The following is a 55,113-nucleotide window of genomic DNA, read 5'->3' on the forward strand; positions in this document are numbered from 1 at the left end:
CCCGCTATTTGGGCAAGCCATTAAAGCAATATTTGTGGCGGGTAATCCGCCGAAAGTTAATTAATTACCGTTAAATTCTTCCGGTAACTGTTCGGTGTGAATGAAGTCAATTTTTTAAAGGTCTTAATAAACAGGCTTGGACTACTGTATCCTGACTCGTAAGCAATATCGGTGACAGAGTAGTTGGTAATTTCCAGCTGTTTCTTTGCAAAATTAATGCGGATTTCATTAATAATTTGCACGGGTGTTTTACGATAATAGCGCTGCGTCGCGCGGGTCAGATATTCCTGGGATTTCCCCGACAGTGACACCATATTTTCCAGCGCATTTTCGCTGAACTGGCCTTTATCATGCATCAGCTCAACGGTGCTGCGCAGCCACTGTGGAATATCATCCGTCACCTGCTGCTCATCACGATGATGGCGCAGCCTGTTCATCACGTAGAAGGTCACCGTTTCAATAAACTCATCAAATTCATTGTCGCGGAAGTTAAGCGAGGCGATAACCGTTTCAATCCAGGTCATGAACTCGTTTTTGACCCGATAGACCTGGGATGCCACAAAGCAGAACGGCACCAGCGGCAGATAGTGCTTCTCAAAGAAGCGTCTGCTGACGCCCACGTTCAGAATACGGGTGGCACCAAATTCGTAAAAGCTCTGGTGATAAGACCCCATCGGCAGGAAGACAAAATCCCCTCGCTCAAGCAGGACGCGCTTACCGTTGATCTCCTGGTAGTAGCGGCCGGTCAGAACAATCGTGAACTCGTAGTAGTCATGCTGGTGCAGACCGCTGGCGCTCTCCGTCTTGTTGTAGATAACCACGTGAAAATTTTTGCCATTAAACAGCTGCTGTTCAAGTGCGGTTTTAATTTCCATCGTGCTGACCTCCTGCTGCGAAATCCGACTCAGTGCATTTTCTCGTGAAGCTCGATGAGCTCTGCCACCAGCTCACGCGCCAGCATCGAGGTCATCAGGTGATCCTGCGCGTGGACCAGCACCAGGCTGACCTTCATCTTCCCTTCGCCCTGATCGCCTTCAATCAGCTTTGTCTGCACCAGGTGCGCTTCGTTCAGCGCCGTGCGTGACTGGTCCATCATGGTTTTCGCCGCGGCGAAATCCCCCTGCTTGGCCTGCTTCAGTGCGGCATAGGCCAGGCTGCGGGCCTGTCCGGAGTTGATGATAAGCCCCATCACCACTTCTTCGAGATCGTTCTCGACGGCTTCGTCTGCGACAATACTATCCAAATCTAACATGTTTAAGCTCCTTGTGGCTGGCGCGGGCTTCCCCGCGCCGGTCAATCTTAGAATTTCAGTGAGAGGGCAATATCCTCTTCGCTCTCTTCTTCATCAATAATGGTGGCGGCTTTGTTGGCAATCGCCACGAACGGCATGTACAGCAGGGTGGCAATCCCGAGGTTGAATATCGCCAGCAGGAAGGCTGCGACGCTGCCGTTGGTGTTGAAGAAGGCGCCCAGGCCCGCCGGCATGGTCCACGGTGCAATGTTGGTGACCGGTGGAATGATGCCCATGTAATACGCCGTCAGGGTGATCGCGGCCAGCAGCGGCTGAATCAGAATGAACGGAATGAACATTACCGGGTTCATGATGATTGGCAGACCGAACAGAATCGGTTCGTTAATCTGGAAAATGCCTGATGGCAGCGCCAGCTTCGCGACCTGACGGTAGTCAGCACGACGAGAGACAATAAAGACCGCGATGATCAGACCCAAGGTCGCCCCGGTACCGCCCAGGAAGATATAGGAGTCAAGCATCGGCTTCGCCCACACATGGAAGGTTTTACCCGCTGCCAGCGCCGCGTCAACGGAGCCGTACTGCTGGTAAAGCGCAACGTTTTCCAGTGCCCAGGGGGTCATAATCCCGCTGTCCAGCGCGGCCAGTGCCAGTGAACCATGCACGCCAAAGAACCACAGCAGAGAAGTGAAAATCACATACGCCCAACCGACCACGCCACCCATCGACGCCAGCGGCGTAGAGATAGAGTCCATGATGATCTGGTGGAAGTTAGTGCCCCAGTGGGAGAGCGCCCAGGCGATAATCCCCATGATGGAGAGAATAATGAAGCCTGGAATCAACGCGGAAAATGAACGAGAAACGGAAGCCGGTACGCTATCCGGCAGGCGGATAACCCAGTTGCGACGGATAATAAAGGTGAACATTTCTGCCACCACCAGGCCGATAACAATACCGGAGATGATGTTGGCCCCGCCCAGCCAGTTGGCGCCAACGGCGTAGGCTTCACCCACGCTGTAAGGCGTTACGGTCATAAAGGCGGCGACGGATAATAACCCGGCAGCCAGCGGATCCACTTTACGCTCTTCTGCCAGTGCCATCCCAATAAAGAAAGGCGCCATCAGCGACATAATCCCTAACGTACCGTTATAGACGTTGCCGCCAATGGCTTTAAAACCATTAAGGGTTTCAATAGTGGATGCGTCTAATCGAATTCCTAATGAATAAAAGAAGGAACCTTCACCAAAGCTCAGAAAAACGTTGTTAATTAAAACGAACATGGCCCCAGCCAACGTTAACGGCATTAATTTAATAAAGCCGTTTTTGATGGCATTAACGTGAGGCTGCTTTCCTATTTTAACAGCAAAAGGAAGGAGTACCTTTTCAAGTGAAGCGATGACTTTACTCATAGGAAAATACCCTTAAATGCCGTAACGCATGTTACGGCGTATTGTGTGTGAAATAACTCTTTGACGGGAAAAATAAAAATTAATTAGCAGCTTTTTTAATGGCTGCCACAGCAGCTTTAAGAACACCTAAACCATCAATTTTGCCGTAAAGCCCCGAATCGATCACTTCGACCGGTTTATTGGGTAACAGTCGTTGAATTTCGGGCAACATATAGGCAATTTGCGGCCCCAGTAAAACCACATCGGCTGTCTGGCCTTTTTCGCCCGCCAGCGTCTCTGGAAACGCTTCAATCACCACAGGGACTTCATACTTTTCAGCCTGCGCACGCATCTTTGACACCAGAAGCGACGTTGACATGCCCGCTGAGCAGAACAGGTAGATATGTTTCTTTTCCATCGTGATTTCCCTCTTATATAACTACCTGCCATCGCGCTATCACTCGACTCGCTGTCCCGGCAGACAGGTAGCTTGCGTACTGTTGTTTATCGTTGGAGTGAGTATACGCAATGGTACAGACAGGGGATAATTCTGGATAGACTCAAATTGTCTCTCATTGACCTGGCTTGTTGACTCCCTTCACATTTCGGGCAAATAATTCGCGCAAAGAAATAAGATTTTCTGATGCATAAAAAAACCGGCCCATGGGCCGGTTTGTTAACATCCTCAGGCAAGCAGGGTTACTGCGCCTTAGGTGCCTGCGGATCGGTGTCGTATTCAGCACAGGTCTGATAGCCGGAGTTGATCACATGACCGGTATCATCCAGGGCGACGAAGTAGGTTTCTGCCTTACCATCACGTTGACCCAGGATATAGGTCTGGCAGGTCCCTTTCGCATGAATCATGGTCACTTCAGAAGAAGGTTTACCGGCAATCGCAGCTACCTGCGAACGGGTCATGCCTTTTTTAACGTCTTTTACTACGGGCTGCGTAAACTGATCCTTGGTGCGATCGTAAGCCGTACACCCTGCCAGCATAGTCAGTACCGCCGCTGCGCTAAGAATTCCTGCTACGTTCTTGTTCATATTCCGTCCTCTTGTTTATCAGCGTGTTATCTAAGCATGGGATAAAAAGTACTATTGTTCAACTTTGTGGATTACGCCAGACGAATTTCGGAAAATTCTAATAAAACAACGATAACCTGCTAAATCGGCGCAAATTAGCGCACTCGAAACTGTGATCCTTGTCGTTTCTCGCCCAAAGGGTTAGTTTTAACAGCTAACACATTCTGTTTATGTACTGCATATGGAGGGCGTGATGGCTCTGCAACAAGAGATTATTCAGGCACTGGGCGCGAAGCCTACGGTAGATGCACATGAAGAGATCCGCCGCAGCGTGGATTTTTTAAAATCGTACTTAAAAAAGAACGCGTTCCTGAAATCCCTGGTGCTGGGCATCAGCGGCGGCCAGGACTCTACCCTGACCGGTAAACTCTGCCAGATGGCGATTTCAGAGCTTCGCGAAGAGACGGGCGATGAGAAACTGCAGTTTATCGCGGTGCGTCTTCCTTATGGCGTACAGGCGGACGAGCAGGATTGCCAGGATGCCATTGCCTTCATTCAGCCTGACCGCGTGCTGACCGTTAATATTAAGGGCTCGGTGCTGGCAAGCGAGCAGGCGCTTCGCGAAGCGGGCATTGAGCTGAGCGATTTTGTTCGCGGCAACGAGAAAGCCCGCGAGCGCATGAAAGCGCAGTACAGCATCGCCGGGATGACCAAAGGCGTTGTCGTCGGCACCGACCACGCGGCAGAAGCGATCACCGGTTTCTTCACCAAATACGGCGACGGCGGCACCGATATTAACCCTATCTTCCGTCTTAACAAGCGTCAGGGTAAGCAGCTGCTGGCCGCGCTGGGCTGTCCTGAGCATCTGTATAAGAAAGCGCCGACAGCGGACCTTGAAGACGATCGCCCTTCCCTGCCGGATGAAGCGGCCCTTGGCGTCACCTATGACAACATTGATGATTATCTGGAAGGCAAAAAGCTGGATGAAGGTACCGCGAAAATCATCGAAGGCTGGTATCTGAAAACCGAGCACAAGCGCCATACGCCAATTACGGTGTTTGACGACTTCTGGAAAAAATAAAGCAAAGCGGTAACCAGGTTACCGCTTTTAATGTTTGCGCCCTCTCCCGTGGGAGAGGGTTGGGGTGAGGGCATCAGGCCGCACGTCCTGGCCGGGTAAGGCGTAGCCGCCACCCGGCTCTTTTTTAACCACCACACTCCTGCTACACTGTATACCTGAACAGTATATGGAGCAGTATGTGAGCAGGCGTCAATCCGCCCCGCGTCTTGAGTTTGAAGCGGCGGCTATCTACGAATATCCCGAACACCTTCGCCCCTGGCTTGAGGCGCTGCCTAAACAGCCGGGCGTGTACATCTTTCACGGTGAAAGCGACACCCTGCCGCTCTATATCGGCAAGAGCGTTAACATTCGCAGCCGGGTGTTATCCCATCTGCGTACGCCGGACGAGGCCGCCATGCTGCGCCAGTCGCGACGCATTACCTGGTTCCAGACGGCGGGAGAAATGGGCGCGCTGCTGCTGGAGGCGCGGTTGATAAAAGAACAACAGCCGCTGTTCAATAAGCGCCTGCGCCGCAACCGTCAGCTCTGCTCCCTGCAGATAAACGATGGCAAGCCGCAGGTCGTCTACGCGCGCGACGTCGATTTTTCTCATGCCCCGAATCTCTATGGGCTGTTTGCCAATAAACGCGCCGCGCTCCAGGCGCTGCAGACGCTGGCGGACGATTTACAGCTTTGCTACAGCCTTTTAGGTCTGGAGGCAACTACCCGCGGACGCGCCTGTTTTCGATCCGCGCTGAAGCGCTGCGCCGGTGCCTGCTGCGGGAAAGAGAGCGTTGAGGCGCATCACGCCCGGCTTCTCACCGGTCTGGCGGCCATCAGCGTAAACTGCTGGCCCTGGGAAAGCGCCGTTGCGCTAAAAGAAGTGGGCGAGGCCATGACCCAGTATCACATCGTCAATAACTGGCTCTGGCTGGGCGCTGTCGACGACCTCAACGACGCGGCAACCCTGTTGCGCACGCCCGCCGGATTTGACCACGATGGCTACAAAATTCTCTGTAAACCGGTCCTGGCAGGAAAGTTTGAGATCATTGTGCTCAATGACCCGGCAGCCACGTGATTTCGCTGAACAATAAGGTACCCTGAGCCTCCAGCAGACGCAGCGTATGGGTACCCTCCTCCCAGCTGGCACCCTGATCGGCCGTCAGCAATTTATCGCCCAGCTGCCACGCCCCGCTTAGCACGAACACCACGCCCCCGCGTGAGCCAAAGGTGGTAAAGGTTCGGTCAGCAACGCGCACCTTCGCCCGGCAGCAGTCGCGCCGGGTCATGATATTAAAGTCCATCGCCATCCGCCCATCTGAAAGCAGCGCTTTCACCGGCAAATCGCCGGCAAAACTGTAGGGCTGATGATGCTTGAGGGTATGGGAGAACGCCTGACCCGCGTCCAGCGTCACTTCTCCCCCTTCCAGCAAGGTAATCACCCGGTCAACACCGGGAAACGAGGAGAATTCGCCGTTGCTGGCAATCGTCGCGATACTGGCGCGCCAGTGAAAATCGCGCGTCGCGGGAGGGAAGCAGCAAATCTCACGCGTTTCACCAGCACCATTGCGCCAGAGGCTGACCGGCATCTTACGGATATCAAAGAACTCCATCACCACTCCTGAATGGCACAACCCGTGCCAGGGCAAGGATATCGCTATCGTTGCTGTCTTGTTTGTTATCGTTGGGTATTCACAGAAACAGTATCGGCAGCAGAGCGGGCAGGCCTTAGCGGAACGTTAATAAAAATTCTAACGCCATGACTCTGCAAACATTCTCTGAAGCGACTACAGGAGGATACCGCGCTGGCGGCGGCAGGCAAGAGGGCAGGAAAGAAAAACCGCCGGTCCTGTCCACAGCGGTTGCGCTTTTGTGGACAGGATCCCGGCGGTCTTAAGAGTGTGAACCGATTATTCGGTTGGTGCTGGCATTTTACCTTCCATCGCCGGACGTTCTGTCAGACGCTTCTCAAAATTCGCATTAAATTGTTTTTTCTGTTCCGGGGTCAGAATGTTGTAGATCTTGTTCTGGGTTTCCATGTGAGCCAGCATGCGGGCTTTGTGCTGCTCGGCCATTTTGTCGATCTGCGCTTCGGCTTTCGCCTTATCGAAGCTGTCGCTGGCGATGATGTCATGCATCGCACGGCGCTCTTCAAGCGGAGGACGTTTCATCTGGTCGCGTTCACCTTTTCTGATGTCGCGGATCTGCTGCTTCTGCGCATCCGTCAGGTTGAGATCCTTAAACATCATCATCTCGTTGTGCATACCCGGACCTTTATGATGCATCATCATTTTGCCTTCAGCAGGCGCGGCAGTCGTAGTGGTCGCAGTATCTGCGGCGAACGCCATGCTGGTAGCGCCCAGAGCCAGGGTAGAAGCAACAAACAGTGCAGTAAACTTACGCATAATTTATTTCCTTTCTTTCAGTTATTCTTCGGCGCTATGCCGTGTTGACGAGATTAACTTTACGGGGTTTATCGTCAATTAGTCAGAGCAACGGTAAAACAATGAAAGTGTAAAAAACAAATTTTCGTCAAATGTGGAGGAAATAAGGATAAAGCGTGGAGAGTTGCAACAAAAAATATTCAATGCGATGATTTTAAAGAAATTTAGCAGGAGTATAGCAAAGTGCAGATCAATAATAAAGCAATTCACCAGGAATATTCTGCAAAACAAGCACAAGCGCTTTAATCGTTAAGAAAAGTTTTTTGCTTCCCCCTCCCGGATGATGAGAGGGGAAAGGTTCAGGATATTTTTTCCAGCATCAGCCCGGCCCGCAGGCCAAACGCGACGGTGGGGTTAGGGAATAAAACATACTCGGTAGTTTTCTGCACCTCGTAACGTTCCTCGCCATCCTCAGCCAGCAGCGCCCCTTTGCGGAACGGGGTGAAGTTCAGGGTGTGCGCGGCCATATGGAGCAGGAAAGCATCGCTGCGGCGCGTGATCTGCTGAACGACCCGGTACCGCTCAACGGGCTGATGCGCGTGCTCGGGAGCCGTTCCTCCCAGCAGCGCCCGAAGGGCGAGATGCGTAGGCGCAAAGCGGGTCAGATCGTTCTGGCCGAACGGCAGCGCTTTTCCCAGCTCCAGCGTGCAGGCCAGCGCAGCGAAACGTTCACAGGTGAAATGGGTAAAGGTTCCGCCCGGCGACTGATGAAATACCAGCGCCTCAAGCCCGGCGTCACCCAGCCAGCTCAGGAACGCTTCATCCCACGGCTGACTGCGCTGCGGCAGAACGCCGAAGCGAACGTGGTAAGACGCGCGGATTGCCGTATGCAGATCCAGATGCCAGCGCCCCGGCCCCGCGACGGCAAAAAACGCGGTCACGACGTTCTCCAGCCACTCTGCCCGCGCCGTTTCATCGCTCTGCGGAAACTGCGACCAGCGGCCGCCGAACATGCGGTTAATGTCGCTCACCAGATACCGTTTGTTTTGCGCCAGCGCAGGGGGATTGCCGAGCACCACCAGCACGCGGCACTTTAGTTCGATCTCATTGCGATACAGCGCACGCAGCAGCAGATCAACAATCTCAACGGGCGCGGTTTCATTCCCGTGGATACCCGTTGAAAGCAGCAGCGAGAGATCGCTTTTTACGGTCGGCGTCAGCTCAAGCACCCCGCGCCCCAGCCACCGCCAGCGAAATGAGGGGCCGTCCCCCTCTTTCTGTTCCGGCGTCTCATCGGCCAGGGTCAGCGCCAGTAAATTTTCCATATCCACTCCTTTAGCGCTGGAACGGGTAAACCGATCCCAGCTGCAGGATTGTCGATAACGCGTCCAGCGCCTCGCGTCCTTCACGCAGAAGCTGCGGGTCAACCAGATCCGCCTGCGTCAGACGATCGCGATAGTAGCGATCGACCCAGTCATTCAGCCGCGTAAAGAGCGTATCGTTCATCATGACCGCGGGGTTCACCGCCTGCATTTCGTCCTGAGTCAAGACCACGCGCAGACGTAAACAGGCTGGCCCGCCGCCGTTGGCCATGCTTTCGCGCAGGTCAAACACGCGCAGTTCGTCAATCGGGTTATCGGCCTTCACCAGCTCCGTCAGGTAGCGCCACACGCCTTTGTGATCCCGTGATTCCTGCGGCAGGACCAGCATCATGCTGCCATCGTCACGGCTCAGCAGCTGGCTGTTGAACAGATAGGTTTCTACCGCGTCCTGCACGCTCACCGCCTCCGTTGGCACCTGGATTGGCGTGAAGCCGCGCACGCGCTCATGCAGCGTGGCGAGCAGCTTCTCCTGATGGGCAAACGCCTGCTCGTGGCAGAACAGCACCTGGCGGTTAGAAACGGCAATCACGTCGTTATGGAACACGCCCTGGTCAATCACATGCGGGTTTTGCTGGGCAAAAACCACCTGGGAAGGATTGACCTGGTTCAGGCGAGCAACCGCCTGGCTGGCTGCCAGCGTCTGACGAGCAGGATAACGGGTTGGCGCGGCGTGGCCCCCCTCTTCTCGCCCGTAGATAAACAGCTGCAGGCCCGGGTCGCCATAGTCGCCTCCCAGGCGGTTATGGTTGGCCGCGCCTTCGTCGCCAAACATCGCCACCTGCGGCAGAGCCTGATGCACCTCAAAATGGGCGTCATGGTTGAAAATGGCGCGCAGCACACGCTCGGTGGTTTCCGCTTCTGTGGCGCGGTGGAATTTATTGTTCAGGTTCGCCACCGTCAGATGAACTTTGCCATCCAGCGTGTCGGCTGACGGCGCGATGGTCGCGGCGTTTGCCACCCACATAGAGGAGGCGGAGCTTGCCGCGGAGAGCAGGTGCGGGGTCTGCGTACCCGCTTTTTCGACGACCTGCTCATCGGTACCGCTAAAGCCGAGCTGACGTAGGACAGCCACGTTCGGGCGTTCCTGCGGCGGGATCACCGCCTGCGGGAAACCGGCATCCGCCAGCGCCTTCATCTTCAGCAGCCCCTGCTTCGCCGCCAGCTTCGGGTTCGACACCTGAAAGCGGTGCTTCGTCGAGGCTTCATTACCAAAAGAGAGACCGGCATAGTGGTGCGTCAGCCCCACCAGCCCGTCAAAGTTAACCTCACGCGCTTTCATGACGATCCCCTCCGGTAAAATCCAGCCCCGGATTAAGCGTCTCCGGCAGCGTCAGCGCCGGGGTTTCCAGGCTCGCCATCGGCCACGCGCAGTAATCGGCGGCATACCACGCGCTGGCGCGATGGTTGCCCGACGCGCCTACACCACCGAACGGCGCGGTGCTCGCGGCCCCGGTAAGCGGTTTATTCCAGTTCACAATCCCGGCGCGCGCTTCCAGCAGCAGTTGTTCAAACTTCTCGCGATGCGGCGAAATCAGCCCGCTCGACAGGCCGTAGCGGGTGTTGTTCGCCATCGCAATGGCCGCATCGAAATCGTCGTAACGCCAGACGCACAGCAGCGGGCCAAAGACCTCTTCATCCGGCACGTTGCTTGCGCCGCTCATTTCTACAATGCCCGGCGTCAGCAGCGAGCTACCCGGCTGAACCTGCTTCGGCTCCAGCAGGGTTTTCGCGCCGCGCGCGACGTGGTCCTGCCAGGCCTTAAGCACGTTCAGCGCGGCCTGTTCGGAAATCAGCCCGCCGATAAACGGCTGCGGGTCAGCATCCCACGCGGCAGGCACCAGACGCGCGCTCACTTCAACCAGACGTTTCAGGAAGGCATCCCCCTGTGCGCCCCGCTTCACCAGCAGGCGGCGGGAGCAGGTACAGCGCTGTCCGGCGGTAATAAAGGCGGACTGAATCGTCAGGTGCACCGCGGCGTCGATATCATCAGGGTCTTCCACAATCAGCGGGTTGTTGCCGCCCATCTCCAGCGCCAGGATTTTCTCCGGCTGCCCTGCCAGCTGGCGGTGCAGCTGATAGCCCGTACCGGCGCTGCCGGTAAACAGCAGACCGTCGATATCGCTCAGCGCGCTCAGCGCCTGACCGGTTTCCCGCCCGCCCTGCACCAGGTTCAGCACGCCCGGCGGCAGGCCGGCCTGTTCCCATAGCTTAACCACCGCCTCGCCGGTGAATGGCGTGAGCTCGCTCGGTTTGAAAATAACGGTATTGCCCGCCAGCAGCGCAGGCACAATGTGGCCATTCGGCAGGTGTCCCGGGAAGTTATACGGGCCAAATACCGCCAGCACGCCGTGCGGGCGGTGGCGCAGCGTGGCCGCGCCGTCCGGCATCTCGGTATGCTGTTCGCCGGTGCGGGTGTGGTACGCCTTGATCGAAATGGCGATTTTGTTGATCATCGCCGTCACTTCGGTTGTCGCTTCCCAGCGAGGTTTACTGGTTTCAGACGCGATGATGCGCGTCAGTTCGGCCTTGTTTGCCTCCAGCAGCCCGGCGAACTTTTCAACAATTCCCTGGCGCACGGCGAAAGGCTGTTTTGCCCACGCCGGAAACGCGCGGCGCGCGGCCTGGCAGGCTTGTTCTACCTGCGCGGTGCTGGCGTCATGCCCCTTCCAGAGCACCTCTTTTCCAACCGGATTGGTCTTTACGCGCTCTTCGCCTTCGCCCGTGACCCAGTCACCGTTAATCCATAATGTCATGCTGTTTTCTCCTCAGGGCAGAGACGCACCAGGCGAACCGTATCGCCGGCGTTACATTTCAGGGCATCCAGTTCTGCAGCCGTCAGCACCAGACGTTCACATTTCGGGTTGGTACGCACCAGCATGGCGCGGAAATTGGCGTAATTTTCGTTCGATACCAGACAGGCGGGCCAGTCACCCGGCGCGGGCTGACCTTCAGAGACCTCAACCAGCCGGCTTTTACGGATCGCGCGCACGCGGTCGATATCGCACTCAAGCGTTGGGCCGCCGTCAAAGATGTCGACATAGTTCCGGTAGCGGAACCCCTCTTTCTCCAGCACCGCGCGGGCAGGCGCGGTCTGCGGATGGACTTCGCCAATCACCGCCTGCGCTTCCGGGCTGAGGAAATGGGTATAGATAGGATGCTTCGGCATCAGTTCGGCGATAAAGGCTTTCTGGCCGGTGCCGCAGAGATAGTCCGCCCGGCTGAACTCCATCGAGAAGAAGCGCTCGCCCAGGCTCTCCCAGAACGGCGAGTAGCCGGTGTCGTCGATCACGCCGCGCATCTCCGCGACCACTTTTTCGTTAAAGCGATCGCGGAAGGCGGCCATAAACATAAAGCGCGATTTGGAGAGCAGATAGCCGTTGCCCTCTTTGCGCCACGCCGGGTCGAGGAACAGCGTGCATAGCTCGCTGGCGCCCGTGTGGTCATTGCAGAGAAACAGCGTGGGCAGCGCGTTATAGACGTTCAGCTCTTTCGAGGCATGAACCATGGTGCCGACGCGGTAGTTGTACCACGGGTCGTTAAGCCCGACGGCCACTTCAATGGCGCAGATCCCGGCCACGGTCCCCGTGTCGGTGTCTTCCAGCACGAACACATACCCCTGTTCGCTTTTTGGCAACGTCCCCTGCCAGGTTTGCAGGGCGCGCTCAATGCGCGCCGACAGCGTTTTTTCATCGGCAGGAAGCGAGGTCAGCCCGCCTCCCGTCTTACCGGCAAGCTGCATGAGCCCGGCGAGATCGCCGCGCTCAACGGGACGGATGACCATCATGATGACACCCCGGATTTCACTTTTTCACACGCCAGCGCAAAACGGTCCAGACCGGTTTGCACCTCTTCCTCGCTGACGATCAGCGCGGGCGCAAAACGCACCACGTTGGCACCGGCAATCAGCACCATCACGCCCACTTTTGCCGCTTCCTGTGAAATAAGTTTAGCTTTCCCGGCAAACTCAGCGGTGAGCTCGCAGCCGATTAACAGCCCCAGGCCGCGAATTTCTTTAAACAGCCCCGTTTTGCCGTTGATGGCATTCAGGCGCTCGACAAACCAGTCGTGACGCTGCTTAACGCCTTTCAGCACCTCAGGCGTGTTAATGATGTCGAGAACCTGCCCGGCAACGGCGGTGGCCAGCGGGTTGCCGCCGTAGGTGGTGCCATGGGTGCCCACGGTCATCACGCTGGCGAATTTATTGGTGGTCAGCGTCGCGCCAATCGGGAAGCCGCCGCCGAGCGCTTTGGCGGTCGAAAGCACGTCCGGCGTCACGCCGTAGTGCATATAGGCATACAGCTCGCCGGTGCGGCCCACGCCGGTCTGGACTTCGTCGAAAATCAGGACCGCGTTGTGGCGATCGCACAGCTCGCGCAGCCCCTGCAGGAAGGCTTTTTGCGCCGGAAGCACGCCGCCCTCGCCCTGCATCGGCTCGACGATCACCGCGCAGGTGGTGTCGTTAATCAGCTCGCTGGCGGACTGCAGATCGTTATAGATACCGTGGCGAATATCCGGCGGCAGCGGGGCAAAATCCTGCGAGTAGGAAGGCTGGCCGCCCGCGCTGACGGTAAAGAGCGTGCGCCCGTGGAAGGCGTTTTTAAACGCCACGATGCCGCTCTTGTGGGTACCAAATTTATCGTGCGCATATTTGCGCGCCAGCTTCAGCGCCGCTTCGTTGGCTTCCGCCCCCGAGTTACAGAAAAAGACTTTTTCGGCAAACGTCGCGTCGATCAGTTTTTTGGCCAGGCGCAGCGCGGGCTCGTTAGTAAAGCCGTTGCCGGTATGCCAGAACTTCGCCGCCTGGTCATTCAGCGCCTGACGCAGCGCAGGATGCGCATGCCCCAGCGCGTTGACCGCAATCCCACCTGCAAAGTCGATATACTCTTTACCCTGCTGATCCCACAGGCGCGAGCCTTCCCCACGAACCGGAATAAAAGCCGCCGGAGCGTAAACCGGCATCATCCATTCATCGAAATTTTCACGCGTAATTGACAGAGACATAGCGACCTCATCCGGTAAATAAAAAGTTATTTGAATGTTAAATAATTGAGTGTTTGCACTGTGAATGTAGATTGCAGCCTTCGTGCCAGCCAGCGATAAAATTGCATAAACGGGTTGAGGTAACACAATATCAATAAGTTACAATATGGAGTTATTCACTGTTAGTGCATAAAAAGTGAATATTTTTACGACAAGCGGCGCTTCGCCGCATGAAAATCAGAAAGAGTATGCACAGGCCAAATATAATTCTGGAATTGTGATCGCTCGCGAAATTTATCGGTCATTTACGCCCTGTTTGAGGGCGATGCGCGTCAGAATGGTGCAAATATTGCACCACCGGCATTATCTGTCGCAGTTATTGGCCGAACCCGGTAACAGTTGACGCAAATTCTGCTACCATCCATGCACTATTCACCTTGCACTGGCAGCGACTATGAAATTTGTCTCTTTTAATATCAACGGCCTGCGCGCCCGCCCTCATCAGCTTGAAGCTATCGTTGAACAACATCAGCCAGATGTGATCGGTCTGCAGGAGACTAAGGTTCACGACGACATGTTCCCCCTCGAAGAGGTGGCTAAGCTCGGCTACAACGTCTTCTATCATGGGCAGAAAGGCCATTATGGCGTTGCGCTGTTGACCAAAGAGACGCCAGTTTCAGTCCGCCGCGGGTTTCCCGGCGATGACGAAGAAGCACAGCGCCGCATCATTATGGCGGAACTGCCTTCCCCGCTTGGGAACATCACCGTGATTAATGGTTACTTTCCCCAGGGCGAGAGCCGCGACCATCCGACCAAATTCCCGGCCAAAGCCAAGTTTTATCAGGATCTGCAGAACTACCTGACCACCGAACTGAACAAAGATAATCCGGTGCTGATCATGGGTGATGTGAATATCAGCCCGACCGATCTGGATATTGGCATCGGTGAAGACAGTCGCAAACGCTGGCTGCGTACCGGCAAATGCTCCTTCCTGCCGGAAGAGCGCGAGTGGATGCAGCGCCTGCTGGACTGGGGGCTGGTGGATACCTTCCGTACCGCCAACCCGGACACGCAGGATCGCTTCTCGTGGTTTGACTACCGCTCAAAAGGCTTTGACGACAACCGCGGCCTGCGTATCGACCTGCTGCTCGCCAGTTCGCCGCTGGCAGAGCGCTGCATCGAAACCGGGATCGACTACGAGATCCGCAGCATGGAAAAACCGTCTGACCACGCGCCGGTGTGGGCTAAATTCAAGCTGTAATGACGCGTGAACATTCGAAAACTCGCTTTCCTGTGCGCCCTTCTGGGCGCATTTATTCTGACGTTTGTCATACTTCCCCCAGGCACACTCTCCCTGGACGGGATTAAAACCCACCAGCAGGCACTCATCTCCCATGTTAACCACGCGCCGCTGCGAAGCGCGCTGATCTTTTTTGCCCTCTACGTGGCGGTCTCCGCCCTGTCGATCCCCGGTGCGGCTATCCTCACCCTGCTGGGCGGAGCGTTATTTCCCCTGTGGGAAGGCACCCTTCTGGTCTCGTTTGCCTCCACGCTCGGGGCGACGCTTGCGATGCTCGCCAGCCGTTATCTGCTGCGCGAATGGGTCCAGCGGCGGTTTGCTCAGCAGATGAAAACGGTGAACGCCGGTATGGCGCATGACGGCGCGGGCTATCTTTTTGCCCTGCGCCTGATGCCGCTGTTCCCGTTTTTCCTGGTGAATTTGCTGATGGGGCTGACCCGCATTGGCGTATATCGCTACTGGTGGGTCAGCCAGGTCGCCATGCTGCCCGCGACGGTGGTATTTCTGAACGCCGGACGCGAGCTGGGGAAAGTGGCGTCGCTGCGCGATATTTTGTCGCCGGACATGCTAATCGCCTTTACACTACTGGGGTTATTGCCGCTGGCGACACGCCGGCTGTTTTCCCGTTATCTCCCGTCTGTTAAAAAGTGAGGCATTATGCGCCGTGTGCGTTTTTGCGCGTTCCTGACCGGTCTGCTGCTGGCAGCCCCCCTCTGTGCCGCCGAAAGCTGGCACGCTATCCAACAGCAGGCCAAAGGCCAGACCGTCTGGTTTAACGCCTGGGGCGGCGATCCGGCGGTCAACCGCTACCTTGAGTGGGTCAGCGGTGAGATGCAAACGCACTACGCCATTACCCTAAAAATTGTCCCGCTGGCGGACGCCGCCGATGCGGTAAAACGGATCCAGACGGAAGCCGCCGCGGGGCGTAAGGCCAACGGCTCGGTTGATCTGCTGTGGGTCAACGGCGAAAACTTCCGCACGTTAAAAGAGGCGAACCTGCTGCAAACCGGATGGGCGCAGACGCTGCCAAACTGGCGCTATGTCGATACCCGTAAACCCGTCACGGAAGATTTTACGATTCCAACCGACGGGGCGGAATCCCCGTGGGGCGGCGCGCAGCTAACCTTTATCGCCCGCAAAGCCAGCATGCCGACGCCGCCGGTGGATCCGCAGGCGCTGCAGGCCTACGCGCAGCAGCACCCGGGTAAGATCAGCTATCCCCGCCCACCCGATTTTACCGGCACGGCATTTCTTGAGCAGCTGCTGCTGACGCTCACCGATCGCCCTGAGGCTTTACAAAAAGCGCCCGATGCAACGTTTGCTGAGGTTACGGCGCCGCTCTGGGCCTACCTCGATAAGCTGCACCCGCTGCTGTGGCGCGAAGGAAAAGATTTCCCTCCCTCGCCTGCCCGAATGGATGCCCTGCTTGCCAGCGGCAGTCTGAACCTGTCGCTGACCTTTAACCCGGCGCATGCGCAGCAGAAAGTGGCGAGCGGCGAACTGCCCGCCGACAGCTACAGCTTTGGTTTCCAGAGCGGGATGCTCGGCAACGTCCATTTTGTGGCTATCCCGGCCAATGCCGGCGCGAGCGCGGGCGCAAAGGTAGTCGCTAATTTCCTGCTGTCACCGCAGGCGCAAATCCGCAAGGCCGACCCGGCCATCTGGGGAGACCCGAGCGTCCTGGATGCGAAAACGCTGCCCGAAGAGGAAGCGAAACAGCTGCTGGCCCATACGCCTCAGGGGCTGCCGCAGGTGCTTGCAGAGCCGCAGTCCGTCTGGGTGAACGCGCTGGAGCAGGAATGGCTGCGTCGTTACGGCACCCGCTGAGCGGGCTTGTCTGGCTGGCGATGGCGGTGATTTATCTGCCGATCCTGCCCGCCGGCGTGATGCTTTTCGCACCGGCGCTTTCTGCGACAAACTGGCAGCGGCTGCTGAACGATCCGCAGCTACCGCAGGCGACCGTCGCCACGCTGGTCTCAACGCTCATCGCCACGCTGGGGGCGTTGCTGATTGCCCTTTTCTTCGTCTGCCTTTTGTGGCCAGGTCAACGCTGGCGGCGCCTCACGACCCGGCTGCCCTGGCTGCTGGCGATCCCCCATGTGGCGTTCGCCACCAGCGCGTTACTGCTGTTTGCCGAGGGCGGTCTGTTTTATCAGCTCTGTACCTTCTGTACGGCTCCGTTTGACCGCTACGGCGTCGGGCTGGGCCTGACGCTCGCGGTCAAAGAGAGCGCGTTCGTGCTGTGGGCTATTTACGCCCTACTGCCGGAACAACGGCTCGCGCAGCAGAAGATCGTCCTGCAGACCTTTGGCTACGGGCGTTATCAGACGCTCAGCTGGCTGATCCTCCCGGCGATCGCGCCTGTCCTCGGCGCGGTGATGCTGGCGGTGCTGGCATGGTCGCTCTCGGTCGTGGACGTGGCGATCGTTCTCGGGCCCGGCAACCCGCCCACCCTGGCCGTGCTGGCCTGGCAGTGGCTAAGCCAGGGCGACGCGCAGCAGCAGGCAAAAGGAATGCTGCTGTGCCTGTTTCTTCTTATGCTGCTGGCCGCGCTTGCCGCCCTCGGATACGGCCTCTGGAGGGTATGGCGTCGCACAATTCCGGAACTCGCGGGGACGCGCCGAAGGTCTCAGCGCACCCTGCCTGAGCGGGCACTCAGCGGGTTACTGCCCGCGTGCGGCATCCTGTGCGCTGCGGTACTGCTGATGCTGGCGCAAGGGGGCGACGTGGGTTCCGTGGGGACCAGCCTCTCCTTCGGCCTGCTGTCGAGCCTGATCGCCCTCATCGTCATTTTTCTCTGGCTGGAATGGGGACCGCAGCGCGGCGCAGCGTGGGTGTGGTCACCGCTCGCCCTGCCGGCGCTGCCGCTCGTCACCGGGCAATACTTTATTGCATTGTGTCTGGGGCTCGACGGGCGCTATGCCGCCGTGCTCTGGAGCCATCTGCTGTGGGTGTTGCCGTGGATGCTGCTGGTTCTGCAGCCCGCCTGGCGGCGGATCGATCCCAGGCTTATCCTTACCGCCAGAACGCTCGGCTGGCGACGAGAAAAAATATTTCTACTGCTGAAATGCCCCCTGCTGGTGCGCCCGGCGCTGCTGGCCTTTGCTATTGGTTTTTCCGTCAGCATGGCGCAATACATGCCGACGCTCTGGCTTGGCGCGGGGCGCTTCGCCACGCTGACCACCGAAACCGTCGCGCTCAGCAGCGGGGGCAGCATCCCGACTCTCGCTAACCGGGCGCTGGGATTATTGCTGGTCACGGGCACGGTGTTCGGTCTTGCCGCACTGTTATCCCGGCTCGCGGGCCGCTACCGTCAAGGATTACGTTAATGCTGAAGGTAAAAGATCTCACCATCGAACCGCTTTTCCGCGAGGTCAATTTTTGCGTTCCTCGCGGGGAGATCGTTACCCTGATGGGGCCGTCCGGCAGCGGCAAATCGACCCTTTTTGCGTGGATGGTCGGCGCGCTGTCAGACGATTTCCAGGCGCGGGGCGAACTGTGGCTCGACGCGCGTCGCTGCGATAGCCTCCCTGTTGAAGCCCGCGGGCTGGGCATTCTCTTTCAGGATGCGCTGCTGTTTGAACAGTTCAGCGTCGGGCAAAATTTGCTGCTGGCCTTGCCTGAGCGGATCGTCGGGAGAGCGCGTCGGGAAGCGGTCGAGCAGGCGCTGGATTCCGCCGGGCTGAGCGGTCATTACGCCAGCGATCCGGCCACCCTCTCCGGCGGGGAGCGTGCCCGTGTCAGCCTGCTGCGGGCCCTGCTCGCAGAGCCGCAGGCGCTGCTGCTGGACGAACCGTTCAGCCGCCTCGATAAAACGCTGCGCACGACGTTTCGGACATGGGTTTTTGGCGCCGTCCGCGCGCGCAATATCCCGGTGGTGCTGGTCACGCACGATGAGGACGATATTCCGCCCGGCGGCGAGCTGATTGAGATTTCTCGCTGGCAATAATGTGCTAACGCAATGTTTTCCGTTTCGGGAGAGACGACAATGCCCCCCTCTTTTACTGACGTCAGGTTATTCGATGAAACGTGTTTCTCAACTGACCGCGCTGGCCCTGTTCTGCGGCCTCGCATCCTTTTCCTCTCTGGCGGCTGATTTGGCCAACGCGATGACGCTCTCCCAGCTTCAGGCACAGCACGGCACGCCTGTCGACACCCGCCCCAGCGCGTTCTATAACGGCTGGCCGCAGACCCTCAGCGGCCCCTCCGGGCATGAACCCGCCGCACTCAACCTGGCTGCCGCCTGGCTGGGCGCAATGAGCGACGAGCAGATTGCGAGCTGGGCAAAACAGCATCAGCTTACGCCCGCGACGGCCATCGCCCTCTACGGCGACGAGAACGATAACCTGGCGGTGAAATCCCGCCTGGAGAAAGCCGGATACCGCAACGTCTCGCTGCTCAGCGACGCTCTGCAGACGCCCGACCGCCTTCAGCGCCTGCCTCACTTTGAACTGCTGGTTTACCCGCAGTGGATCCACCGCCTCCAGCAGGGTAAACCCGTGACCACCGCGCCGGCGGGGGACTGGAAAGTGATTGAAGCCGCCTGGGGCGCACCGAAGTTTTACCTGCTAAACCACATTCCCGGCGCGGGCTACATCGACACCAACGAGGTGGAAAGCGAGCCGCTGTGGAATAAAGTCTCCGACGACAAGCTGAAAGCGATGCTGGCGAAGCACGGGATCCGTCACGACACCACCGTCATTCTGTATGGCCGTGACGTTTACGCCGCCGCGCGCGTGGCGCAGATCATGCTGTATGCGGGCGTGAAGGATGTGCGTATTCTCGACGGCGGCTGGAAGGCGTGGTCCGATGCAGGCCTGCCGGTTGAACGCGGCACGCCCGGCAAAGTGGCGCCTGCCCCCGATTTCGGCGCGCCGATCCCCGGCCAGCCGCAGCTGATGGTTGATATGGAACAGGCGCGCGGGATGCTGCACCGTCAGGATGCCTCCCTGGTCAGCATTCGTTCGTGGCCGGAGTTCATCGGCGAAACCAGCGGCTACAGCTACATCAAGCCAAAAGGTGAAATTGCCGGTGCCCGCTGGGGTCATGCGGGCAGCGACGCGACCCATATGGAAGATTTCCATAACCCGGATGGCACCATGCGCAGCGCGGACGATATCGCCGCCCAGTGGAAGCGCTGGAATATTCTGCCGGAACAGCACGTCGCGTTTTACTGCGGCACCGGGTGGCGGGCGTCAGAAACCTTTATGTACGCCCGGGCGATGGGCTGGAAGAATGTCGCCGTCTATGACGGCGGCTGGTACGAATGGAGCAGTCACCCGCAGAACCCGGTCACCACCGGAGAGCGCGGGCCAGAGAGTGCGCTCTAACGGGTGAGTGACTTTAGCGTCACATAGCCGCTCCAGACGCGCGTTGTGGTGGTCAGCCAGCACAGCGCGCCGAATACCCACGCGAACAGCGTAAAGTGCGCCGGGAACAGGCAGCACAGCACGAACAGCGCGATGGTCTCCGTCCCTTCCGTTAACCCACCGATGTAATAAAACGACTTGTGCGCATAGCCGGGGTTGTCGATGTCGTGCTTTGCGGCCAGCGCCGCAAACGCCAGAAAGCTGCTGCCGGTACCGATAAACGCAAACAGCAGCCAGGCGGCCGCCAGCGCATTCTCTGCGGGAGCCGCGAGCGCAAAGCCAAACGGCACCAGGGCGTAGAACAGAAAATCGAGCGCGATATCAAGAAATCCCCCCGCATCGGTCAGCCCTCTCCTGCGCGCCAGCGCGCCGTCCAGACCATCCAGCAGGCGGTTAAGCACGATGGCAGCCAGCGCAGCCGGATACCAGCCGAGGGCCAGAAACGGCAGCGCCAGCACGCCGATGGCAAACCCGGTCAGGGTTAATCCGTCGGGCGTGATGCCCGGCTTATCCAGAACGGAAACCAGACGATTCAGAGCGGGCTTAACCCGCGGGTGCAGGTGACGGTCAAGCATGGGGAGTCTCGCTAAACGTGGCGCACAGCCCCTGCGCCGGAATATCCAGCGCGGCATTAAAACGGGCGGAGAGATTCTGAAACGCAATCAGCGCCGTCATCTCGGTAATGGCATCGTCCGTGAAGTGGCGTTTCAGCGCCGTTCTGACTGTCTCATCCGCCCGGGGCGGCGTGGCGGTCATCGCCTCGGCGTAGGCCAGCGCCGCGCGCTCCTGCTCGGTGAACAAGGCGGAATCCTGCCAGTCGCTCACGGCCTGAACCTTATCCAGCGTGCCGCAGCGCTCGGCCAGACGCAGGCTATTGGCATCAATGCAGAAAGCGCAGTGACAGAGCTGGGATACCCGCGTCATGAGCAGCGAGCGCAGCGCGGGCGTCAGGCGCGCGTGACGACGCTCCAGAAAGCCGACAAACAGCGCCACCAGCCAGAACAGACGCGGCATTCGCCCCCACCAGCGGGTGGGATTCAGCACCGCGCCAAAATGCTTTTTCTGCATGGCGGCTATCGGTTTTAGGCTGGCGGGAAGGGATTCGAGGGGGGCAACCCAGGCGGGGGACTCTTTCACCTGATTCTCCTGTTTACTGGACTCTGAGAAAGGGCACGATAATATGTCTTTTTTCGCTATCAATTATTGACGACCATGCTGAAAACACTCGATGTCGTTGCCGCCATCATCGAAAAAGACGGCAACATTTTACTGGCGCAGCGCCCTGTCCACGCCGACCAGCCGGGAATGTGGGAATTTGCAGGCGGTAAAGTCGAGGCCGGAGAAACCCAGCCAGAAGCGCTTATCCGCGAGCTGCGTGAAGAGTTGGGCATTGACGCCCTGCCGGGACGATACGTGGCAAGCCACCAGCGGGAAGTCTCGCAGCGGTTGATTAACCTGCATGCCTGGCACGTTCCTGCTTTCCGCGGCGATATCACGGCGCACTACCACAGCGCGCTGGCGTGGTGTACGCCGGAAGAGGCGTTTGGCTACCCCTTAGCCCCCGCGGATATTCCGCTGCTGGAAGCGTTTATTATTTTACGCGACGCCAGACCAGCGGGTTCGTGCTGATGGCGCGCTCGTCGCGCTGGCACTGCAGCAGAATGCCGTCCGCTTTCACAACGGCCCCTTCCGAGTAGTTCTGATTCTGATAGATACAGCACTGATTGCAGGGCTGCACCGTTTGATTCTGGCCGCTGGAGCTAAACACTTCCGGCGGCACATTCACTTCCACATCCGGACGAATGCGGTCAGCCTGAGCGCCAGCGGTAAACATCAAACATAACGCGGTCATCACATAACGGTTCATCGACTTGTCTTCCTGTTGTGTCCTGATATTGACTATAACGGTAAACCAGAGCGGAACCTTTAATTTATCTCTTCATCGCTTTTCGTTATGACGCCCGCCCTCTCATTAATTTCCCTTTCGTTATAAATTTCTGCTTGCCTCACAAAGCGGTACGGGTGGTATAGTCAAAAAAACAACACAAATCGCATAAGTAATAAACATAAAATACGATAAGAGGTTCTTATATCTATGGATCAGACACGCTCTCTGGAAAGTTTCCTTGCCCATGTTCAGCAGCGCGACCCGCACCAAAGCGAGTTCGCTCAGGCCGTGCGTGAAGTTATGACCACCCTGTGGCCCTTCCTTGAACAAAACCCGCGTTATCGCCAGATGTCTCTGCTTGAACGCCTGATCGAGCCAGAGCGCGTGATCCAGTTCCGCGTGACGTGGGTTGACGATCGCAACCAGGTACAGGTTAACCGCGCGTGGCGCGTTCAGTTTAACTCGGCGATTGGCCCGTTTAAGGGCGGCATGCGTTTTCATCCGTCCGTGAACCTGTCGATTCTGAAATTCCTCGGCTTCGAGCAGACCTTTAAAAACGCCCTCACCACGCTACCGATGGGCGGCGGGAAAGGCGGCAGCGATTTCGACCCGAAAGGCAAAAGCGAAGGGGAAGTGATGCGCTTCTGCCAGGCGCTGATGACCGAACTCTACCGCCACCTCGGCCCGGATACCGACGTTCCTGCCGGTGATATCGGCGTGGGCGGACGTGAAGTGGGCTTTATGGCCGGGATGATGAAAAAGCTCTCCAACAACAGCGCCTGCGTCTTTACCGGCAAGGGGCTGTCGTTTGGCGGGAGCCTGATCCGCCCGGAAGCAACAGGATACGGCCTGGTTTACTTCACCGAGGCGATGCTCAAGCGTCACGGTTTAGGCTTTGAAGGCATGCGCGTGGCGGTCTCCGGCTCCGGTAACGTGGCGCAGTACGCTATTGAGAAAGCGATGCAGCTTGGCGCCCGCGTGGTGACCGCCTCTGACTCCAGCGGCACGGTGGTGGATGAAGCAGGCTTCACGGCAGAGAAGCTGGCGCGCCTGTGTGAAATCAAAGCCAGCCGCGACGGCCGCGTGGCGGATTATGCCCGGGAGCTTGGCCTGACCTACCTGGAAGGGAAACAGCCGTGGGGCGTGCCGGTGGATATCGCCCTGCCGTGCGCCACCCAGAACGAGCTGGACGTCGACGCCGCGCGCACCTTGATTAGCAACGGCGTAAAAGCGGTGGCCGAAGGGGCGAATATGCCTACCACCATCGATGCGACGGATCTGTTCCTTGAGGCGGGCGTGCTGTTTGCGCCGGGCAAGGCCGCTAACGCGGGCGGCGTGGCGACCTCAGGCCTCGAGATGGCGCAAAACGCCGCGCGTCTCGGCTGGAAGGCGGAGAAAGTGGATGCGCGCCTGCACCACATCATGCTGGATATTCACCATGCCTGCGTGGAGTACGGCGGCGAGGCGTCGCAAACCAACTACGTGCGCGGGGCGAATATCGCCGGGTTCGTGAAGGTGGCGGATGCGATGATTGGTCAGGGCGTGATTTAAGGTTTATCGCGTGCGGCCAGGTGCCCTCACCCCGGCCCTCTCCCACGGGGAGAGGGCGAAAACCGTGTGTCAGGCCGCGCTCTTTTTCTTTTTAAACGGTTTCTTCGCGCCACTACCGGGCGCAACCATCCCTCTGAACGTTTTCACCGGCGTGCTGCGCGCCTGATCGATCAGCTGATAAAGCGTCCCGACCAGCGGTTGCATAAAGTCCTGATAGCGGCACTGCTTCTCGCTGATCTGCGTCAGCACAGATTCCCAGTGTGCGGTCATGTCCGGCCTGGCGGCCAGCTCCGGCAGAGAGTGGATTAGCGCCCGGCCCGGCTCCGTTGAGTGGATATAGCGTCCCTTTTTCTCCAGGAAGCCGCGCTTAAAGAGCAGCTCGATGATCCCCGCTCGCGTCGCTTCCGTTCCCAGACCGTCGGTGGCGCGCAGGATCTTCTTCAGATCTTTATCCTGAACGAACCGGGCGATCCCGGTCATCGCCGACAGCAGCGTTGCATCGGTGAAATGGCGCGGAGGCTGGGTCTGACGTTCAACCACTTCGCCCTTCTCGCACAGCAGTTCGTCATCTTTGGCGACCACCGGCAGCGGCGTGCCGTCGTTCTCTTCGTCGCGCTCTTTGTTACCGAGCAGCGTGCGCCAGCCCGCTTCTGCGAGGAAACGCGCTTTGGCGACAAACTTACCTTTGGCAATCTCAAGCTCAATCACGCACTTGCGGAATACCGCGTCCGGGCAGAACTGCATCAGGTACTGACGGGCAATCAGGTGATAGACCTTCGCTTCGTTCTCGGTCAGGTTGACGCTGCTGGCGCGGGCCGTCGGGATAATCGCGTGGTGGGCATCGACTTTTTTGTCATCCCAGCAGCGGTTATGGGTGTCCGGGTTTACCGCAGGCTGCGGGAGCAGATCCGGCGCGTGCACGCCGATGGCGTCCATCACCGAGTGGCGACCGGCAAAGTGCTCTTCCGGCAGATAGCGGCTGTCCGAACGCGGGTAGGTGATGAGCTTATGGGTTTCATAGAGCTTCTGGCAGATATCCAGCACGTTCTGCGCGCTGAGGCCAAAGCGCTTCGCGGCCTCAATCTGCAGGGCCGACAGCGAGAACGGCAGCGGCGCGGGTTCTGATTCCCGTTTATCGTTATAGCTGGTGACGATAGCCGGCTGTCCGGTAATGCGGTTAACCACATGCTCCGCCAGCGGACGGTGCAGCAAACGCCCTTCTTCATCCTGATACGATTCGCAGGCGTCGCTCGGCTGCCAGACGGCGGTAAAGCTCTCGTCTTTAGGCGTGACGATATGCGCTTTCACTTCAAAAAAATCTTTGGCGACGAAGTTCTCAATCTCTTCGTCGCGACGCACCACCAGCCCCAGCACCGGCGTCTGCACGCGCCCCACTGAAAGCACGCCCTGATAGCCCGCGTTGCGCCCAAGAATGGTGTACGCGCGGGTCATGTTGATGCCGTACAGCCAGTCGGCGCGGGCGCGGGCTAAAGCCGAGACGCACAGCGGAATAAACTCGCTGTTGGCGCGCAGGCGCGAAATCGCCCGCTCGACGGCCTGCGGGTTGAGATCGTTGATCAGACAGCGTTGCACCTGCTGGCGCTTTTCCGGCGCCAGTTCAAGATAGTCCAGCACCTCATCCACCAGCAGCTGTCCTTCCCTGTCCGGGTCACCCGCGTGCACGATCTCAGCGGCTTCATGCAGGAAGCGCTTAATCACGTTGAGCTGTTTGGTGACCGAAGGTCGGGGCTGCAGGCGCCATTTTTCCGGCACGATGGGCAGATCGTTTAAATTCCAGCGAGCGTAGCGGCTGTCATAGACATCCGGCTGCGCCTGCTCAAGCAGGTGACCGATACACCAGGTGACCACCTGCCCGTTACCGCATTCGATAAAGCCGTCACCTTTGCGATGCGGTTTAGGCAGCACATCAGCGATGGCGCGGGCCAGGCTCGGCTTTTCGGCAATAAACAACCGCATCGAATTAACGGATCTCAATCATCGGACGACCGCCGCGCGCGGTCACCAGCTCGCCGATGGCCGTCAGGGTGATGCCGAACTCGGCGGCAGTGGCCTGAACCTCGGCTTCGGATTCCGGCGTGACCGCCAGAAGCAGGCCGCCGGAAGTTTGCGGATCGCACAGCAGGTTGCGCCACTCCTCAGGCATTTCGCCCATCAGGTGACCGTAGCTGGCGAAGTTGCGCTGGGTACCGCCCGGGACAGCGCCCTGAGCAATATACTCCTCCACGCCCGGCAGCTTCGGCACGTCCTGATACCAGACCTGCGCCTGCACGCCCGCGCCCTGACACACTTCGGAGAGGTGTCCCAGCAGGCCAAAACCGGTGACGTCGGTCATCGCCTTCACGCCGTCGATATTGGCAAACGCCGCACCGGCGAGGTTCATCTGGCACATGACTTCCGTTGCCAGGCCTTTGTGCTCCGGTTTCAGCAGGGATTTTTTCTCGGCGGTGGTCAGCACGCCAATGCCCAGCGGCTTGGTGAGGAACAGTTTGCAGCCCGCCTGCGCGGTGCTGTTGCGCTTCACGCGCTCGGTCGGCACCACGCCGGTAACGGCCAGGCCAAAGATTGGCTCCGGCGCATCAATAGAGTGACCGCCGGCCAGGGCAATCCCCGCCTGCTGGCAGGCAAAACGACCGCCATCAATCACTTCACGGGCCACTTCCGGCGGGATGGTGTTGATCGGCCAGCCCAGAATGGCAATCGCCATGATCGGCTTACCGCCCATCGCGAAGATATCGCTGATGGCGTTGGTGGCCGCAATGCGCCCGAAGTCGAACGGGTTGTCGACAATCGGCATAAAGAAGTCGGTAGTACTGATAATGCTGGTGCCGTTACCTAAGTCATAAACTGCAGCATCGTCACGCGTTTCGTTGCCGACAAGCAGGTTCGGGTCGACAAACTTCGCCTGTTCACTGTGCAGGATGGTCTCCAGCACTTTCGGCGAAATTTTACAACCGCAACCGGCTCCGTGGCTGTACTGCGTTAAACGAATGGTTTGCTCGCTCATGGACGTCTCCTGTCATCTCAATCGCGCTATGGTAGCGCTCATTCCATAAAGAGGTAAGTATGACTGTCTGAATTCTGCGGCAGATGCTCAGAATCCAGACAGTTTAGGTGCGTTATCAGAAATGGCTGACGAAAGGCGTGGTGTCCGGAATGCTGATGGTGCTGGAGGCTTTAAGCTGCGGGGTGCCGATATAGAGGAAACCGACAATTTTGTCATGCTCACCGCAGCCAAAACCGTCACGGACCGCCGGGCTTTCGGTCAGCGCACCGGTACGCCAGATGCCGTTGAAGCCCTGCGCGACGGCGGCCATCTGCATCGCCATCACCGCACAGCCTGCGGACATTTCCTGTTCCCAGATCGGCACCTTATGGTCAGCCTGGCATTTCGCCACGACGGCGATAATCATCGGGGCGCGGAACGGGGCATTGCGCGCCTTGTCGATACCTTTCTCATCCTGCCCGGCGGCAATCGCGCCCTGCTCCAGCAGCTGGCTGAAACGATCGCGGCCTTCGCCTTCAATCACAAAGAAGTGCCACGGCTGCAGCGTGCCGTGATCGGGGGCACGCATGCCGGCACGCAGAATATTCTCCAGCTGCTCGCCTGCCGGGGCAGGTTCGGCCAGACGGGAAGCGCTACGGCGGTTAACAAGCAGTTCGAGTGCGTCCATTGGTTAACTCCTTTCTTGAAATTTACTCACAAAATTAACACGACGGCAGATTTTGTTACAGCCTGGCAGGCGATTCCTGCTGACAAGTGGCGGTTGGGTCATTACGATAACCCAACATTACCGTCCAGTGGCGACGGAAACAGTCATTTTCTGGTTAGGGAGAATACATGCGAACCCTTTGGCGAATCATTGCCGGTTTCTTTAAATGGACGTGGCGACTGCTCAACTTCGTCCGCAACCTGGTGATGAACATCTTTTTCATCTTCCTGGTTCTGGTTTGCGCGGGCATCTGGATGCATATCAGCAACGCGAATCAGGCGCAGCATTCGACTCGCGGGGCCCTGTTACTCGATATCACCGGCGTTATCGTTGATAAACCGTCCGCCAGCAACCGTCTGGGGGCAATCAGCCGCCAGCTGTTTGGCGCGACGTCAGACCGTCTGCAGGAAAACTCCCTGTTCGATATCGTCGATACCATCCGCCAGGCGAAAGATGACCGCAACATCACCGGAATCGTGCTGGATCTGAAAGATTTTGCCGGGGGCGATCAGCCTTCAATGCAGTACATCGGTAAAGCGCTGCGCGAATTCCGCGACAGCGGCAAGCCGGTGATTGCCGTGGGCGACAGCTACAGCCAGGGGCAATATTACCTGGCGAGCTTCGCCAATAAGATCTGGCTCTCCCCACAGGGCACGGTCGATCTGCACGGGTTTGCCACCAACGGCCTGTACTATAAATCCCTGCTCGACAAGCTTAAGGTTACCACCCACGTCTTCCGCGTCGGCACGTATAAATCAGCCGTCGAGCCGTTTATCCGCGACGACATGTCTCCAGCCGCCCGTGAAGCGGACAGCCGCTGGATTGGCGAGCTGTGGCAGAACTATCTCGGCACCGTTGCCGCCAACCGCCAGATTACGCCTGAGCAGGCGTTCCCGGGCGCACAGGGCGTGCTGGATGGCCTGCGTAAGGTTGACGGTGATACCGCAAAATATGCGCTCGATAACAAACTGGTTGATGCCCTGGGCACCAGCGCCGAGATTGAAAAATCCCTGAGCAAGCAGTTTGGCTGGAGCAAAGAGGATAAAAATTACAGCGCCATCAGCATGTATGATTACTCGACGAAAAAGCCGGATGAGAACGGTGACAGCGTCGCGGTGGTCTTTGCCAACGGCGCCATTATGGACGGTCAGGAGACTCCGGGGAACGTGGGCGGCGATACTACCGCGTCACAAATCCGCGATGCTCGTCTGGATCCAAAAGTGAAAGCGATCGTCCTGCGGGTGAACAGCCCTGGCGGCAGCGTCAGCGCCTCCGAGGTGATCCGCGCTGAACTGGCTGCGGCGCGTGCCGCCGGCAAGCCGGTCGTCGTATCCATGGGCGGAATGGCCGCCTCCGGGGGTTACTGGATCTCAACGCCAGCCAACTACATCGTGGCCAACCCAAGCACGCTGACCGGTTCGATTGGCATCTTCGGGGTGATCAACACCGTGGAAAACAGCCTGGATTCTCTGGGCGTGCATACCGATGGCGTGGCCACCTCTCCGCTGGCGGATGTGTCGGTGACCAAATCCCTGCCGCCAGAAGTCTCTGAGATGATGCAGCTCAGCATTGAGAACGGCTATAAGCGCTTTATCACCCTGGTGGCGGACTCGCGTAAAAAGACGCCTGAGCAGATCGACCAGATCGCACAGGGACACGTCTGGACCGGCCAGGATGCGAAGAGCAACGGTCTGGTGGACAGCCTGGGCGACTTCGATGACGCGGTGAAAAAAGCCGCCGAGCTGGCGAAGCTCAAGCAATGGCATATCGAGTATTACCAGGACGAGCCTTCGTTCTTCGATATGGTCATGGACAGCATGTCCGGCTCGGTACGCGCCATGCTGCCGGAGGCGATGCAGGCTTACCTGCCTGCGCCAGTCGCCACAGCGGCGAAAGCGATGAAGGCGGAAAGCGATAAGCTCGCGGCCTTTAACGATCCACAGAGTCGTTACGCGTTTTGCCTGACCTGCGCTAACGTCCGTTAAAAACCGTCCCCTCTTCCCGCGAAGAGGGGATTTTTTTCTTTTGAAGAACAAGAACTCACTACCATGCAGAAGAAATCGATTTATGTAGCCTACACTGGCGGTACCATCGGTATGCAGCGCTCTGAAAATGGCTATATCCCTGTCTCCGGCCACCTTCAGCGTCAGCTTGCGCTGATGCCGGAATTCCACCGTCCGGAAATGCCTGACTTCACCATCCACGAATACGAGCCGCTGATGGACTCCTCCGACATGACGCCGGAAGACTGGCAGCACATCGCGGATGACATTAAAGCCCATTACGACCAGTACGACGGCTTCGTGATCCTGCACGGCACCGACACCATGGCGTTTACCGCCTCGGCGCTCTCCTTTATGCTGGAGAACCTGAGCAAGCCGGTTATCGTCACCGGGTCGCAAATCCCGCTGGCGGAGCTGCGCTCGGACGGGCAGATCAACCTGCTGAACTCCCTGTACGTGGCGGCGAATTACCCGATCAACGAAGTGTCGCTATTCTTTAATAACCGTCTGTATCGCGGCAACCGCACCACCAAAGCCCATGCCGACGGTTTTGACGCCTTCGCCTCCCCTAACCTGCAGCCGCTGCTGGAGGCCGGAATTCATATCCGTCGTCTGGGCACGCCGCCTGCGCCGAACACCGCCGGCGAGCTGATCGTGCATCCGATCACTCCGCAACCGATTGGCGTGGTCACTATCTACCCGGGTATCTCTGCCGACGTGGTGCGTAACTTCCTTCGCCAGCCGGTGAAAGCGCTGATTCTGCGCTCCTATGGCGTAGGTAATGCCCCGCAGAACGGCGAATTCCTGAAAGAGCTCCAGGAAGCCAGCGAGCGCGGAATTGTGGTCGTGAACCTGACCCAGTGCATGTCCGGAAAGGTCAACATGGGCGGCTATGCCACCGGCAACGCGCTGGCGCATGCGGGAGTCATCAGCGGCTTCGATATGACCGTTGAGGCAACGCTGACTAAACTTCACTATTTACTGAGTCAGGATCTGGACATTCAGTCCATTCGCAGCGCGATGATGCAAAACCTGCGCGGCGAGCTGACCCCGGACGAATAAGGAGTGCTCATGAAGCAACGCGCCCTGCTACTGGTCGATTTGCAAAATGATTTCTGCGCGGGCGGTGCGCTGGCCGTCGCCGAAGGTGACAGCACCGTTGACGTGGCAAACACGCTGATTGACTGGTGCAAAGCCCGCGGCGAAGCGGTTGTCGCAAGCCAGGACTGGCATCCGGCGAACCACGGCAGCTTTGCCAGCCAGCACAACGTCGAGCCTTTCACTCAGGGTGAACTCGACGGGCTGGCGCAAACCTTCTGGCCGGATCACTGCGTACAGCAGACGGAAGGCGCGGAGCTGCATCCGCTCCTGAATCAGAAAGCCGTCGATGCGGTGTTCCATAAAGGTGAAAACCCGGCTATCGACAGCTATAGCGCGTTTTTTGATAACGGGCATCGCCAGAAAACGGCGCTGGACGCGTGGTTACGTCATCACGAAATCACGGAGCTGATCGTGCTGGGCCTGGCGACGGATTACTGCGTGAAGTTTACCGTGCTGGACGCGCTCCAGTTAGGTTATACCGTCAGCGTCATCACCGACGGCTGCCGCGGGGTAAACATTCACCCGCAGGACAGCGCTCAGGCGTTTATGGATATGGCTGCGGAAGGCGCGACGCTGTATACGCTCGAAGACTGGCTGGAAACGCAGGCGTAGTCTTTTACGCCCTCTCCCTGTGGGAGAGGGTATCAACCCGCACCGTTATTGCATTTTCATCGTCGCAATCGGCTTCGGCGTGATGCCGAAGTCTTCTTTCAGCTCGCGCTTGCTCTTCATCACCATCTGGCCTTTGGTGTCGATCGTCATGTGCTGCGCGTCGGTGTTATTGCGCGCCTGCCACAGCATCACCAGCTGCAAACTGTTCTCTTTTTGCTCCGGCGTCAGCGCGACGCCGTCGGGCCATTTTCCCAGTTCTACGGCGGTCACCAGACGCTGATAAATTTCCGGCGTCATGCCGCTAATCATGTCATCAATATTCACACTCGCGCCCTTTCAAAGGAATAATTTGCTGAATCGTTTTTTCAACCCTTAATCTGGTCACCGTTCTCATCATCGGTGAAGCTCATTGAGGCAGAGTTTACGCAGAAACGCTCGCCCGTAGGCTGTGGGCCATCCGGGAAGACGTGCCCAAGGTGCGCATCGCAGTTGCCGCAGCGAATTTCCGTGCGCACCATGCCGTGCGACGAGTCGGTCAGGTAGCGGATGGCCTCATCGCTCACCGGCTCGTAAAAACTCGGCCAGCCGCAGCCAGAATCAAATTTCGTTTGTGAATTGAACAACGGGGCATCACAGACCAGACAGTGGTAGACGCCGTCTCGCTTGTTGTGCAGTAAACGCCCGGTGAACGGCGGTTCCGTTCCGTGATTCTGCGTCACGTAAAACTGCATTTCTGTGAGGTTTTTTTTCAAATCGTCAGGGTTACGTTGGTTCGACATATGCTTACATCTCGCTGTAGAAACAGACATCTTTCAACCCGGATTCTAACAAAACATTAACACCCTTGCGTGCACTTTTGATCTAAACTTATGTGTCGCGAATAAGCGGTCAGGCAATTGTGATCATGTTCACATTTTTATCCTGCGAGGACTTTAAAATCCCGGCTCAGCCCCCATATGGGTGCAAGCTCAAAGGGAAAGTGAGGCGAGTCAGTCGCACAAACGTTAGTCACAGGATTGATTTGTCGCAATGATTGACACGATTCCGCTTGACGCTGCGTAAGGTTTTTGTAATTTTACAGGCAACCTTTTATTCACTAACAAATAGCTGGTGGAATATATGACTATCAAAGTAGGTATCAACGGTTTTGGCCGTATCGGCCGTATTGTTTTCCGTGCTGCTCAGAAACGTTCTGACATCGAAATCGTTGGTATCAACGATCTCCTGGACGCTGAATACATGGCGTACATGCTGAAGTACGACTCAACTCACGGTCGTTTCGACGGCACCGTTGAAGTGAAAGACGGCCACCTGGTTGTTAATGGCAAAACCATCCGCGTTACTGCTGAAAAAGACCCAGCTAACCTGAAATGGAACGAAATCGGTGTTGACGTTGTTGCTGAAGCAACCGGTATCTTCCTGACCGACGAAACTGCACGTAAACACATCACTGCGGGTGCGAAGAAAGTTGTTCTGACTGGTCCTTCCAAAGACAACACCCCAATGTTCGTTCGTGGTGCAAACTTCGAAACTTACGCTGGCCAGGATATCGTGTCTAACGCATCCTGCACCACCAACTGCCTGGCACCGCTGGCTAAAGTTATCAACGACAACTTCGGCATCATCGAAGGTCTGATGACTACCGTTCACGCAACCACCGCTACTCAGAAAACCGTTGATGGCCCGTCTCACAAAGACTGGCGCGGCGGCCGTGGCGCGGCTCAGAACATCATCCCATCCTCTACCGGTGCTGCTAAAGCTGTAGGTAAAGTACTGCCAGAACTGAATGGCAAACTGACTGGTATGGCGTTCCGCGTTCCAACTCCTAACGTATCCGTTGTTGACCTGACCGTTCGTCTGGAAAAAGCTGCTTCTTATGAAGAAATTAAGAAAGCAATCAAAGCTGCTTCCGAAGGCGCAATGAAAGGCGTTCTGGGCTACACCGAAGACGACGTTGTTTCTACCGACTTCAACGGCGAAATCTGCACTTCCGTGTTCGATGCTAAAGCAGGTATCGCACTGAACGACAACTTCGTTAAACTGGTTTCCTGGTACGACAACGAAACTGGCTACTCTAACAAAGTACTGGACCTGATCGCTCACATCTCTAAATAAGTTGAGATGAGTGCTTGATCCAAAAAGGCGACTTCGGTCGCCTTTTTTTATTTATAAGACAGAGGATTGCTTAATGATTAATAAAATTTTTGCACTTCCGGTAGTCGAACAACTTACCCCTGTGCTCTCCCGCCGTCAGATTGACGGTGCCGACGTTATCGTCGTTGACCACCCACGCGTTAAAGCTTCCGTGGCGCTGAACGGCGCGCACCTGCTCTCCTGGAAACCGGAAGGTGAAGCCGAAGGTTTGTGGCTGAGCGATGCGACCTCCTTCAAAAAAGGGGCGGCTATTCGCGGCGGCGTGCCGATCTGCTGGCCGTGGTTCGGCCCGTCCGCACAGCCGGGTTTGCCGTCTCACGGTTTTGCCCGCAACCAGCAGTGGACTCTGAAAGCGCATAACGAAGATGACAACGGCGCAGCGCTGACCTTTGAGCTGCAGGCAAACGATGAAACCCGCGCCCTCTGGCCGCACGATTTCACCCTGTATGCCCGCTTCAAACTGGGTAAAACCTGTGAAATCGAACTGGAAGCTCACGGCGAGTTCGAAACCACCTCTGCCCTGCACACCTATTTCAACGTGGGTGATATCAGCGCCGTGAAGGTGAGCGGCCTTGGCGATACCTATATTGATAAAGTCGATAACGCGAAAGAAGGCAAACTGAGCGACGGTGTTCAGGCATTCCCTGACCGTACCGACCGCGTTTACCTGCACCCGGAAGCGTGCAGCGTGATCCACGACGGCGCCCTGAACCGCGGCATTGAAGTGGTCCATCATCATCACAGCGACGTGGTGGGCTGGAACCCGGGTCCGGCGCTGTCCGTCAGCATGGCCGACATGACGGATGATGGCTACAAAACGTTTGTCTGCGTGGAAACGGCTCGCGTGACCAACCCGCAGAAAGCGAGTGAAGAAAAACCGTCTCGTTTAGGGCAGACGATTCGCATTGTTAAGCGATAAATTCTCTGCACCACGCTAAAGCAAACGGGGCGCAAGCGCCCCGTTTTAATGCATCAATTGCACGATATTAGTGCACAATCAGAACTTGTAGCTCACACCCACAGAGAAGATGCCTGCCCAGGACTTATCGACCATCGGGCTATCCTTCACTTCGTCGCTCAGACGCTCATAGCGGCCGGTACCGTACACGCTCCAGTCGCCAAGGAAGTTGTAGCTCGCGGTCAGCTCCAGGTAAGGATCCCAGCCGTCATCTGCACTGTAGCTTTTCAGACCACTGCGGCGGGACTCGTTTTTAGAGACGCCGTAATAGTAGTCGTTGTAGTTCTCGCTGTTGTACTGCACACCGATACCCGGCGTCAGGGTGAGCCCGCCGTTGGTGTAGCGGTACAACCACGCCAGATCCCAGATAAAGCCGTTGCTGTTATCCAGCGTATCACCCGCCAGGGCCGTACGCAGGAAGCCATACTCGGTGTTATGTACATAAGAGAGCCCGGCCATCATGGTGCTTTTACGCTTGTCGAGCTGGCGAAGCGCATGGCTGTCGCTGTCACCCGGCTTGAAGTGCGTTGGGTCGTAATAGGCCATGATGGAGAGCTTATCGGCCTTATCGTTCCAGAGATAGTAGCCGCCGCCGAGCCCGCGGAACCAGACGTTGTCGCCTTCATAGGTGATAACGGGAACAGGATAAACATCACGGTCATACTGTTTATACGGGCTGTTAATGACGCCAACACCCGCGCCAACCGTCCACTGACTTTCCGCCTGTGCGGTGTTCACTGCGGTCGCGGCAAAGATGCCTAATGCCAGAAGTTTGAGTTTGGTCACAATCCATTCTTTCCTGTAGTCAAATAATCAGCGGATGAAGTGTAACCGCCATTCCCGTACATCCCAAAATTTTTTGCCTGCTAATCAGTCTGATTAACCCGTTATTTTTAACTTTTCAGATGACAACCCGCTTTCATTTATATGACCACTGAATGAAAAACGTGCATTTGTCTTATAACGACAGTGGAAATTTTTGGATGAGTTATTGATATGTCATTGAAAGTAGATTTTCTGGGCATGCAAGTTTTGCAAATGCCATCTACGCTTTAATTTAAGAAGAGTTTTCCTGAACACCCTGCGGTTCTTAGCGTCTGACCTGGCACACAGGTTGCTGCTCTGGCAGTGAGGTGCGAGAGATTCTCTTCCGGGAGCCTCCACTACTCATACGAACGGCTCTTATCCTGTGCTAAAAAACGAAAGGACGGCATGCCATGAATATATTCGATCACTATCGCCAGCGCTATGAAGCTGCCAAGGACGAAGAGTTCACACTGCAGGAGTTTCTTACCATCTGTCGGCAAGATCGCAGTGCCTATGCCAATGCGGCAGAACGGCTATTGATGGCTATTGGTGAGCCAAACATGGTTGACACTGCCCTGGAGCCTCGGCTTTCCCGTCTCTTTTCGAATCGGGTGGTCGCCCGATACCCGGCGTTTGAAGAGTTCTATGGTATGGAAGATGCCATCGAACAGATTGTCTCCTATCTGAAGCATGCCGCTCAGGGTCTGGAAGAGAAGAAACAGATCCTCTATTTACTCGGCCCGGTGGGTGGCGGTAAATCCTCGCTGGCTGAACGCCTGAAGTCGCTGATGCAGCGCGTCCCTATCTATGTGCTGAGCGCCAACGGTGAACGCAGCCCGGTGAACGACCATCCGCTGTGCCTGTTCAATCCGCAGGAAGACGCGCAGATTCTGGATAAAGAGTATGGCATCCCGCGTCGCTATCTCGGGACCATCATGTCGCCGTGGGCGGCAAAACGCCTGCACGAGTTTGGTGGCGACATCACCAAATTCCGCGTGGTGAAGGTCTGGCCGTCTATCCTTGAGCAGATCGCCATCGCCAAAACAGAACCGGGTGATGAGAACAACCAGGATATCTCGGCTCTGGTAGGTAAAGTCGATATCCGTAAGCTGGAAAACTTCGCGCAAAACGATCCGGACGCCTACGGTTACTCAGGCGCGCTGTGCCGTGCGAACCAGGGGATTATGGAATTCGTCGAGATGTTTAAAGCACCGATTAAAGTGCTGCATCCCCTGCTGACGGCTACGCAGGAAGGCAACTACAACGGGACGGAAGGTATCTCCGCCCTGCCGTTTAACGGGATTATTCTCGCCCACTCGAACGAATCTGAATGGGTGACCTTCCGTAATAACAAAAACAATGAGGCCTTCCTTGACCGCGTGTACATCGTCAAGGTGCCTTATTGCCTGCGGATCTCCGAAGAGATCAAAATTTACGAGAAACTGCTTAACCACAGCGAGCTGGTGCACGCTCCTTGCGCACCGGGAACGCTGGAAACGCTGTCGCGCTTCTCCATCCTTTCGCGTCTGAAAGAGCCGGAAAACTCCAGCATCTATTCGAAAATGCGCGTCTATGACGGTGAAAGCCTGAAAGATACCGACCCGAAAGCGAAGTCGTATCAGGAGTACCGCGATTACGCTGGCGTCGACGAGGGGATGAACGGTCTGTCCACGCGTTTCGCGTTTAAGATCCTCTCCCGCGTCTTTAACTTCGACCATGCGGAAGTGGCGGCCAACCCGGTTCATCTGTTCTACGTGCTGGAGCAGCAAATCGAACGCGAGCAGTTCCCGCAGGAGCAGGCTGAACGCTACCTTGAGTTCCTCAAAGGTTACCTGATCCCGAAATACGCCGAGTTCATTGGCAAAGAGATCCAGACGGCCTACCTGGAATCCTATTCAGAATACGGGCAGAACATTTTCGACCGTTACGTCACCTATGCTGACTTCTGGATCCAGGATCAGGAGTACCGCGACCCGGATACCGGCCAGCTGTTTGACCGTGAATCCCTGAACGCGGAGCTGGAAAAAATCGAGAAGCCTGCCGGGATCAGCAACCCGAAAGACTTCCGTAACGAGATTGTGAACTTCGTCCTGCGCGCCAGAGCGCATAACAACGGGCGCAATCCGAACTGGACCAGCTACGAGAAGCTGCGCACGGTCATTGAGAAGAAAATGTTCTCCAATACCGAAGAGCTGCTGCCGGTGATCTCGTTTAACGCCAAAACCTCAACCGATGAGCAGAAAAAGCACGACGACTTTGTCGACCGTATGATGGAAAAAGGCTACACCCGCAAGCAGGTCCGCCTGCTCTGCGAATGGTATCTGCGCGTGCGTAAATCGTCTTAAAAACAAGTGCCCGGTGGCGGTTCGCGCTGACCGGGCCTACAAAATGCAAGTTGGCAAATGCAGTACGGGGGGTATATGACCTGGTTTATTGACCGGCGTCTTAACGGCAAAAACAAGAGCACGGTGAACCGCCAGCGCTTCTTGCGTCGTTATAAAGCGCAAATTAAACAGTCTATCTCCGAGGCCATCAACAAACGCTCGGTGACCGACGTCGACAGCGGCGAGTCTGTCTCCATCCCCACCGATGACATCAGCGAACCGATGTTTCATCAGGGGCGAGGTGGCCTGCGCCATCGCGTACACCCAGGTAATGACCACTTCGTTCAGAACGACAGAATTGAGCGTCCTCAGGGCGGCGGCGGTGGTTCAGGAAGCGGTCAGGGACAGGCCAGCCAGGACGGTGAAGGTCAGGACGAATTTGTCTTCCAGATTTCGAAAGACGAATATCTCGACCTGCTGTTTGAAGACCTGGCGCTGCCGAATCTAAAAAAGAATCAGCATCGTCAGCTTAATGAATATAAAACCCATCGCGCGGGCTATACCGCCAACGGCGTGCCCGCCAATATCAGCGTCGTGCGTTCGTTGCAGAATTCACTGGCGCGACGAACGGCCATGACGGCGGGCAAACGGCGCGAGCTGCGCGAGCTGGAGAGCAGCCTGAAGGTCGTGGAAAACACGGAACCAGCGCAACTGCTGGAAGAGGAGCGCCTGCGTAAAGAGATTGCGGAACTAAGAGCGAAGATCGAACGGGTACCGTTTATCGACACCTTCGACCTGCGCTACAAGAATTACGAAAAACGCCCCGAGCCCTCCAGCCAGGCGGTGATGTTCTGTCTGATGGACGTTTCCGGCTCGATGGACCAGGCCACGAAGGATATGGCGAAGCGTTTTTATATTCTGCTCTATCTGTTCCTGAGCAGAACCTATAAGAACGTGGAGGTGGTCTATATTCGTCACCATACTCAGGCGAAAGAAGTAGATGAACATGAGTTTTTCTACTCGCAGGAGACCGGCGGGACCATCGTATCAAGCGCTCTGAAGCTGATGGATGAAGTGGTCAAAGAGCGTTACGACCCGGCGCAGTGGAACATTTATGCCGCGCAGGCGTCCGATGGCGACAACTGGGCCGATGACTCACCGCTGTGTCACGAGATTCTGGCGAAGAAAATTCTGCCGGTGGTGCGTTACTACAGCTATATCGAAATTACCCGTCGCGCGCACCAGACCCTGTGGCGGGAGTATGAACATCTGCAAGCAATGTTCGATAATTTTGCCATGCAGCATATCCGTGACCAGGATGATATTTATCCGGTGTTCAGGGAGCTGTTCCACAAGCAATCTGCTACCAGCAACGCATAACCCAACAGCCAGCGAACGCGCTGGCTGTTTTCTTTCGACCCCGCCCATCCCGTGCTAATGTAGAACGCTGCATACTGGATTATCACCGGGAAAATCGTTATGACTGACGACGTTATTGGAACAGGCACCCACCAGCAGCTGATTACCTTACTCACCGAGCAGGGCGCGCGGTTTCGCGTCATGGAGCACGAGGCGGTCGGAAAATGTGAAGCGGTAAGTGAAATTCGCGGGACCGATCTGCGACAAGGCGCAAAGGCCCTCGTCTGCAAGGTGAAGGGAAACGGCGTAAAAAAACACGTTCTGGCTATCCTCGCCGCCGATCTGCAGGCCGACCTGAGCCAGCTTGCCCGCCATTTTGGCGGGCTGAAGGCCTCCCTCGCCAGCCCGGCTGAGGTCGATACCCTGACCGCCTGCGTTTTCGGCGCGATCCCGCCCTTTAGCTTCCATCCTGATTTGGCGCTGGTTGCCGACCCGCTGCTGTTCGAGCGCTTTGACGAAATCGCGTTTAACGCCGGCCTGCTGGAGAAATCCGTGATTATGGATACCCAGGATTACCTGCGCATCGCCCGTCCTGAGCTGGTGACCTTCCACAAAGCGTAACCGCTATGGCTGGCGACCCTGTCAGCCTTTTCTTTCCAGAAACAGCACGGAGGCGACGAGAATAACGGCAATAGCGAAAAACGATGAGGAGATAATCAGCGTTTCAACAAACATGTGATCGTTCATGATGGCGACCCCTTTTGCGATATCTGCCTCCGTTTTAATCCGCGTAAATGACAAGGTTATGACAGCAATAAAATCTTTTTAAAACTGCCCTGCGTCGCGTTTGCGCGTACAGTAAGCAAGTTGATTATTTTGGCAAGGATTCCCTATGTTTGACCCTACTCTTCTCATTCTTCTGGCACTCGCCGCGCTCGGCTTTGTCAGCCATAACACCACCGTCGCCATCTCGATTCTGGTGCTGATTATTGTTCGCGTGACCCCGTTAAATAGCTTTTTCCCGTGGATAGAAAAACAAGGCCTCACCATCGGGATCATCATCTTAACCATCGGGGTAATGGCGCCCATCGCCAGCGGCACGCTTCCCGCCTCAACGCTGCTGCATTCGTTTGTAAACTGGAAATCACTGGTGGCGATCGCGGTGGGGATTTTTGTTTCGTGGCTGGGCGGGCGCGGCGTTACGCTGATGAGCAGCCAGCCCTCGCTGGTGGCGGGTCTGCTGGTGGGCACCGTGCTGGGCGTGGCGCTCTTTCGCGGCGTGCCGGTCGGCCCGCTGATTGCGGCGGGCCTGGTCTCTCTGTTTATTGGGAAGTCGTAGTCAGGCTGGCCATATAACGCGCCGGCGTCTGGCCGAGTCCCTTCCTGAACATGGTGATAAACGCGGTGGTAGAGTCATAGCCGAGTGACTGTGCCACCTGCTGTACCGATTTCCCACCAATCAAATGCTGTAAGGCCACAATCAGCTGCAGCTGGTGGCGCCAGCGGCGAAAGCTTAAACCGGTCTCTTTCACCACCAGCCGCGCCAGGCTGCGTTCGCTCATGGCAAAGTGGCTCGCCCACTGCGTCAGCGTCTGCCAGGCGGCGGGCTCTTCCGCCATTTTCTCGCTCATCAGCCGAATTTTAGGATGGGGCGAGACGGGCAGCTGCAGATGCTCCTGACGCTGGAGCGGCAGCTCGTCAAACAGAACGTCCACCAGGCGCGACGTGGCCGCAAGAGAGAGCTGTTCACGCGATTTTTCCGCCAGGGATAAAATCAGCTCGCGCACCAGAGGGGAGATTTTCAGGGTGCAGCAGCGGTCGGGCAAGCTTGCCGCCCCCGGTTCAATGAACAAAAAGCAGAGCTGCGCCCCCGGGGTAGCCCTGTTGCTGTGCGGCATTTGGCCGGGGATCCAGACGGCGTACTGGGGCGGAACCATCAGCATGGCATTTTCCACTTCGCAGGTGATCGCGCCGCCGAGGGCCAGAATGAGCTGCCCCTTACGGTGATGATGTCGGGGAATATACTGTTCCTCCGCCACCACGCGGATACGAAATGCGACGGCCGCATCGTGCTGGCTATCGGGATCATAGCCGTCCAGTCCCAGACCAATCATCAGCTTGTCCGATTTTAGCGATAAACTGTCATTTTAGCCTGATTTCAACCGCCTGGAAAATCGGTATTGTGTGCGCTCGCTTGAACGTATGAGAACATAATGACTACTGCTATTCGCACCTCAGGAAAACACGGCGCGCTGTTAATTGCAGGCATCCTGATGATTGCCACTACGCTTCGCGTCACCTTTACCGGCGCAGCCCCGCTGCTCGACACTATTCGTCTTGATTATGGCTTAAGCACGGCGCAAACCGGTCTGCTGACCACCCTGCCCCTGCTGGCTTTCGCCCTTGTCTCACCGCTTGCCGCAGGCGTTGCCCGACGTATCGGCATGGAGCGCAGCCTGTTTGTCGCCCTGCTGCTGATTTGCGCCGGAATTGCACTTCGCTCGCTGCCTTCCGCCGCGCTGCTTTTCATCGGAACGGCGGTCATCGGCTGCGGGATTGCGCTCGGTAACGTGCTGTTACCCGGATTAATTAAGCGTGACTTCCCGGGCCAGGTAGCCCGACTCACCGGAGCCTATTCCCTGACGATGGGCGTCTCGGCGGCCTTTGGCTCAGCGATGATTGTTCCCCTGGCGCAGGGTAGCGCGGGCTGGCATGGCGCGCTGCTGATGCTGATGGCGTTTCCGCTGGTCGCGCTGCTGCTCTGGCTGCCGCAGTGGCGTCAGAAACACGTTGCGACGGTAACGGGCGCTGGCGCGCTGCATAATCGCGCCATCTGGCGCTCGGCCCTCGCCTGGCAGGTGACGCTCTTTTTGGGGATTAACTCGCTGATTTACTACGTCATCATCGGCTGGCTGCCGGCGATATTGCTCAGCCACGGCTACAGCGAAGCGCAGGCCGGCTCGGTGCACGGGCTGTTGCAGCTGGCCACGGCCGTGCCGGGGCTTGCCGTTCCTCTGGTACTCCACCGTCTGAAAGATCAGCGGGGGATCGCAGGTGCGGTGGCGCTGATGTGCGCGGTAAGCGCGGCGGGGCTATGGTTTATGCCTGACATGGCGGTGATGTGGACGCTGGTGTTTGGCTTTGGCTCCGGAGCAACGATGATCCTCGGCCTGACGTTCATCGGCCTGCGCGCCAGCTCTGCGCACCAGGCTGCGGCGCTGTCCGGCATGGCGCAGTCGATTGGCTATCTGCTCGCCGCCTGCGGCCCTCCGCTGATGGGGAAAATTCACGATAGCGCGGGAGACTGGCGGATCCCGCTTCTGGGCTGCGCCCTGGCCGCCGTGATAATGGCTATTTGCGGCGTTCTGGCCGGGCGAGACCGGGAGATCGCCCCCCGTTAAACAGTGTGGCAGACCCTCGGGTCTGCCTTTTTTACCCACGAGCGGCGCGCAGCATCGCCTGCACCAGCACGACCGGACGGCCTTCCAGCGCGGCACGCTCGTGCTGGAATAAGGTAATCACGAAGAACGGATGCGTAACCAGCTCTGCGGCGCGAATTTCCCCCTGTTCGTCCCAGCCCGTAACGTGCATATCACCGCTTTCCAGCGCCTGGGAAAACGCTGGCGACACGCCATAGTTACAGTGATAGCCCTCTTCAATTTCCGGCTTGCCGTACGCTTTCGCGATCAGCGTATTTTTGCGCAGCTCAATGGCATCGGTTTTTTCCACCAGCGAACAGGCCAGCGGCGCAATCACCATGGTGCCTTCGGTATCCGTCTCGGCATGTGCCGCATCGGCCCAGCCCAACACATTGCGGGCATACTCAATCAGCGCGTGCTGGAATCCGCCGCAGGTGCCAAGGAACGGTACGCCGCTTTCACGGGCGTAGCGCGCGGCGATAAAGGCCGCCTCGGTGTTTTTATAAGGGCTGGCAGGCACCAGCCAGATGGCATCGTAGCCCACCAGATCTTCAGGGCTCGTCAGCTCCGTGGTGGCAAGCCAGTCGTAATCGGCGGTGAGGTCAAGGACTGCGGCGGCGTCGTCAATGGCTAGCGGGATCGCCTGATGCGCAATAACACTGGGATTGTAATCGCCAACCAGCGCAATACGCAGCGTCGTTTTAACCGGGAGGTGTTCCATGAAAGGTTCCTTATGCCAGAGTATTATCAGATAACATAAGGAACCTCAGACTACCGATCTTCTGCAATTATCACAATACCTTAAATTGGGAGGGTGGAATTATGATTCAATGCAAACGCGTATACGAGCAGGCTGGCCCGGACGACGGCTATCGGGTGCTGGTGGACAAACTGTGGCCGCGCGGGGTTAAAAAGACGGACCTCGCGTATGATGAATGGTGTAAAGCGCTCACGCCCTCGAATGAATTACGCAAGGCCTTTCATAGCGAAACCATTGATTTCGCCGCCTTCAGTAAGGCCTATAGGGAAGAGCTGGCGCAGCATGCTGACGAGGGAATGCGTCTTGCGACGCTGGCGAACAGGCAAACCGTCACCCTGCTCTACGCTGCCAAAGACACGAAGCAAAATCACGCCCTGGTATTAGCCGACTGGCTGCGCCATCTCTGATCAGCCGATCGCCAGCTCGTCAAGCATTTGCGGCGCTTCATCGGGGGTGAGCGGCATCAGATGTTCGGCGCGGACAAAGGCAAAGCCGTGCTGATTGTCAAAGGCATAAACATCGCCAGTCACCAGCCAAAGCGCGCGATCGGCGGTAGCGGGTAATTGCGTCATCACGCCGTTGACCGGGTTAACGAAACGCAGGCCGGGCTGACACAGGCCAAACAGCTCAACAGATTTACCAATATTGCGACGGCCTGACGCCGTGCGGGCACCGATGATCATCGCCATGCTGCCCGGTTTAAGCTGAAACATACTTCTCTCACGGTAACGGTAGCCAGGGGCTGGCTAAGAATAATCCTAAAGAGAAGTGTATCGCAGGCAATATACCTCTGTCACCTGGTGGGTTGCGGACGATCGCGACGGTAGAGCGTCCATTCATCAATCACTTCGCCGCCCGGTAGTTTGCACTCCGTGCGTACGCCCTGCGGGCTTTGAACCGGGATCTGTTCCCCGCCTTTCTCCAGGCAGTACACGGAGGCCGGGTTCGCCATACCGATAGCGTGAGGCGGTTTCGGCGCATCGGGTGGGGTTGTTTTCGCGGTGCAGGCCGCCAGGGGAAGCGCCAGCGCCAGAAGCAGAAATCTCATCTCATTGATCCTTGTGACATCATGACAGTCTAAGGGTAACGGGTCATCGCCGCTTTCTCCATGATTTCTCCATTTTAACTGCACTTTTCAACACTATAGTGTTGCATGTTCTCGATATGACCAGAGAACATCATTCCGTAATCAAGATGTCTTTGCCCCGGTCTCAACAACGGGGCCTTTTTTCTATCCAGCGGCCCACTCCCTGCATATATTAAATTTTTTATATTCATGTTTTACTATGCCTGAAGTCTAAAAACTCAGCATAACATGCAGATGCAGACGTCTTCTGCCTGGGAGTCATTCTACGTCATGTCGGATATTATCCTTGCCCGTGTTTCAGAAACCCTCGCCACTGAACAATCCCTTGAAGGTCTCGTTCGTCAGCTGCTGGAGATGCTGGAGATCGTGACTGACATGGAGTCGACTTACCTCACCAAGGTAGATATCGAAGCCCGACTGCAGCATATCCTCTACGCCCGCAACAGCAAGCAGATGACAATCCCTGAGGGGCTGAGCGTCCCGTGGGATGAAACGCTGTGTAAGCGCGCGCTGGATAGCGACACCGTATTCAGCAACGACGTTCCCGAACGCTGGCCGGAGTGCGAGGCGGCGAAAGCGCTCGGCATTACGACCTACATGAGTATTCCTGTCCATCTTGCGGATGGTTCACTCTACGGAACGCTTTGTGCCACCAGCACGGCCAGAAAGCCGCTTAGCGAGCGCGGTGAACAGGTTCTGAAGTTATTCGCCGGGCTGATTGCCCAGTCCATTCAGAAAGAGTCGCTGGTAACCCAGCTTCGCGAAGCCAATGCGGCCCTTATCGCGCACTCTTACACGGATGCCCTTACCGGTTTACCCAACCGTCGCGCCATTTTTGAAGATCTGACCACGCTGTTTTCCCTGGCGCGGCACCTTAAGCGTAACACCGTCATCGCGTTCATCGATCTGGATGATTTCAAGCTGATTAACGATCGCTACGGCCACGAGGCTGGCGACCAGTTCCTGATTGAAGTGGGCAAGCGTCTGACGGAAGAAAAACAGCAGGACGATATCATTGGCCGGCTGGGCGGCGATGAGTTTCTGGTGGCGTCGTTGAGCACATCCCACAGTGAAGGAGATAACGCGCAGGTCACGCTGCTCAAAACGCGCCTCAGCGCCTGTATTGCCGGTGAATACTGGCTGGGTAGCGTCAACCTCATATACCCCGGAGCCAGCGTCGGCGTTATCGAAGTGGACCCTCGGGTAACCGATCCGGACAGCGCATTACGCGACGCGGATGTCGCGATGTATCAGGATAAGAAAGGAAAAAGCAAAACACGCTTTCTCACTATGGATTAACCCCGTACACTCTACGGCGTTACAAAAACCGAAACAGGTGATGATATGAGAATAGGGATCCTCTTCCCGGTCGTTATTTTTATAACGGCGGTGATTTTTTTAGCATGGTTTTTTGTCGGTGGTTACGCGGCGCCTGGGGCATAAATGAGAAAAACGACCCTCATTATGCTGATCGTAGCCATCGCGGCGTTTGCCGGCGCGCAGCTTGGCTGGTGGTAAACCCGCCACGTAAAAAAGGCCGCCATCTGGCAGCCTTTTTTAACGCTTTTAAGCCTTAGCTTTTGATTTTTCTGTAGATAAACAGAACAACCAGCGCACCGATGACCGCGACGGCAAAGCTGCCGAAGTTAAAGCCATCGACTTTGCCAAAACCGAACAGCGTACTGATCCAGCCGCCGACTACCGCGCCGATAATACCCAGTATTACGGTGACGATAAAACCACCGCCATCTTTGCCCGGCATAATCCACTTCGCCAGAATACCCGCAATAAGCCCAAAGATAATCCAGGATAAAATTCCCATAACTTTCCTCTCTGTATGGTTTTTGTCATTAAATCAACGACACAAAAAAGAATAGCACAGGATTTCAGAAAGGAAATTTGTGATAGGCATCACAATGAGAGAGTGCGCAATTATTCACCAACAAAAAGAACCTGCCGCATAAACTGTGGGGTTGCATCTTTTGTTGAGAAAGATTATCTTTCTCAACACTGAATAGTTGAGCGTAACACTCAGGTATTCAGTACGACATTGCTCACATTGCTTCCAGTATTTTTTGCCCACTCCTGAGTGGGCTTTTTTTTCTGTTCATACCCCAACAAACGCGTACCGGTTACGTCCTGCGCGTTTTGCCTGGTAGAGCGCCTGGTCAGCGGCAATAATGATATTCTGCTGGCTGCCCGCGATGTCGACCGCACGCGCGGTGGAAATCCCGACGCTTACCGTCACCCGTCCGAAGGGGCTAAAGGCATGGGCGATTTGCAGGGAAAACACGTTGCGAATGATCGTCTGCGCCAGTCGAAGCGCCTCCTGGATATCCGTATCAGGTAATATCAGGGCAAACTCCTCTCCGCCGTAGCGCGCCACAAGCTGATTATCACGGGTAAGGCTCTCCCTGAGGCTGTTTCCGAGCATAGCCAGACACCGATCCCCTTCCGGATGGCCGTAGTTATCGTTGTATTTTTTGAAGTAGTCAACGTCCACGATCAGTATCGAAATCGGCGCGTCATGCGCGGCACACATAGCGATGTCCGAGAGGATTTTTTCATCAAATACGCGGCGATTGTACAGCCCGGTCAACGCATCTTCTGAGGCAATAATCTTCAGCGCTTTGTTATCACGTGTTTTTCGGGACAGGTCGGAATACAGGAAGTATGACGCTACGATGAGTATCGCCGTGAACACGAAAATGAGTAGCGCCAGCTGAATAGCCTGCTTGCGCCAGGGGGCAAGAGCTTCATCAATGCTAACCGCCACGGTGGTGACCAGTCCGTAGCGTCGGTTTTTCTCATAGGCATAGATGCGCTCGATTTTATCAAACCGCGAGATGGAGCTGGCTATCCCCGTATTTTGTACCTTTAGGTATTTCCTGAAGAGGGGTGAATCAGAAACAATCGTGCCAATATAGGTATTTTTAAAGGGATACCGGACCAGCAGCACGCCGGATTGTGTCGTTAAGCCAATGACGCCCAGGTGACCAATATTAATCTGCCCGTAAAGCGCGAGAAAATTCTCGATACCCAACGTCACCACCACCACACCGTTAAATGCCCCGGTGTGGGTTTCAAGGCGACGACTAATGGTAATGACCCATTTGCCATTGGTTCTGCTTACCACGGGCTCACCAATAAAAATCTGCTGATTTTTATTTTCCTTGTGATAGATAAAAAATGACCTGTCCGATCCTTTACGTGGGCCTGTAAAAGTTTCGTGCAACGCGGTAAAGATATCGCCCTGAGCGTCGTAAACAACCACATTATTAATCTGGGTAAGAAGATTATCCTGATCATTTATCATCCGCTGAATATTGGTCGCCTGTTGCGGCGTCATGCCATAAATTTCGATTATGTCGGAAACGGTAGTAATTAACATTTCGCTTTGGCGCATGATCCCCTCGGTGTAGACATCAAGGGTATGGCTCAGGTTAGCAACGCTGGTATTAATTTGCTGAATTGACTGCTGTCTGGACGTGGCAATTTGGACGGCAAGCGACAGCGAGATGATCAATGAGACAATGATGACGGTAATGGTTGTTGTGTAAAAAGTATTTTTCACATGCACGAGCTTTTCCACCTTATCACGCCTGACATCCCTGGCTGACAACTCTTGTCACTGTAACAAAGCTCGGGATAAGAGGAAAATGAATTGCACTTAAGCATACAACAGAAGCTCGTCTTTATTTCGTTTTACAAACTAACGGTCTCCCTGGGTTTAGATAAAATGACTTTAATAAAATCGATATAGGAGACGGGCTTACCAAAATAATATCCCTGTAACAGGGTTATCTCATTACGGTTGAGATACTCCAGTTGCTCTTTTGTTTCTACGCCTTCAGCAACAATGCGTAAAGAGAGTTTTTTCGCCAGGTCAATGACGCAGTCCAGCAGGATCGTTGAGTCCTTTTCCTCTGAAACCCGATTCACAAAGCTTTTATCAATTTTAATATAATCAATGGCCAGCGCATTAAGGCATGACAGCCCGGAATAACCCGTACCAAAATCATCCAGGGCAATAACAAAGCCGGCGTTATGCAGCATGTTGAGGTTTTCCACGAGGTGGGGATTATCGATCAGCGGTTCACGCTCGGTCACCTCGAGAACCAGTTTGACCTCTTTACCCTGAAACCCCTTCCCGAAGACGCGGCAGTCACCGATAAATGAAGGCGCATTAATATGTCTGGCGCTGATGTTTACCCCGATATGAAACCCGTCCGGTAGCTTAGGCAAAAGCGGCTTAAGCTGGGTCACCACTTTTGCCATTAACCCTTTGGTCAGCGGTATAATCAACCCGCTACGTTCGGCAATCGGAATAAAGACATCCGGCGGGATAAAGCCTGACTTTGGATGCTTCCATCTTGCCAGGACCTCAACGCCGTATAACCCGCCGGTATCGCCGTTCACGATCGGCTGGTAATAAGGCACGATCTCCCCCTGCAAAATGGCCTTACGTAAGTCCTCTTCAAATGAGGTACTTTTCCCCTTGTATCGGCGGATCAAAATGCCCACCGCCACCGATAGCGCAAGAATAAGCAGTATCAGGCTCCATCCCTGTTGCAAAAGCCGCGTCAGGCTGAAAAAGGCAGGAGGTTGCCAGGCGAGGCTGAAGGGAAATTGCGTTGATGCCGTAAGCGCCCCCGCCCAGGAGGCCGCTTTCCAGCCCCTCACTGCACCGTTGCGAACAAGCATGCTTTCGCCGACAACCAGCCCCAGATCCATGTTGTTCGATGCGCTTGCAATGACGTCCTGTAAATGCGCGTCACTGATACTGACGATGACGCGCCCTCCCGCGATGGGCATCTGAAAGACAAGCACCGGAATGCCGTTCACCAGTCGACTGCCCGGTAACAGCACCAATTTTTCGGCAGGTAACGTCTCAGGATGAATAATCAACACGCCATTCCCGGGAAGGGAAGTACAGATGATCTTACCCTGCTGCTCGATCATGATGGCGCGCAGATGCGGTTTTAGCGCTGCCTCTGTCCCCAGCGCCAGCTGTCCGCTACTGGTACACCCTTGGGCCGCAACGCGCTTCGCCGTGCTGGCCGCACTGACTGCTTCAGCCAGAATGTTTTCTATTTTTTGGGTGCTGGCCGTGGCGGTATGACTATTACTCAGCTTCGCCATCTGCCATAGCTGCCAGTTAATAATCAAAATGCCGCTCAGAAAAAGAAACAGAGCGCTAAGAATAGGGATCATCACGTTGCGCACGATGTTTTCCTTAATAGAAAAATCAAGCATGGATGTTCTGGTTGAAGAGCCTGTGCTAACCCGGTATTGCTTATAACAATGAAAATAGCTTAGCTGAGAATTGTCTTAAAAAACTGATACTTTCGTATGAGTTCACCTGCCGACATTTACTCACATGACGTGACTATCAGGCTTGTTCCTTGCCCTGGCTGTGTTAAGATTTGTGAAATCAGGGAGCGGACTGGATAACTGGAAAATGAAAAAGCTCATTGCCGTTGCTATTGCTTCAACGCTTCTGGTCTTCCTGTCTCTTTATGCGGTCAATGTTGTAATCATCGGTCAGCAGAAGAGCAAACAGCGTGAAATATCCCGTACCCTTTTACATTATTCAGAAGACGTGTCCCAAAGCGTGGCGCTGGGTCTCAAAAGCATCACGACGCATGGATGTGATAAAACCAGCCTCGATCGCTACAGACAAATTAAGCTTAATAATCTTTATTTTGCCGATATCGGCTTTATTGAGAAGGGAAAAATTGTCTGTACCGCTTTTTGGGGGAAACTCGCGACGCCCGTTGCACTTCCTGCAGAACTGCATAAAACGCCGAGGGGCTTTCTCCTGGCCCAGTTTTCGAGAAAAGACTTTTTCACGGGCAATGCGGCAATTTATAATAATATTATTATCTTCACCTCCCGCTATGCTTACGATAAATTCACCCCGGTTACCGCAAGCTATTCGCTCAGTGCTACCACCAAAGACTTCGGCAGAGTCTTTTTTTCGTCCGCCACGGAGCTAAATCAGCAGAGCTGGCTGCATTCGACGTTGTTTACCCTGACTCTGACACAGTGCAGCACCTTCTGGGACCTGTGCGTCATCGTGAAGCATCACGACGCCGGGCTGGCCTCGTTGCCTCCGTTTATCTTTGCGCTTCTCGCAGTCATTCTCTGTTTTATCTGGATTGCGATAACGTTATTTATCTTCCGTATCTATGAAGACCGTTTTTCTCTGGAACGTACGCTGATAAAAGCCGTCATCACGAATACCATCAGCGTTAACTATCAGCCCATTATTCGCATTCACGATCAAAAAATCGTGGGCGTCGAAGTTCTGTCGAGATGGCGCGATCAAAAGCACGGGGACGTCTCTCCGGAGCTGTTTATCCCATTAATTAAGAAGATCGGTCTGTATAAAAAATATTACAGTAATATTATCGAAAAATCCCTTTCCGAAATTGCCCCTCTGGCGATAAAACACCAGCTGATAGTCTCAATAAACGTTGGGCACAAGGAAATTGAAGATGGACAGTTCATTACCATTTTGCGCCGTGCGTGTTTTGCCAATCACCTTCCCCTTTCCCTGATGAAGGTCGAACTCTCCGAAAAAGCCGTTTCCACGGCAGATATCCTCGAGGGATTCTGTCAGGAGCTGAAATCGCTCGGCGTAAAAATATCAATAGATGATTTTGGCGTGCAGAACTCGAACCTCGCCCGCCTTTCGCTGCTTGAATATGATGAAATCAAAATCGATAAGTCGCTGGTGGACGGCATCAGCGAGCATTATAAGCAAAACATCTTTGTAATCTTCAGCGATGCCCTTGCAAGATTGAATAAAACGCTTGTTTTCGAGGGCGTGGAAAATGAAATTCAATATCGCTTTATTGCAAGCAGATATCCCGATGCGCTGATTCAGGGATGGTATTTTTCAAAAGCACTCACCCGAAGCGAGCTGGCGAAGCGACTCACCGGGGTCGCACCGTAATCCGAAGCCTTGCGCGTCCGTTTTTTTCCAGTCGGGCATTTCTATTTTTTACGCAAAAACATATAGTCGTCACATTCAGACGGTAGATTACCCTGAAGCACACTCATATTTTGGTTAAAAACGTGAAATTATCCTTACTATTACCAGTGGTACTCTTTTGTCTGACCGTTATTTTCGCGCTGTTTATAGACGCCCCCGCGTCGCATATTCTGCGGAAAAAATGCATGTGGTCCGATAGCGTGATGCTAAGCTGTATCGCAAAGCATCAGCATAACGGCTTTTGAAGCAGACTATTCATTTCCCCACTGATTGAGGAAGTTCGCAATATCATCGATGCGACCCGCACGGATCCCGGCCTCAGTGGCCATCTCCTGCTGGGCTTCCTCGCTAATCTCCTCATTATTCGATAAACGGGTGAGCAGCAGCTGGAAATAATGTGCCAGCGCGTCGCGCTCTGAGTCAGCGACGGGCTCTGCGGCTTCCGTCGCGTACTCATCGGCAATGTCATAATATTTCAGTGGGATATCGTTGTTCATAACTGTCTCGTCGCTAATCTTTACGGGTAAAGCCATCAGTATATCGGACGCCTAATCTCAACCAAAGCATTGCTTCAGATGAGTAACGCAAGCAGCGCTGCGAGAGCGGGCGCGGCCTGGACATACAAAATTTTTCGGCTGGCGGTGGCTGCGCCAAAGAGCCCGGCTATTAATACGCAGGTCAGGAAGAAGATGGCCACCTGAATACCCTTTTCGCCGAGCCAGAGGCTCCAGAGCAGACCGGCCGCCAGAAAACCGTTATACAACCCTTGGTTTGCGGCCAGCACGCGGGTCTCGCGCGCAAAATCAGGACGCAAATTAAAGGCCTTGTGCCCTGTTTTGGTATTCCACAGGAACATTTCCAGCACAAGAATGTAGAGATGGATGAATGCAACGACAGCGATAAGGACGGTGGCTAACATCGTATTGTCTCCCTCAGGCAGAGGCAAAAAAAACGGGAACCCTCAGGCCCCCGCTCTTGTTTAACCCAGAATCTGGATTACATGTTCGCGATAATCGCGTCGCCAAACTCTGAGCATTTCAGCAGCTTAGCGCCTTCCATCAGACGCTCGAAGTCATAAGTTACGGTTTTCGCGTTGATCGCGCCTTCCATACCTTTAACGATCAGGTCTGCGGCTTCGAACCATTCCATGTGACGCAGCATCATCTCTGCGGACAGGATGATAGAGCCTGGGTTCACTTTGTCCTGACCCGCGTATTTTGGTGCAGTGCCGTGGGTCGCTTCGAACAGAGCGCACTCGTCACCGATGTTCGCGCCAGGGGCGATACCGATACCGCCAACCTGTGCTGCCAGGGCGTCAGAGATGTAGTCACCGTTCAGGTTCATACAGGCAATCACGTCGTATTCTGCAGGACGCAGCAGGATCTGCTGCAGGAACGCATCGGCGATCACATCTTTAATGATGATCTCTTTGCCGGTGTTCGGGTTCTTAATTTTCTGCCATGGGCCACCGTCGATCAGCTCACCGCCGAACTCTTCTTTCGCCAACTGGTAACCCCAGTCTTTGAACGCGCCTTCGGTGAACTTCATGATGTTGCCTTTGTGAACCAGGGTCACAGAGTCACGGTCGTTGGTGATCGCGTATTCGATAGCCGCACGCACCAGACGTTTAGTACCCTCTTCAGAGCATGGCTTGATGCCGATACCGCAATGCTCAGGGAAGCGAATTTTCTTCACGCCCATCTCTTCGCGCAGGAATTTAATCACTTTTTCTGCGTCAGCAGAGTCCGCTTTCCATTCGATACCCGCGTAGATGTCTTCTGAGTTTTCGCGGAAGATAACCATATCGGTCAGTTCAGGGTGCTTAACCGGGCTTGGGGTGCCCTGATAGTAACGAACCGGGCGCAGACACACGTACAGGTCCAGCTCCTGACGCAGTGCCACGTTCAGGGAACGGATACCGCCGCCAACTGGCGTCGTCAGTGGGCCTTTAATAGCAACGCGGTAGTCGCGGATCAGATCCAGCGTTTCTGCTGGCAGCCAGACGTCCTGGCCATAAACTTGAGTAGATTTCTCACCGGTGTAAATTTCCATCCAGGAAATTTTACGCTCGCCTTTGTAGGCTTTCTCAACAGCGGCATCAACCACTTTCAGCATCGCCGGGGTAACGTCTACACCGATACCGTCACCTTCGATGAACGGGATAATCGGATTGTGAGGAACGTTAATCTTGCCGTTTTGCAGGGTGATCTTTTTACCTTCCGCCGGAACAACTACTTTGCTTTCCATTAACCTCTCCTTCGAGCGCTTCTGGTTGTTACTGATCTTATGTTAATAAATTGTAATGAGCCCTTCGATAGTACCTGATTGTCCTGCGCCATGAAAGGTCTTCGTTATTAGGCTATAATGCGGCAATTGATAACGCCTGAAAATACCATGAAGAAAACTTCTTTTACAAAACACCGGGTTGAGCGATTCAGCTCGCGACAAGCCGCCAGAAGACCGCAGGAAACCCAGCCGAAGCGGGTTATTTTGTTCAATAAACCCTACGATGTTTTGCCTCAGTTTACCGATGAAGCCGGACGCAGCACGCTGAAGGATTATATCCCTGTTCAGGGCGTCTACGCGGCCGGGCGCCTGGACCGCGACAGCGAAGGCCTTCTGGTCTTAACCAACGACGGCGCATTGCAGGCGAAGCTCACGCAGCCGGGCAAACGCACCGGCAAAATTTACTTCGTCCAGGTGGAAGGCGAGCCGGATGACGCGACGCTGGCAGCGCTACGCAGCGGCGTGACGTTGAACGACGGCCCAACCCTGCCGGCGGGTATTGAACGCGTGAATGAACCGGAGTGGCTTTGGCCGCGCAACCCGCCGATTCGCGAACGCAAATCCATTCCAACAAGCTGGCTCAAAATAACCCTTTATGAAGGCCGCAACCGCCAGGTTCGGCGCATGACCGCACACGTCGGCTTCCCTACCCTGCGTCTGATTCGCTACGCCATGGGCAGCTACACCCTGGAAACGCTGGCAAACGGCGAATGGCGCGACGTTACCCCTTAAGGAGTCACTATGTTTAAACCTCATGTCACGGTTGCCTGCGTGGTCCACGCCCGGGGTAAATTCCTTGTTGTCGAAGAGAGCATTAACGGCAAAGCGCTGTGGAACCAGCCTGCCGGACACCTTGAAGCCAATGAGACCCTGCTGCAGGCAGCGAAACGCGAGCTGTGGGAAGAGACCGGCATTCACGCTGAGCCTCAGCACCTCATCCGCATGCATCAGTGGATCGCACCTGACCACGCGCCCTTCCTGCGCTTTTTATTCGCCGTTGAGCTTAGCGAAACGTGCGCCACAGAGCCGCAGGACGACGATATCGACCGCTGTCTGTGGGTCACTGCCGACGAGATCCTGAACGCGCCAAACCTGCGCTCGCCGCTGGTTGCGGAAAGCATTCGCTGCTGGCAGTCAGGCGCACGCCTGCCGCTGGATGTTATCGGCGCATTTAACTGGCCGTTTACAGAGGGTGCCAATGGTGGGGGGGCGTGATAGAATACGCCGCCTTGAAGTTCAATGTCGTGAGTATTCCATGTCAGATAACAGCCAGAAAAAAGTGATCGTCGGCATGTCCGGCGGTGTCGATTCCTCCGTTTCCGCCTACCTGTTACAGCAACAGGGCTATAAGGTGGAGGGCCTGTTCATGAAGAACTGGGAGGAAGATGATGGCGAGGAATACTGCACCGCCGCAGCGGATCTCGCCGACGCGCAGGCCGTATGCGATAAGCTCGGCATTGAGCTGCACACCGTTAACTTTGCCGCAGAATACTGGGATAACGTTTTTGAACTCTTCCTCGAAGAGTACAAAGCGGGCCGCACGCCGAACCCGGATATTCTGTGCAACAAAGAGATCAAATTTAAGGCCTTCCTGGAATTCGCCGCAGAAGATTTGGGCGCAGACTATATTGCGACCGGTCACTACGTGCGCCGTGCAGACGTGAATGGCAAAAGCCAGCTGCTGCGCGGTCTGGACGGCAACAAAGATCAAAGCTATTTCCTCTATACGCTGAGCCACGAGCAAATCGCCCAGAGCCTGTTCCCGGTCGGCGAGCTGGAAAAGCCGCAGGTACGTAAAATCGCCGAAGAGCTGGATCTGATCACCGCGAAGAAAAAAGACTCTACCGGCATCTGCTTCATCGGCGAGCGCAAATTCCGCGATTTCCTGGGACGTTACCTGCCTGCTCAGCCGGGTAAAATTGTCACCGTCGACGGGGA

The 55,113-nt window shown here is 56.0% G+C and carries 59 protein-coding genes (1 of these 59 only partly in view); 27 read left to right on the forward strand and 32 right to left on the reverse strand.

Annotated features, from left to right (window positions below):
• Window positions 1-56: 56 nt before the first annotated feature.
• The 5 genes from chbR to osmE form a co-directional block, all read right to left on the reverse strand.
• Window positions 57-899 carry a transcriptional regulator ChbR gene (gene chbR, locus ADJ24_RS00005; protein ID WP_074177191.1) on the reverse strand — a complete coding sequence of 281 codons (843 nt, stop codon included), beginning with the start codon at window positions 897-899 and terminating at the stop codon, window positions 57-59.
• Between the two features lie 5 nt (window positions 900-904).
• Window positions 905-1,252 carry a PTS N,N'-diacetylchitobiose transporter subunit IIA gene (gene chbA / locus ADJ24_RS00010; protein WP_023311284.1) on the reverse strand — a complete coding sequence of 116 codons (348 nt, stop codon included), beginning with the start codon at window positions 1,250-1,252 and terminating at the stop codon, window positions 905-907.
• A 47-nt stretch (window positions 1,253-1,299) separates the two neighbouring features.
• A complete protein-coding gene (chbC, locus tag ADJ24_RS00015; RefSeq protein ID WP_023311283.1) occupies window positions 1,300-2,658 on the reverse strand; it encodes a PTS N,N'-diacetylchitobiose transporter subunit IIC in 1,359 nt (452 codons plus the stop codon).
• 79 nt (window positions 2,659-2,737) lie between these two features.
• Entirely contained in the window at window positions 2,738-3,055 is a 318-nt protein-coding gene (gene chbB, locus ADJ24_RS00020; protein WP_008500676.1) for a PTS N,N'-diacetylchitobiose transporter subunit IIB, read from the reverse strand.
• Between the two features lie 281 nt (window positions 3,056-3,336).
• Window positions 3,337-3,681 carry an osmotically-inducible lipoprotein OsmE gene (gene osmE, locus ADJ24_RS00025; protein WP_010430142.1) on the reverse strand — a complete coding sequence of 115 codons (345 nt, stop codon included), beginning with the start codon at window positions 3,679-3,681 and terminating at the stop codon, window positions 3,337-3,339.
• A 232-nt stretch (window positions 3,682-3,913) separates the two neighbouring features.
• Between osmE and nadE the strand changes: the two genes are divergently transcribed.
• Both nadE and cho read left to right on the forward strand, forming a co-directional pair.
• The gene (nadE, locus tag ADJ24_RS00030; RefSeq protein ID WP_023311282.1) at window positions 3,914-4,741 is read left to right on the forward strand and encodes an ammonia-dependent NAD(+) synthetase; all 828 of its coding nucleotides are present in this window, start codon (window positions 3,914-3,916) and stop codon (window positions 4,739-4,741) included.
• A 166-nt stretch (window positions 4,742-4,907) separates the two neighbouring features.
• Window positions 4,908-5,798, forward strand: a complete 891-nt coding sequence (gene cho / locus ADJ24_RS00035) for an excinuclease Cho (protein ID WP_171843727.1) — start codon at window positions 4,908-4,910, stop codon at window positions 5,796-5,798.
• On the opposite strand, the gene ves is transcribed toward cho, so the two are convergent.
• From ves to astC, 7 genes are all read right to left on the reverse strand, one after another.
• Window positions 5,776-6,333 carry an environmental stress-induced protein Ves gene (ves, locus tag ADJ24_RS00040; protein ID WP_023311280.1) on the reverse strand — a complete coding sequence of 186 codons (558 nt, stop codon included), beginning with the start codon at window positions 6,331-6,333 and terminating at the stop codon, window positions 5,776-5,778. The genes cho and ves overlap by 23 nt on opposite strands.
• Before the next feature lie 297 nt (window positions 6,334-6,630).
• Window positions 6,631-7,125, reverse strand: a complete 495-nt coding sequence (gene spy / locus ADJ24_RS00045; protein WP_023311279.1) for an ATP-independent periplasmic protein-refolding chaperone Spy — start codon at window positions 7,123-7,125, stop codon at window positions 6,631-6,633.
• A 338-nt stretch (window positions 7,126-7,463) separates the two neighbouring features.
• Window positions 7,464-8,429 carry a succinylglutamate desuccinylase gene (astE, locus tag ADJ24_RS00050; RefSeq protein ID WP_023311278.1) on the reverse strand — a complete coding sequence of 322 codons (966 nt, stop codon included), beginning with the start codon at window positions 8,427-8,429 and terminating at the stop codon, window positions 7,464-7,466.
• A gap of 10 nt (window positions 8,430-8,439) precedes the next feature.
• Window positions 8,440-9,765, reverse strand: coding sequence for an N-succinylarginine dihydrolase (gene astB, locus ADJ24_RS00055; protein ID WP_023311277.1), 1,326 nt, complete (start codon window positions 9,763-9,765; stop codon window positions 8,440-8,442).
• Window positions 9,752-11,239 (reverse strand): succinylglutamate-semialdehyde dehydrogenase, encoded by a 1,488-nt coding sequence (astD, locus tag ADJ24_RS00060; protein ID WP_023311276.1) that lies wholly within the window; start codon window positions 11,237-11,239, stop codon window positions 9,752-9,754. Before astD ends, astB begins: the two co-directional genes overlap by 14 nt.
• Entirely contained in the window at window positions 11,236-12,270 is a 1,035-nt protein-coding gene (astA, locus tag ADJ24_RS00065; RefSeq protein WP_023311275.1) for an arginine N-succinyltransferase, read from the reverse strand. Before astA ends, astD begins: the two co-directional genes overlap by 4 nt.
• Entirely contained in the window at window positions 12,267-13,487 is a 1,221-nt protein-coding gene (astC, locus tag ADJ24_RS00070; protein ID WP_023311274.1) for a succinylornithine/acetylornithine transaminase, read from the reverse strand. Before astC ends, astA begins: the two co-directional genes overlap by 4 nt.
• A gap of 433 nt (window positions 13,488-13,920) precedes the next feature.
• On the opposite strand from astC, the gene xthA reads away from it, so the two are divergent.
• The 6 genes from xthA (at window position 13,921) to ADJ24_RS00100 (ending at window position 20,096) form a co-directional block, all read left to right on the forward strand.
• Window positions 13,921-14,727 (forward strand): exodeoxyribonuclease III, encoded by an 807-nt coding sequence (gene xthA / locus ADJ24_RS00075; protein WP_023311273.1) that lies wholly within the window; start codon window positions 13,921-13,923, stop codon window positions 14,725-14,727.
• Between the two features lie 6 nt (window positions 14,728-14,733).
• Complete coding sequence (locus ADJ24_RS00080; RefSeq protein ID WP_023311272.1) at window positions 14,734-15,417, forward strand: TVP38/TMEM64 family protein; 684 nt, start codon at window positions 14,734-14,736, stop codon at window positions 15,415-15,417.
• A gap of 15 nt (window positions 15,418-15,432) precedes the next feature.
• Window positions 15,433-16,593 (forward strand): ABC transporter substrate-binding protein, encoded by a 1,161-nt coding sequence (locus ADJ24_RS00085; protein WP_048701763.1) that lies wholly within the window; start codon window positions 15,433-15,435, stop codon window positions 16,591-16,593.
• Complete coding sequence (locus ADJ24_RS00090; protein WP_023311270.1) at window positions 16,566-18,095, forward strand: thiamine ABC transporter permease; 1,530 nt, start codon at window positions 16,566-16,568, stop codon at window positions 18,093-18,095. Before ADJ24_RS00085 ends, ADJ24_RS00090 begins: the two co-directional genes overlap by 28 nt.
• Window positions 18,095-18,715, forward strand: a complete 621-nt coding sequence (locus ADJ24_RS00095) for an ATP-binding cassette domain-containing protein (protein WP_023311269.1) — start codon at window positions 18,095-18,097, stop codon at window positions 18,713-18,715. The genes ADJ24_RS00090 and ADJ24_RS00095 overlap by 1 nt, the downstream gene beginning before the upstream one ends.
• 73 nt (window positions 18,716-18,788) lie before the next feature.
• A complete protein-coding gene (locus tag ADJ24_RS00100) occupies window positions 18,789-20,096 on the forward strand; it encodes a sulfurtransferase (protein WP_023311268.1) in 1,308 nt (435 codons plus the stop codon).
• Here the strand turns inward: ADJ24_RS00100 and ADJ24_RS00105 are convergent.
• Both ADJ24_RS00105 and ADJ24_RS00110 read right to left on the reverse strand, forming a co-directional pair.
• Complete coding sequence (locus tag ADJ24_RS00105) at window positions 20,093-20,710, reverse strand: CDP-alcohol phosphatidyltransferase family protein (RefSeq protein WP_023311267.1); 618 nt, start codon at window positions 20,708-20,710, stop codon at window positions 20,093-20,095. The genes ADJ24_RS00100 and ADJ24_RS00105 overlap by 4 nt on opposite strands.
• Window positions 20,703-21,272, reverse strand: a complete 570-nt coding sequence (locus tag ADJ24_RS00110; RefSeq protein ID WP_023311266.1) for a carboxymuconolactone decarboxylase family protein — start codon at window positions 21,270-21,272, stop codon at window positions 20,703-20,705. The genes ADJ24_RS00105 and ADJ24_RS00110 overlap by 8 nt, the downstream gene beginning before the upstream one ends.
• A gap of 75 nt (window positions 21,273-21,347) precedes the next feature.
• Between ADJ24_RS00110 and ADJ24_RS00115 the strand changes: the two genes are divergently transcribed.
• Window positions 21,348-21,764 carry a pyrimidine (deoxy)nucleoside triphosphate diphosphatase gene (locus ADJ24_RS00115; RefSeq protein WP_023311265.1) on the forward strand — a complete coding sequence of 139 codons (417 nt, stop codon included), beginning with the start codon at window positions 21,348-21,350 and terminating at the stop codon, window positions 21,762-21,764.
• Here ADJ24_RS00115 and ADJ24_RS00120 read toward each other — a convergent pair.
• Complete coding sequence (locus ADJ24_RS00120; protein ID WP_023311264.1) at window positions 21,727-22,002, reverse strand: DUF1496 domain-containing protein; 276 nt, start codon at window positions 22,000-22,002, stop codon at window positions 21,727-21,729. The two genes, ADJ24_RS00115 and ADJ24_RS00120, sit on opposite strands and share 38 nt — an antisense overlap.
• Before the next feature lie 228 nt (window positions 22,003-22,230).
• On the opposite strand from ADJ24_RS00120, the gene gdhA reads away from it, so the two are divergent.
• Window positions 22,231-23,574, forward strand: coding sequence for an NADP-specific glutamate dehydrogenase (gene gdhA / locus ADJ24_RS00125; protein ID WP_023311263.1), 1,344 nt, complete (start codon window positions 22,231-22,233; stop codon window positions 23,572-23,574).
• A 69-nt stretch (window positions 23,575-23,643) separates the two neighbouring features.
• On the opposite strand, the gene ADJ24_RS00130 is transcribed toward gdhA, so the two are convergent.
• The 3 genes from ADJ24_RS00130 to ADJ24_RS00140 all read right to left on the reverse strand — a co-directional run bounded on the left by ADJ24_RS00130 (window position 23,644) and on the right by ADJ24_RS00140 (window position 27,266).
• Window positions 23,644-25,551: a DNA topoisomerase III gene (locus tag ADJ24_RS00130; protein WP_023311262.1), complete on the reverse strand. Its 1,908-nt coding sequence runs from the start codon at window positions 25,549-25,551 to the stop codon at window positions 23,644-23,646.
• Between the two features lie 4 nt (window positions 25,552-25,555).
• Window positions 25,556-26,599 (reverse strand): selenide, water dikinase SelD, encoded by a 1,044-nt coding sequence (gene selD, locus ADJ24_RS00135; protein WP_008500702.1) that lies wholly within the window; start codon window positions 26,597-26,599, stop codon window positions 25,556-25,558.
• Between the two features lie 115 nt (window positions 26,600-26,714).
• Window positions 26,715-27,266, reverse strand: coding sequence for an NAD(P)H nitroreductase (locus ADJ24_RS00140; RefSeq protein ID WP_023311261.1), 552 nt, complete (start codon window positions 27,264-27,266; stop codon window positions 26,715-26,717).
• A gap of 167 nt (window positions 27,267-27,433) precedes the next feature.
• Between ADJ24_RS00140 and sppA the strand changes: the two genes are divergently transcribed.
• The 3 genes from sppA (at window position 27,434) to pncA (ending at window position 31,021) form a co-directional block, all read left to right on the forward strand.
• Window positions 27,434-29,290, forward strand: a complete 1,857-nt coding sequence (gene sppA, locus ADJ24_RS00145; protein ID WP_023311260.1) for a signal peptide peptidase SppA — start codon at window positions 27,434-27,436, stop codon at window positions 29,288-29,290.
• Between the two features lie 63 nt (window positions 29,291-29,353).
• Entirely contained in the window at window positions 29,354-30,370 is a 1,017-nt protein-coding gene (ansA, locus tag ADJ24_RS00150) for an asparaginase (RefSeq protein ID WP_008500705.1), read from the forward strand.
• 9 nt (window positions 30,371-30,379) lie between these two features.
• Window positions 30,380-31,021: a bifunctional nicotinamidase/pyrazinamidase gene (gene pncA / locus ADJ24_RS00155; protein ID WP_023311259.1), complete on the forward strand. Its 642-nt coding sequence runs from the start codon at window positions 30,380-30,382 to the stop codon at window positions 31,019-31,021.
• 45 nt (window positions 31,022-31,066) lie between these two features.
• On the opposite strand, the gene ADJ24_RS00160 is transcribed toward pncA, so the two are convergent.
• Window positions 31,067-31,330: a YeaC family protein gene (locus tag ADJ24_RS00160; protein ID WP_196238666.1), complete on the reverse strand. Its 264-nt coding sequence runs from the start codon at window positions 31,328-31,330 to the stop codon at window positions 31,067-31,069.
• A gap of 56 nt (window positions 31,331-31,386) precedes the next feature.
• The gene (msrB, locus tag ADJ24_RS00165; RefSeq protein ID WP_008500710.1) at window positions 31,387-31,800 is read right to left on the reverse strand and encodes a peptide-methionine (R)-S-oxide reductase MsrB; all 414 of its coding nucleotides are present in this window, start codon (window positions 31,798-31,800) and stop codon (window positions 31,387-31,389) included.
• A gap of 340 nt (window positions 31,801-32,140) precedes the next feature.
• On the opposite strand from msrB, the gene gapA reads away from it, so the two are divergent.
• A complete protein-coding gene (gene gapA, locus ADJ24_RS00170; protein WP_023311257.1) occupies window positions 32,141-33,136 on the forward strand; it encodes a glyceraldehyde-3-phosphate dehydrogenase in 996 nt (331 codons plus the stop codon).
• A 73-nt stretch (window positions 33,137-33,209) separates the two neighbouring features.
• Window positions 33,210-34,094 (forward strand): D-hexose-6-phosphate mutarotase, encoded by an 885-nt coding sequence (locus tag ADJ24_RS00175; RefSeq protein ID WP_023311256.1) that lies wholly within the window; start codon window positions 33,210-33,212, stop codon window positions 34,092-34,094.
• 78 nt (window positions 34,095-34,172) lie between these two features.
• On the opposite strand, the gene ADJ24_RS00180 is transcribed toward ADJ24_RS00175, so the two are convergent.
• A complete protein-coding gene (locus tag ADJ24_RS00180) occupies window positions 34,173-34,919 on the reverse strand; it encodes a MipA/OmpV family protein (protein ID WP_023311255.1) in 747 nt (248 codons plus the stop codon).
• Between the two features lie 431 nt (window positions 34,920-35,350).
• On the opposite strand from ADJ24_RS00180, the gene yeaG reads away from it, so the two are divergent.
• The 3 genes from yeaG (at window position 35,351) to ADJ24_RS00195 (ending at window position 39,244) form a co-directional block, all read left to right on the forward strand.
• On the forward strand, window positions 35,351-37,285 hold the full coding sequence (yeaG, locus tag ADJ24_RS00185) for a protein kinase YeaG (protein WP_008500713.1): 1,935 nt from the start codon (window positions 35,351-35,353) through the stop codon (window positions 37,283-37,285).
• A 75-nt stretch (window positions 37,286-37,360) separates the two neighbouring features.
• Window positions 37,361-38,644, forward strand: coding sequence for a YeaH/YhbH family protein (locus ADJ24_RS00190; RefSeq protein ID WP_032651499.1), 1,284 nt, complete (start codon window positions 37,361-37,363; stop codon window positions 38,642-38,644).
• Between the two features lie 99 nt (window positions 38,645-38,743).
• On the forward strand, window positions 38,744-39,244 hold the full coding sequence (locus ADJ24_RS00195; RefSeq protein WP_023311253.1) for a YbaK/prolyl-tRNA synthetase associated domain-containing protein: 501 nt from the start codon (window positions 38,744-38,746) through the stop codon (window positions 39,242-39,244).
• 21 nt (window positions 39,245-39,265) lie between these two features.
• On the opposite strand, the gene yoaI is transcribed toward ADJ24_RS00195, so the two are convergent.
• Window positions 39,266-39,370 carry a small membrane protein YoaI gene (gene yoaI, locus ADJ24_RS24870; protein ID WP_010430055.1) on the reverse strand — a complete coding sequence of 35 codons (105 nt, stop codon included), beginning with the start codon at window positions 39,368-39,370 and terminating at the stop codon, window positions 39,266-39,268.
• Window positions 39,371-39,515: 145 nt separating this feature from the next.
• On the opposite strand from yoaI, the gene ADJ24_RS00200 reads away from it, so the two are divergent.
• Complete coding sequence (locus ADJ24_RS00200) at window positions 39,516-39,962, forward strand: DUF441 domain-containing protein (RefSeq protein WP_023311252.1); 447 nt, start codon at window positions 39,516-39,518, stop codon at window positions 39,960-39,962.
• On the opposite strand, the gene ADJ24_RS00205 is transcribed toward ADJ24_RS00200, so the two are convergent.
• Window positions 39,946-40,737 carry an AraC family transcriptional regulator gene (locus tag ADJ24_RS00205; protein WP_023311251.1) on the reverse strand — a complete coding sequence of 264 codons (792 nt, stop codon included), beginning with the start codon at window positions 40,735-40,737 and terminating at the stop codon, window positions 39,946-39,948. The genes ADJ24_RS00200 and ADJ24_RS00205 overlap by 17 nt on opposite strands.
• Before the next feature lie 99 nt (window positions 40,738-40,836).
• On the opposite strand from ADJ24_RS00205, the gene ADJ24_RS00210 reads away from it, so the two are divergent.
• On the forward strand, window positions 40,837-42,024 hold the full coding sequence (locus tag ADJ24_RS00210; protein WP_023311250.1) for a CynX/NimT family MFS transporter: 1,188 nt from the start codon (window positions 40,837-40,839) through the stop codon (window positions 42,022-42,024).
• A gap of 31 nt (window positions 42,025-42,055) precedes the next feature.
• Here ADJ24_RS00210 and ADJ24_RS00215 read toward each other — a convergent pair whose 3' ends face one another.
• Window positions 42,056-42,763: a CTP synthase C-terminal region-related (seleno)protein gene (locus tag ADJ24_RS00215; RefSeq protein ID WP_023311249.1), complete on the reverse strand. Its 708-nt coding sequence runs from the start codon at window positions 42,761-42,763 to the stop codon at window positions 42,056-42,058.
• Window positions 42,764-42,864: 101 nt separating this feature from the next.
• On the opposite strand from ADJ24_RS00215, the gene ADJ24_RS00220 reads away from it, so the two are divergent.
• Complete coding sequence (locus ADJ24_RS00220) at window positions 42,865-43,209, forward strand: DUF488 domain-containing protein (protein WP_023311248.1); 345 nt, start codon at window positions 42,865-42,867, stop codon at window positions 43,207-43,209.
• Here the strand turns inward: ADJ24_RS00220 and ADJ24_RS00225 are convergent, their stop codons facing one another.
• Together ADJ24_RS00225 and ADJ24_RS24745 are read right to left on the reverse strand one after the other, a co-directional pair.
• Window positions 43,210-43,515, reverse strand: coding sequence for a hypothetical protein (locus tag ADJ24_RS00225; RefSeq protein ID WP_023311247.1), 306 nt, complete (start codon window positions 43,513-43,515; stop codon window positions 43,210-43,212).
• A gap of 80 nt (window positions 43,516-43,595) precedes the next feature.
• Window positions 43,596-43,850, reverse strand: a complete 255-nt coding sequence (locus ADJ24_RS24745) for a DUF333 domain-containing protein (protein ID WP_023311246.1) — start codon at window positions 43,848-43,850, stop codon at window positions 43,596-43,598.
• A gap of 309 nt (window positions 43,851-44,159) precedes the next feature.
• Between ADJ24_RS24745 and ADJ24_RS00235 the strand changes: the two genes are divergently transcribed.
• Both ADJ24_RS00235 and ADJ24_RS24875 read left to right on the forward strand, forming a co-directional pair.
• A complete protein-coding gene (locus tag ADJ24_RS00235) occupies window positions 44,160-45,188 on the forward strand; it encodes a sensor domain-containing diguanylate cyclase (RefSeq protein ID WP_032658325.1) in 1,029 nt (342 codons plus the stop codon).
• Window positions 45,189-45,233: 45 nt separating this feature from the next.
• A complete protein-coding gene (locus tag ADJ24_RS24875) occupies window positions 45,234-45,332 on the forward strand; it encodes a YoaK family small membrane protein (protein ID WP_029739841.1) in 99 nt (32 codons plus the stop codon).
• A 130-nt stretch (window positions 45,333-45,462) separates the two neighbouring features.
• On the opposite strand, the gene ADJ24_RS00245 is transcribed toward ADJ24_RS24875, so the two are convergent.
• The 3 genes from ADJ24_RS00245 to ADJ24_RS00255 form a co-directional block, all read right to left on the reverse strand.
• Window positions 45,463-45,711, reverse strand: coding sequence for a GlsB/YeaQ/YmgE family stress response membrane protein (locus ADJ24_RS00245; RefSeq protein WP_006174788.1), 249 nt, complete (start codon window positions 45,709-45,711; stop codon window positions 45,463-45,465).
• Between the two features lie 285 nt (window positions 45,712-45,996).
• Window positions 45,997-47,481, reverse strand: a complete 1,485-nt coding sequence (locus tag ADJ24_RS00250) for a sensor domain-containing diguanylate cyclase (protein WP_373276156.1) — start codon at window positions 47,479-47,481, stop codon at window positions 45,997-45,999.
• Window positions 47,482-47,594: 113 nt separating this feature from the next.
• Entirely contained in the window at window positions 47,595-49,145 is a 1,551-nt protein-coding gene (locus ADJ24_RS00255) for an EAL domain-containing protein (RefSeq protein WP_233422267.1), read from the reverse strand.
• Between the two features lie 205 nt (window positions 49,146-49,350).
• Here ADJ24_RS00255 and ADJ24_RS00260 point away from each other — a divergent pair, with 205 nt between their 5' ends.
• Window positions 49,351-50,850 carry an EAL domain-containing protein gene (locus ADJ24_RS00260; protein ID WP_023311242.1) on the forward strand — a complete coding sequence of 500 codons (1,500 nt, stop codon included), beginning with the start codon at window positions 49,351-49,353 and terminating at the stop codon, window positions 50,848-50,850.
• Between the two features lie 290 nt (window positions 50,851-51,140).
• On the opposite strand, the gene ADJ24_RS00265 is transcribed toward ADJ24_RS00260, so the two are convergent.
• The 3 genes from ADJ24_RS00265 to icd form a co-directional block, all read right to left on the reverse strand.
• Window positions 51,141-51,386 carry a YmjA family protein gene (locus tag ADJ24_RS00265; protein ID WP_023311241.1) on the reverse strand — a complete coding sequence of 82 codons (246 nt, stop codon included), beginning with the start codon at window positions 51,384-51,386 and terminating at the stop codon, window positions 51,141-51,143.
• Between the two features lie 74 nt (window positions 51,387-51,460).
• Entirely contained in the window at window positions 51,461-51,808 is a 348-nt protein-coding gene (locus tag ADJ24_RS00270) for a DUF1304 domain-containing protein (protein WP_023311240.1), read from the reverse strand.
• A 77-nt stretch (window positions 51,809-51,885) separates the two neighbouring features.
• Entirely contained in the window at window positions 51,886-53,136 is a 1,251-nt protein-coding gene (icd, locus tag ADJ24_RS00275; protein ID WP_008500752.1) for an NADP-dependent isocitrate dehydrogenase, read from the reverse strand.
• Window positions 53,137-53,253: 117 nt separating this feature from the next.
• Between icd and rluE the strand changes: the two genes are divergently transcribed.
• The 3 genes in view from rluE to mnmA are tightly spaced (at most 40 nt apart) and all read left to right on the forward strand, a layout consistent with a single transcriptional unit that may run on beyond the window.
• On the forward strand, window positions 53,254-53,907 hold the full coding sequence (rluE, locus tag ADJ24_RS00280; RefSeq protein ID WP_023311239.1) for a 23S rRNA pseudouridine(2457) synthase RluE: 654 nt from the start codon (window positions 53,254-53,256) through the stop codon (window positions 53,905-53,907).
• 9 nt (window positions 53,908-53,916) lie between these two features.
• Window positions 53,917-54,390, forward strand: a complete 474-nt coding sequence (locus ADJ24_RS00285; protein WP_023311238.1) for an NUDIX hydrolase — start codon at window positions 53,917-53,919, stop codon at window positions 54,388-54,390.
• A 40-nt stretch (window positions 54,391-54,430) separates the two neighbouring features.
• Window positions 54,431-55,113 carry the 5' portion of a tRNA 2-thiouridine(34) synthase MnmA gene (gene mnmA / locus ADJ24_RS00290; protein WP_032657963.1) on the forward strand. 430 nt of this gene lie beyond the right edge of the window, so 683 of the gene's 1,113 nt are visible here — the first part of the coding sequence; it begins with the start codon at window positions 54,431-54,433; its stop codon lies beyond the right edge, outside the window.

It is taken from the genome of Enterobacter sp. 940_PEND (assembly GCF_001059415.1).
Classification (GTDB): Bacteria; Pseudomonadota; Gammaproteobacteria; order Enterobacterales; family Enterobacteriaceae; genus Enterobacter; species Enterobacter cloacae_M.

Bases quoted from the DNA above. Each gene is read 5' to 3' on its own strand.
- pncA (WP_023311259.1), top strand. From the start codon at position 30,380: ATGAAGCAACGCGCCCTGCTACTGGTCGATTTGCAAAATGATTTCTGC.
- ADJ24_RS00285 (WP_023311238.1), top strand. From the start codon at position 53,917: ATGTTTAAACCTCATGTCACGGTTGCCTGCGTGGTCCACGCCCGGGGT.
- ADJ24_RS24745 (WP_023311246.1), bottom strand. From the start codon at position 43,850: ATGAGATTTCTGCTTCTGGCGCTGGCGCTTCCCCTGGCGGCCTGCACC.
- ADJ24_RS00270 (WP_023311240.1), bottom strand. From the start codon at position 51,808: ATGTTAGCCACCGTCCTTATCGCTGTCGTTGCATTCATCCATCTCTAC.
- ADJ24_RS00175 (WP_023311256.1), top strand. From the start codon at position 33,210: ATGATTAATAAAATTTTTGCACTTCCGGTAGTCGAACAACTTACCCCT.
- gapA (WP_023311257.1), top strand. From the start codon at position 32,141: ATGACTATCAAAGTAGGTATCAACGGTTTTGGCCGTATCGGCCGTATT.
- chbC (WP_023311283.1), bottom strand. From the start codon at position 2,658: ATGAGTAAAGTCATCGCTTCACTTGAAAAGGTACTCCTTCCTTTTGCT.
- ADJ24_RS00235 (WP_032658325.1), top strand. From the start codon at position 44,160: ATGTCGGATATTATCCTTGCCCGTGTTTCAGAAACCCTCGCCACTGAA.
- ADJ24_RS00120 (WP_023311264.1), bottom strand. From the start codon at position 22,002: ATGAACCGTTATGTGATGACCGCGTTATGTTTGATGTTTACCGCTGGC.
- ADJ24_RS00200 (WP_023311252.1), top strand. From the start codon at position 39,516: ATGTTTGACCCTACTCTTCTCATTCTTCTGGCACTCGCCGCGCTCGGC.
- nadE (WP_023311282.1), top strand. From the start codon at position 3,914: ATGGCTCTGCAACAAGAGATTATTCAGGCACTGGGCGCGAAGCCTACG.
- ADJ24_RS00090 (WP_023311270.1), top strand. From the start codon at position 16,566: ATGGCTGCGTCGTTACGGCACCCGCTGAGCGGGCTTGTCTGGCTGGCG.
- yeaG (WP_008500713.1), top strand. From the start codon at position 35,351: ATGAATATATTCGATCACTATCGCCAGCGCTATGAAGCTGCCAAGGAC.
- icd (WP_008500752.1), bottom strand. From the start codon at position 53,136: ATGGAAAGCAAAGTAGTTGTTCCGGCGGAAGGTAAAAAGATCACCCTG.
- ADJ24_RS00160 (WP_196238666.1), bottom strand. From the start codon at position 31,330: ATGATTAGCGGCATGACGCCGGAAATTTATCAGCGTCTGGTGACCGCC.
- ADJ24_RS00205 (WP_023311251.1), bottom strand. From the start codon at position 40,737: ATGATTGGTCTGGGACTGGACGGCTATGATCCCGATAGCCAGCACGAT.
- astE (WP_023311278.1), bottom strand. From the start codon at position 8,429: ATGGAAAATTTACTGGCGCTGACCCTGGCCGATGAGACGCCGGAACAG.
- ADJ24_RS00130 (WP_023311262.1), bottom strand. From the start codon at position 25,551: ATGCGGTTGTTTATTGCCGAAAAGCCGAGCCTGGCCCGCGCCATCGCT.
- ADJ24_RS00245 (WP_006174788.1), bottom strand. From the start codon at position 45,711: ATGGGAATTTTATCCTGGATTATCTTTGGGCTTATTGCGGGTATTCTG.
- msrB (WP_008500710.1), bottom strand. From the start codon at position 31,800: ATGTCGAACCAACGTAACCCTGACGATTTGAAAAAAAACCTCACAGAA.
- ADJ24_RS00195 (WP_023311253.1), top strand. From the start codon at position 38,744: ATGACTGACGACGTTATTGGAACAGGCACCCACCAGCAGCTGATTACC.
- yoaI (WP_010430055.1), bottom strand. From the start codon at position 39,370: ATGAACGATCACATGTTTGTTGAAACGCTGATTATCTCCTCATCGTTT.
- ADJ24_RS00220 (WP_023311248.1), top strand. From the start codon at position 42,865: ATGATTCAATGCAAACGCGTATACGAGCAGGCTGGCCCGGACGACGGC.
- ansA (WP_008500705.1), top strand. From the start codon at position 29,354: ATGCAGAAGAAATCGATTTATGTAGCCTACACTGGCGGTACCATCGGT.
- ADJ24_RS00095 (WP_023311269.1), top strand. From the start codon at position 18,095: ATGCTGAAGGTAAAAGATCTCACCATCGAACCGCTTTTCCGCGAGGTC.
- astA (WP_023311275.1), bottom strand. From the start codon at position 12,270: ATGATGGTCATCCGTCCCGTTGAGCGCGGCGATCTCGCCGGGCTCATG.
- ADJ24_RS00105 (WP_023311267.1), bottom strand. From the start codon at position 20,710: ATGCTTGACCGTCACCTGCACCCGCGGGTTAAGCCCGCTCTGAATCGT.
- ADJ24_RS00215 (WP_023311249.1), bottom strand. From the start codon at position 42,763: ATGGAACACCTCCCGGTTAAAACGACGCTGCGTATTGCGCTGGTTGGC.
- ADJ24_RS00225 (WP_023311247.1), bottom strand. From the start codon at position 43,515: ATGTTTCAGCTTAAACCGGGCAGCATGGCGATGATCATCGGTGCCCGC.
- cho (WP_171843727.1), top strand. From the start codon at position 4,908: ATGGAGCAGTATGTGAGCAGGCGTCAATCCGCCCCGCGTCTTGAGTTT.
- ADJ24_RS24875 (WP_029739841.1), top strand. From the start codon at position 45,234: ATGAGAATAGGGATCCTCTTCCCGGTCGTTATTTTTATAACGGCGGTG.
- ves (WP_023311280.1), bottom strand. From the start codon at position 6,333: ATGGAGTTCTTTGATATCCGTAAGATGCCGGTCAGCCTCTGGCGCAAT.
- rluE (WP_023311239.1), top strand. From the start codon at position 53,254: ATGCGGCAATTGATAACGCCTGAAAATACCATGAAGAAAACTTCTTTT.
- xthA (WP_023311273.1), top strand. From the start codon at position 13,921: ATGAAATTTGTCTCTTTTAATATCAACGGCCTGCGCGCCCGCCCTCAT.
- selD (WP_008500702.1), bottom strand. From the start codon at position 26,599: ATGAGCGAGCAAACCATTCGTTTAACGCAGTACAGCCACGGAGCCGGT.
- astB (WP_023311277.1), bottom strand. From the start codon at position 9,765: ATGAAAGCGCGTGAGGTTAACTTTGACGGGCTGGTGGGGCTGACGCAC.
- ADJ24_RS00210 (WP_023311250.1), top strand. From the start codon at position 40,837: ATGACTACTGCTATTCGCACCTCAGGAAAACACGGCGCGCTGTTAATT.
- sppA (WP_023311260.1), top strand. From the start codon at position 27,434: ATGCGAACCCTTTGGCGAATCATTGCCGGTTTCTTTAAATGGACGTGG.
- ADJ24_RS00255 (WP_233422267.1), bottom strand. From the start codon at position 49,145: ATGCTTGATTTTTCTATTAAGGAAAACATCGTGCGCAACGTGATGATC.
- ADJ24_RS00265 (WP_023311241.1), bottom strand. From the start codon at position 51,386: ATGAACAACGATATCCCACTGAAATATTATGACATTGCCGATGAGTAC.
- chbB (WP_008500676.1), bottom strand. From the start codon at position 3,055: ATGGAAAAGAAACATATCTACCTGTTCTGCTCAGCGGGCATGTCAACG.
- osmE (WP_010430142.1), bottom strand. From the start codon at position 3,681: ATGAACAAGAACGTAGCAGGAATTCTTAGCGCAGCGGCGGTACTGACT.
- ADJ24_RS00100 (WP_023311268.1), top strand. From the start codon at position 18,789: ATGAAACGTGTTTCTCAACTGACCGCGCTGGCCCTGTTCTGCGGCCTC.
- astD (WP_023311276.1), bottom strand. From the start codon at position 11,239: ATGACATTATGGATTAACGGTGACTGGGTCACGGGCGAAGGCGAAGAG.
- gdhA (WP_023311263.1), top strand. From the start codon at position 22,231: ATGGATCAGACACGCTCTCTGGAAAGTTTCCTTGCCCATGTTCAGCAG.
- ADJ24_RS00115 (WP_023311265.1), top strand. From the start codon at position 21,348: ATGCTGAAAACACTCGATGTCGTTGCCGCCATCATCGAAAAAGACGGC.
- ADJ24_RS00190 (WP_032651499.1), top strand. From the start codon at position 37,361: ATGACCTGGTTTATTGACCGGCGTCTTAACGGCAAAAACAAGAGCACG.
- astC (WP_023311274.1), bottom strand. From the start codon at position 13,487: ATGTCTCTGTCAATTACGCGTGAAAATTTCGATGAATGGATGATGCCG.
- spy (WP_023311279.1), bottom strand. From the start codon at position 7,125: ATGCGTAAGTTTACTGCACTGTTTGTTGCTTCTACCCTGGCTCTGGGC.
- ADJ24_RS00260 (WP_023311242.1), top strand. From the start codon at position 49,351: ATGAAAAAGCTCATTGCCGTTGCTATTGCTTCAACGCTTCTGGTCTTC.
- chbA (WP_023311284.1), bottom strand. From the start codon at position 1,252: ATGTTAGATTTGGATAGTATTGTCGCAGACGAAGCCGTCGAGAACGAT.
- ADJ24_RS00140 (WP_023311261.1), bottom strand. From the start codon at position 27,266: ATGGACGCACTCGAACTGCTTGTTAACCGCCGTAGCGCTTCCCGTCTG.